Source organism: Parahaliea mediterranea, from assembly GCF_003402235.1.
In the GTDB taxonomy this organism is placed as follows: Bacteria; Pseudomonadota; Gammaproteobacteria; order Pseudomonadales; family Halieaceae; genus Parahaliea; species Parahaliea mediterranea.
The window spans coordinates 679,179-736,849 of record NZ_QEWO01000001.1 but is presented as its reverse complement, the minus strand read 5'-3'; the positions used below and the strand labels follow the sequence as shown (position 1 = coordinate 736,849).

At 65.9% G+C, this 57,671-nt stretch carries 39 protein-coding genes (2 of these 39 cut by a window edge); 24 read left to right on the top strand and 15 right to left on the bottom strand.

Going from position 1 to position 57,671, the window contains the following annotated elements:
• Both DDZ17_RS03215 and DDZ17_RS03210 read right to left on the bottom strand, forming a co-directional pair.
• Positions 1–170, bottom strand: partial view of a TetR/AcrR family transcriptional regulator gene (locus DDZ17_RS03215; RefSeq protein ID WP_116364483.1) — the 5' end (the start) only. It extends 553 nt beyond the left edge of the window; the window shows 170 of its 723 coding nt (coding positions 1–170); it begins with the start codon at positions 168–170; its stop codon lies off the left edge, out of view.
• Positions 160–924 carry an SDR family NAD(P)-dependent oxidoreductase gene (locus DDZ17_RS03210; protein WP_116364482.1) on the bottom strand — a complete coding sequence of 255 codons (765 nt, stop codon included), beginning with the start codon at positions 922–924 and terminating at the stop codon, positions 160–162. The genes DDZ17_RS03215 and DDZ17_RS03210 overlap by 11 nt, the downstream gene beginning before the upstream one ends.
• Positions 925–1,308: 384 nt before the next feature.
• Here DDZ17_RS03210 and tagH point away from each other — a divergent pair, with 384 nt between their 5' ends.
• The 7 genes from tagH (at position 1,309) to DDZ17_RS03175 (ending at position 18,799) form a co-directional block, all read left to right on the top strand.
• Positions 1,309–2,298, top strand: a complete 990-nt coding sequence (gene tagH, locus DDZ17_RS03205) for a type VI secretion system-associated FHA domain protein TagH (RefSeq protein ID WP_170150139.1) — start codon at positions 1,309–1,311, stop codon at positions 2,296–2,298.
• 71 nt (positions 2,299–2,369) lie between these two features.
• The gene (locus DDZ17_RS03200) at positions 2,370–5,240 is read left to right on the top strand and encodes a bifunctional serine/threonine-protein kinase/formylglycine-generating enzyme family protein (RefSeq protein ID WP_157976416.1); all 2,871 of its coding nucleotides are present in this window, start codon (positions 2,370–2,372) and stop codon (positions 5,238–5,240) included.
• A 47-nt stretch (positions 5,241–5,287) separates the two neighbouring features.
• Complete coding sequence (locus tag DDZ17_RS03195) at positions 5,288–7,654, top strand: ShlB/FhaC/HecB family hemolysin secretion/activation protein (protein ID WP_116364479.1); 2,367 nt, start codon at positions 5,288–5,290, stop codon at positions 7,652–7,654.
• A gap of 27 nt (positions 7,655–7,681) precedes the next feature.
• Complete coding sequence (locus DDZ17_RS03190) at positions 7,682–16,387, top strand: filamentous hemagglutinin N-terminal domain-containing protein (protein WP_157976415.1); 8,706 nt, start codon at positions 7,682–7,684, stop codon at positions 16,385–16,387.
• A 195-nt stretch (positions 16,388–16,582) separates the two neighbouring features.
• The gene (locus tag DDZ17_RS03185; protein WP_206613422.1) at positions 16,583–17,131 is read left to right on the top strand and encodes a bactofilin family protein; all 549 of its coding nucleotides are present in this window, start codon (positions 16,583–16,585) and stop codon (positions 17,129–17,131) included.
• Positions 17,132–17,179: 48 nt separating this feature from the next.
• On the top strand, positions 17,180–17,755 hold the full coding sequence (locus tag DDZ17_RS03180) for a hypothetical protein (protein ID WP_116364476.1): 576 nt from the start codon (positions 17,180–17,182) through the stop codon (positions 17,753–17,755).
• A 66-nt stretch (positions 17,756–17,821) separates the two neighbouring features.
• On the top strand, positions 17,822–18,799 hold the full coding sequence (locus DDZ17_RS03175; protein WP_116364475.1) for an LLM class flavin-dependent oxidoreductase: 978 nt from the start codon (positions 17,822–17,824) through the stop codon (positions 18,797–18,799).
• Positions 18,800–18,871: 72 nt separating this feature from the next.
• Here the strand turns inward: DDZ17_RS03175 and DDZ17_RS03170 are convergent, their stop codons facing one another.
• The 6 genes from DDZ17_RS03170 to DDZ17_RS03145 all read right to left on the bottom strand — a co-directional run bounded on the left by DDZ17_RS03170 (position 18,872) and on the right by DDZ17_RS03145 (position 28,802).
• Positions 18,872–20,596 carry an N-acyl-D-amino-acid deacylase family protein gene (locus DDZ17_RS03170; RefSeq protein WP_116364474.1) on the bottom strand — a complete coding sequence of 575 codons (1,725 nt, stop codon included), beginning with the start codon at positions 20,594–20,596 and terminating at the stop codon, positions 18,872–18,874.
• A gap of 21 nt (positions 20,597–20,617) precedes the next feature.
• Complete coding sequence (locus tag DDZ17_RS03165) at positions 20,618–21,091, bottom strand: cupin domain-containing protein (RefSeq protein WP_241505765.1); 474 nt, start codon at positions 21,089–21,091, stop codon at positions 20,618–20,620.
• A gap of 30 nt (positions 21,092–21,121) precedes the next feature.
• Positions 21,122–22,486: a Na+/H+ antiporter NhaC family protein gene (locus DDZ17_RS03160; RefSeq protein ID WP_116364948.1), complete on the bottom strand. Its 1,365-nt coding sequence runs from the start codon at positions 22,484–22,486 to the stop codon at positions 21,122–21,124.
• A 3-nt stretch (positions 22,487–22,489) separates the two neighbouring features.
• A complete protein-coding gene (locus DDZ17_RS03155) occupies positions 22,490–24,370 on the bottom strand; it encodes an NAD(P)/FAD-dependent oxidoreductase (RefSeq protein WP_116364473.1) in 1,881 nt (626 codons plus the stop codon).
• A gap of 11 nt (positions 24,371–24,381) precedes the next feature.
• On the bottom strand, positions 24,382–26,835 hold the full coding sequence (locus tag DDZ17_RS03150) for a TonB-dependent receptor (RefSeq protein ID WP_241505764.1): 2,454 nt from the start codon (positions 26,833–26,835) through the stop codon (positions 24,382–24,384).
• A 371-nt stretch (positions 26,836–27,206) separates the two neighbouring features.
• A complete protein-coding gene (locus tag DDZ17_RS03145; protein WP_116364472.1) occupies positions 27,207–28,802 on the bottom strand; it encodes a tetratricopeptide repeat-containing sulfotransferase family protein in 1,596 nt (531 codons plus the stop codon).
• Between the two features lie 129 nt (positions 28,803–28,931).
• On the opposite strand from DDZ17_RS03145, the gene DDZ17_RS03140 reads away from it, so the two are divergent.
• Both DDZ17_RS03140 and DDZ17_RS03135 read left to right on the top strand, forming a co-directional pair.
• Positions 28,932–30,263, top strand: a complete 1,332-nt coding sequence (locus DDZ17_RS03140) for an MFS transporter (protein ID WP_241505763.1) — start codon at positions 28,932–28,934, stop codon at positions 30,261–30,263.
• A 100-nt stretch (positions 30,264–30,363) separates the two neighbouring features.
• Positions 30,364–31,116: a transporter substrate-binding domain-containing protein gene (locus DDZ17_RS03135; protein ID WP_116364471.1), complete on the top strand. Its 753-nt coding sequence runs from the start codon at positions 30,364–30,366 to the stop codon at positions 31,114–31,116.
• 70 nt (positions 31,117–31,186) lie between these two features.
• Here the strand turns inward: DDZ17_RS03135 and DDZ17_RS03130 are convergent, their stop codons facing one another.
• A complete protein-coding gene (locus DDZ17_RS03130; RefSeq protein ID WP_157976414.1) occupies positions 31,187–32,092 on the bottom strand; it encodes a VOC family protein in 906 nt (301 codons plus the stop codon).
• 137 nt (positions 32,093–32,229) lie between these two features.
• Positions 32,230–33,951 carry a gamma-glutamyltransferase gene (gene ggt / locus DDZ17_RS03125; protein WP_116364469.1) on the bottom strand — a complete coding sequence of 574 codons (1,722 nt, stop codon included), beginning with the start codon at positions 33,949–33,951 and terminating at the stop codon, positions 32,230–32,232.
• A gap of 270 nt (positions 33,952–34,221) precedes the next feature.
• Between ggt and DDZ17_RS22685 the strand changes: the two genes are divergently transcribed.
• The 9 genes from DDZ17_RS22685 to DDZ17_RS03085 all read left to right on the top strand — a co-directional run bounded on the left by DDZ17_RS22685 (position 34,222) and on the right by DDZ17_RS03085 (position 44,112).
• On the top strand, positions 34,222–34,674 hold the full coding sequence (locus DDZ17_RS22685) for a Zn-ribbon domain-containing OB-fold protein (protein WP_206613421.1): 453 nt from the start codon (positions 34,222–34,224) through the stop codon (positions 34,672–34,674).
• Entirely contained in the window at positions 34,671–35,195 is a 525-nt protein-coding gene (locus DDZ17_RS22680; RefSeq protein WP_206613420.1) for a Zn-ribbon domain-containing OB-fold protein, read from the top strand. Before DDZ17_RS22685 ends, DDZ17_RS22680 begins: the two co-directional genes overlap by 4 nt.
• Positions 35,192–36,262 carry a lipid-transfer protein gene (locus DDZ17_RS03115; protein ID WP_116364468.1) on the top strand — a complete coding sequence of 357 codons (1,071 nt, stop codon included), beginning with the start codon at positions 35,192–35,194 and terminating at the stop codon, positions 36,260–36,262. The genes DDZ17_RS22680 and DDZ17_RS03115 overlap by 4 nt, the downstream gene beginning before the upstream one ends.
• A complete protein-coding gene (locus tag DDZ17_RS03110) occupies positions 36,262–37,425 on the top strand; it encodes a thiolase domain-containing protein (protein WP_116364467.1) in 1,164 nt (387 codons plus the stop codon). Before DDZ17_RS03115 ends, DDZ17_RS03110 begins: the two co-directional genes overlap by 1 nt.
• A gap of 94 nt (positions 37,426–37,519) precedes the next feature.
• A complete protein-coding gene (locus tag DDZ17_RS03105; RefSeq protein ID WP_116364466.1) occupies positions 37,520–39,148 on the top strand; it encodes an acyl-CoA synthetase in 1,629 nt (542 codons plus the stop codon).
• A 35-nt stretch (positions 39,149–39,183) separates the two neighbouring features.
• Complete coding sequence (locus tag DDZ17_RS03100) at positions 39,184–39,999, top strand: crotonase/enoyl-CoA hydratase family protein (RefSeq protein WP_116364945.1); 816 nt, start codon at positions 39,184–39,186, stop codon at positions 39,997–39,999.
• A gap of 120 nt (positions 40,000–40,119) precedes the next feature.
• On the top strand, positions 40,120–40,803 hold the full coding sequence (locus tag DDZ17_RS03095; protein ID WP_116364465.1) for a nitroreductase: 684 nt from the start codon (positions 40,120–40,122) through the stop codon (positions 40,801–40,803).
• The gene (locus tag DDZ17_RS03090; protein ID WP_116364464.1) at positions 40,800–41,552 is read left to right on the top strand and encodes an enoyl-CoA hydratase/isomerase family protein; all 753 of its coding nucleotides are present in this window, start codon (positions 40,800–40,802) and stop codon (positions 41,550–41,552) included. The genes DDZ17_RS03095 and DDZ17_RS03090 overlap by 4 nt, the downstream gene beginning before the upstream one ends.
• 109 nt (positions 41,553–41,661) lie before the next feature.
• The gene (locus DDZ17_RS03085; RefSeq protein ID WP_116364463.1) at positions 41,662–44,112 is read left to right on the top strand and encodes a penicillin acylase family protein; all 2,451 of its coding nucleotides are present in this window, start codon (positions 41,662–41,664) and stop codon (positions 44,110–44,112) included.
• 79 nt (positions 44,113–44,191) lie between these two features.
• Here DDZ17_RS03085 and ribB read toward each other — a convergent pair whose 3' ends face one another.
• The 3 genes from ribB to DDZ17_RS03070 form a co-directional block, all read right to left on the bottom strand.
• Positions 44,192–45,304: a 3,4-dihydroxy-2-butanone-4-phosphate synthase gene (ribB, locus tag DDZ17_RS03080; protein ID WP_116364462.1), complete on the bottom strand. Its 1,113-nt coding sequence runs from the start codon at positions 45,302–45,304 to the stop codon at positions 44,192–44,194.
• Positions 45,305–45,333: 29 nt separating this feature from the next.
• Positions 45,334–46,515, bottom strand: coding sequence for an acetyl-CoA C-acyltransferase (locus DDZ17_RS03075; RefSeq protein WP_116364461.1), 1,182 nt, complete (start codon positions 46,513–46,515; stop codon positions 45,334–45,336).
• Positions 46,516–46,612: 97 nt separating this feature from the next.
• On the bottom strand, positions 46,613–47,626 hold the full coding sequence (locus tag DDZ17_RS03070; RefSeq protein ID WP_116364460.1) for a GlxA family transcriptional regulator: 1,014 nt from the start codon (positions 47,624–47,626) through the stop codon (positions 46,613–46,615).
• 221 nt (positions 47,627–47,847) lie between these two features.
• Between DDZ17_RS03070 and DDZ17_RS03065 the strand changes: the two genes are divergently transcribed.
• Positions 47,848–49,704 carry a beta-ketoacyl synthase gene (locus tag DDZ17_RS03065; RefSeq protein WP_116364459.1) on the top strand — a complete coding sequence of 619 codons (1,857 nt, stop codon included), beginning with the start codon at positions 47,848–47,850 and terminating at the stop codon, positions 49,702–49,704.
• A 98-nt stretch (positions 49,705–49,802) separates the two neighbouring features.
• Here DDZ17_RS03065 and DDZ17_RS03060 read toward each other — a convergent pair whose 3' ends face one another.
• Positions 49,803–52,184, bottom strand: coding sequence for a TonB-dependent receptor (locus tag DDZ17_RS03060; RefSeq protein ID WP_170150138.1), 2,382 nt, complete (start codon positions 52,182–52,184; stop codon positions 49,803–49,805).
• A gap of 68 nt (positions 52,185–52,252) precedes the next feature.
• The gene (locus tag DDZ17_RS03055) at positions 52,253–53,428 is read right to left on the bottom strand and encodes a hydroxymethylglutaryl-CoA reductase (protein ID WP_116364457.1); all 1,176 of its coding nucleotides are present in this window, start codon (positions 53,426–53,428) and stop codon (positions 52,253–52,255) included.
• A gap of 113 nt (positions 53,429–53,541) precedes the next feature.
• On the opposite strand from DDZ17_RS03055, the gene DDZ17_RS03050 reads away from it, so the two are divergent.
• The 5 genes from DDZ17_RS03050 to DDZ17_RS03030 form a co-directional block, all read left to right on the top strand.
• Entirely contained in the window at positions 53,542–54,570 is a 1,029-nt protein-coding gene (locus DDZ17_RS03050; RefSeq protein ID WP_116364456.1) for an AraC family transcriptional regulator, read from the top strand.
• Complete coding sequence (locus tag DDZ17_RS03045; RefSeq protein ID WP_116364455.1) at positions 54,560–55,363, top strand: FkbM family methyltransferase; 804 nt, start codon at positions 54,560–54,562, stop codon at positions 55,361–55,363. Before DDZ17_RS03050 ends, DDZ17_RS03045 begins: the two co-directional genes overlap by 11 nt.
• 85 nt (positions 55,364–55,448) lie before the next feature.
• Entirely contained in the window at positions 55,449–56,006 is a 558-nt protein-coding gene (locus DDZ17_RS03040; RefSeq protein ID WP_116364944.1) for a nitroreductase family protein, read from the top strand.
• Between the two features lie 54 nt (positions 56,007–56,060).
• Positions 56,061–56,873, top strand: a complete 813-nt coding sequence (locus tag DDZ17_RS03035) for a crotonase/enoyl-CoA hydratase family protein (RefSeq protein ID WP_116364454.1) — start codon at positions 56,061–56,063, stop codon at positions 56,871–56,873.
• 32 nt (positions 56,874–56,905) lie between these two features.
• Positions 56,906–57,671, top strand: the 5' portion of a protein-coding gene (locus tag DDZ17_RS03030) for a peptidyl-prolyl cis-trans isomerase (RefSeq protein WP_116364453.1). 170 nt of this gene lie beyond the right edge of the window; the window shows 766 of its 936 coding nt (coding positions 1–766); the start codon lies at positions 56,906–56,908; its stop codon lies beyond the right edge, outside the window.

Sequence of the window (57,671 nt, the reverse complement as noted above, 5' to 3'; positions counted from 1 at the left end):
CAGGCGTTGGAGTTGCGCTGTTTGGAGGCGCGGTTGATTTCGCTGAGCGAAACGCCTTGAACGCCGCGCTCGGCGAACAGGCGCTCCGCCACGGCCACCAGGCGCGCGCGGGTCGCGGCGCTGCGGCTGCCCTGGCGTGGCTGGGTGCCGGCTGTCGGTTCAGCCGGCAATGGAGAAGCCCCCGTCCACCGGCAGGGTCTGGCCGGTAATGTAGGCGGCGGCGCTGCTGCTGAGGAAGAGCACCGGGCCGGCAATGTCCAGCGGCTGGCCGAAGCGGCCCAGGGGGGTGCGCGCCAACGACGGGGCGGTGGCTTGTTCGTGGGCCAGAAACCCGGCGGTCATGTTGCTGTGGATCAGCCCCGCCGCCACGGCGTTGACGCGGATGCTGTCCCGCGCCCAGTGCATGGACAGGGTTTTGGTCAGTTGCACCAAACCGGCCTTGGCGGCGCCGTAGCCCGGCACCACCTCCACGCCAAAATAGGATGTCATGGAAGCCAGACCGATTACCGCTGCGCCCCCCGGCAGGGTGCTGGCGGCGAGCTTGCCATGGCAGGCCCGGGCCAGGCGGTAGGCACTCAGCAGGTTGACCTGGATGGACTTCTCGAACACCTCGGGTGCGTATTCGTCCTCCTGCATGAAATTGCCGCCGGCGTTGTTGACCAGGATGTCCAGCGCCGGCAGGGCTGCTGCCACCGCGTCGATGCTGCTGTTGTCGGTGAGTTGCAGCGGCAGGTAGTGATAGCCGCTGAGGTCCTGCTCGTAGTCGCTGGCGCTGGGGCGGGTGCCGGTGATGGTGACCTCGGCGCCGGCCGCCAGATAGGCCGCCGCAATACCGGCGCCAATGCCGTTGCTGCCGCCGGTCACCAGTACCCTGGCGCCGCGATAGTCGTAGCGGCAGTCTGGCCAGTGCTTGCTTGGGGTCATGATGGCGAATCCTCCGGTTGTGGTGGTGTGGTGCCCGAGTGGTACGGTCGATGCGCAAACGGGGCGCATTGGTCATTTTTAATGAGGTCGTATTAAAAAGTAAAGCGGCGGTATTTCGCAAGCCCTCGTTTGCCTGGCGCCCTGCCGGGAGCGGGCAGGGGAAGGCGCAGGTAAATGTGCAAGCCAGTGCAGTACAAGCGGCCTGTTATTCCATTTTGAACTATAAAAACCGTGCGGAATCAATGTCCTGAAAGCCCGATGCCCGCTGTTATCTTCACGGGTGCTGGGTTAGTATCGGAGCCCACGGGGACACATCAAAAGGCGCCTTCTGTTGCTACAACCAAAGAGGGGCCGGCAAGGAATATGCAGCTAAGTATAAAAATCGTGCGGGCACCCGCGGGGTGTCACCAGATGGTGGGGGAGCGGTTCAGCTTTGTGGACAGGGGGCTGACCTTCGGCCGCGCCCAGTCCAATGACGTGGTACTTCCCGACCCCCTCAGTTTTGTATCGTCGCGCCACGGCCTGGTGGAGTTCAGCGGCGGCCGCTTCACGGTGTACGACCAGAGCACCAACGGCCTGTACCTCGATGGCGATGTGGCCCCCCTCGGGGTGGGCAATGCCGCCGAGCTGGGCGCGGTGACCGAGCTGCGGGTGGGTGAGTACCTGCTGCTGTTCGAAGTGTCGCAAGGGGGCGAGGCCAGTTCAGAGCCGGCGGCGCCCAAGCCCGAGGCAGACGTGATTCCCCTGGAACAGAACCACCACACCGCAGTGGCGGACGATGACATGGCGGTGGAGCTGGCGCTGCGCCTTGGCCTGCACGGCATGAGCGAGTCGCGCCTGCATAGCCTGCCCGACGAGGTGACCGCGCTGCTGCGCACCTGCATCGGCAATGTGATGGAGGTGCTGTCGGCCCGGCGCCAGGTGAAGCAGCAGCTCAAGATGGATAACACCGTTATCCAGCGTTCAGACAACAACGCGCTCAAGGTGTCCGCCACCGCGGACGATGCCATTGAGCGCATGTTCGCCAAATCCGGCGATGCCTACATGCCGCCGGAACAGGCGCTGGTAGAGGCCTTCCACGACATTGGCGATCACCAGGTGGCGATGATGGCTGCCACCTTGCAGGTTTACCAGCAGGTGGTGGCGCGCTTCGAGCCCAGTGCGGTTGAAGCGCGGCTGCCGTCGGCAAAAAAGGGGGCGGGGAAGCTGTTCTCCGGCAAGGGCAAACTCTGGGAAGACTACACCAACCTCTACGGTGCCATTGCCGCCAACGGGGCGGACAGCGTGCACGAGGCCTTCCTGAGGGAGTTTTCAGCAGCCTATAGCGAAAACCTCCGCAAGCTGAAAAAAGAACGCCAAAAACATGCTTCCTAGGGCCTGACAGGGCGAGCTGCCGGCACTGTTGCCGCGGCCGCGCTGTTGTATTGAGGTGAGTGCGCACCTTTATGCCAACAAAACACTCTGACCACCCATCGCCCGCCGACCCCACCGGGGATAGCGGCGATACGGACGACAAGACCCGCATCATGCCAGCGGACGATGGGGCGGCGCCGGCCGGCACCGACCCCACCCGGCGCATGCCGCCGGCGGACGATGCAACCCGCGTGCAACTGGGCGAAGGTGACGACCGCACCATGGTGGCCAGCGATGTTACCCAGGTTATCGTGCCCGTAGCGGGGGAGAAGACCGCCTCCGACGCCACCGTGCTGCAGAGCGGCGAGACCGTCATGGTCAGCGTCAGCGAGCTGGACGCCATCCGCCAGCAGTCCTCCGGTGAGCCCACCCACCTCAAGGCCTCCAGCGAGCTGCTGGATGTGAAGGCCATTCGCGCCCGGGGCGAGACGGTTATCAAGGACCGCTTCGTGCTCAAGCAGCTGCTGGGCGTTGGCGGCATGGGCTCTGTGTACAAGGCGCAGGATTTGCGCAAGGTCGAGGCTCGCGACCGCGACCCGTGGGTGGCGGTGAAGCTGCTGAACGAGGACTTCCGCGAGCACCCCGACGCCTTCGTGTCGCTGCAGCGCGAAGCGCGCAAATCCCAGACCCTGGCGCACCCGAATATCGTGCAGGTGTTCGACTTTGACCGCGACGGCGACTCGGTCTTCATGACCATGGAGCTGCTGCAGGGCCACCCCTTCACCGAGTACATCGAGAACCACCCCGGCGGCATCCCCCTTGACGATGTGATGCGCTACACCCGGGAGATGGGCGCGGCCCTGTCGCACGCCCACGCCAACCGCATCATTCACGCGGACTTCAAACCCGGCAACGTGTTCCTGACCGGCAAGGACAGGGTCAAGGTGCTGGACTTCGGGATTGCCCGGGCGGTCACCCATGCCGAAACCGACATCTCCGAAGACGACAAAACCATCTTCGACCCGGGCTCCCTGGGCGCACTGACGCCGGCCTACGCCAGCCTGGAAATGCTGGCCGGCATGGAACCGGAGGCCCGCGACGATCTTTACGCCCTTGGCTGCATTGCCTACCAGTTGCTGACCGGCAAGCATCCCTACAACAAAATGCCGGCCCACGAGGTCAAGAACAAGGGCCTGGTGCCGGTGCGCCCGGCCAAGCTGCCGCTGCGCAAATGGCGGGCGCTCAAGCGCGCCATTGCCCTGCACCGGGAAGACCGCTTCGACAGCGTTGATGACTTTCTCGACCGCTTTGCCCCGGTGGCCCACCCCTGGGCCTGGGGCTTTGCCGCCACCGCCGCCATCGCCGTGGTGATTGGCGGCATTGGCGTGTGGCAGGGGCTGGATTCCAAACTCGGGGAAGAGGCGCGCAAGGCCGAAATCCAGGCTCGCGAGGCCCAGCTGTCGGCGCGCTCCAGGGCGCTGGAAGCCGCCAAGGGTGTTCAGGCCCAGCTCGATGGCAACTTCCGCAGCCTGCAGGCCCGGGTGGAGGAAATGAAAAACGCCCTGGACCAGCGGCGTTTTGCCTTTGACGGCTCTGAAGCCTGGCAGCAACAGACCGACCGCCAGCAGGCCTCGCTGGCCGCCATTTACAGCACCGAGCCCTGGCAGCCGCTGCTGCAAACCCAGGCGATAACCGACCCCGCCATTGTGGACACCATGCGCGAGGCCGAGCAGGCCCGGCGCGACAAGGCCGCCGTCAACCTGCAGAGCTGGCTGGATAACTACCAGCACCAGGTGGCCGACAGCTACCTTGAGTTTGCCCGCAGGGAGTATGAACAGGAGCGCTTCGTCAGCGCCCGTTCCAGCATCAGCCAGGCCGAGGCGCTCTACGCCCAGGCGCCGCGCCTGCGCGACACCCGCCAGGGCCTGGAAGACGCCGAGGCAGCCTACCGCGCTGCCAACGCCGCCCTGGCCCGGGAAGCGGCCGAGGCCGAGCGCGCCCGCCGCCTGGCGGCGCTGGAGCTGGAGCTGGTGAGCGCCGACGAGGCGATCAGTGCCGACCTCGGCAAGTGCGCCAACACCCTGGACCGCACCGGCCGCGGTGGCACCTTCAGTTACGACATACCGGCCTTGGCAGCGCTGCTGCAAAGCCAGCGCCAGCGCTTTGGGGCAGACTTCCCCGAGCGGGTAGCCAGCCTGCAGCAAGGCTATGTGGACAGGCTCGGCGAGTGCATCCAGCTGTATGGCTTTTCCGACCCTGCCGCGGCCAGAACCGTGCTGGCGCAGGCCGGGCAGGCCTTCCCGGCCCACGCCGCGCGCCTGGCCACCCTGCCGATTACGCCCTGGAACAACTGCAAGGATTCCTTCGCCGGCCGGGGCGAGCGCTACACCTGCCAGGACCGCCTGTTCGGCTCCGACCTCAAGGGGCCGGTGCTGGTAATGGTGCCGGGGGCCCAGGCGGCGGGTGCCTATGCCATTGGCAAATACGAAATCACCGTTGGCGAATTCAACCAGTACTGCGAAAGCACTGGCGCTTGCAGCCCCTCCGGGGCCGACCCGCTGCTGCCGGTCACCGGCCGGCCGGTGAGCGAGCTGGAGGGTTATCTGAACTGGCTGAGCGAATCCACCGGCTTCCATTACCAGCTGCCGGACATAGAGCAGTGGCGCCGCGCCGCCACCAGCGAACAGGCCGAGCTGGACACCGGCCGCAACTGCTATCTGGATTCCCGCGGCATCGTCAAGGGCCGGGTGCTGCTGCCCGCCGATACCGGCCGCAGTAACGCCTGGGGTCTGGTGAACTACGTGGGCAACGCGCGCGAACTGGTGCGCGACGCCGGTGGCGTGCGCGCTGTGGGCGGCTCGCGGCTTGACCCGATGGATGACTGTACGCTGGCCACCGTGGCCGATGCCGGCCCCGAAGGTGACGAAGTGACCGGCCTGCGCGTTGTGAGAACGCTGCAATAAATGAACGCCAAGCCCCTTGTGAACGCCCTTTGTTACCAGGCTGAACCATGAGCAAACACCGTATACAGCAAGGACGCTGTAAGCCGGGTAGCACAACCCGGGCGCTGGCCGCCGCGCTTGCCCTGGCATGGTTGCCCGCCGGCGCCGCGGCGTCGCAGCCGTTTCTGGCGAGCCAGACGGAATGGCTGGGCGAGCGAATACCGCTGGAGGTGTTTACAGACCAGGCGGCCGCTGAACAGGCCGATGCCGTCAACGCACTGCTGGAAGCCGCCCACAGCGACGCCCAGGCCCTGCAGGGCATCGAGCGCCGCTTCAGCGAAGCCGACCTGGCGCCGCTGGCGGAGTATCTGTACCTGTTGTTCCCCGAGCTGGATATTGGCGCGCCGGTATCGCTGCGCGCCGTGCAGCTCAACAGCGCCCAGCTCGACCAGCTGTTCAACCTGTACTTCAACCTGCTGGACGATGAACTGCCGGCCACCGGCGCCGCCGATGACTACCTGAACAGCATCGGTTTCAGCTTGGGCCATTACCTGGCCCGGCGCTTTACCGAGCGCGCGCGGGAGACTGGCGAATGCCTGTCGGCAAGCGCCCGGGGCGAGCACCAGGCCCTGCCCGCGGCGGTGGTGATTGATGTGGTGGAAGACCCGGACTCCTGCTCGCTGGAGGCCAGCGCCCAGACCGTGTGGGTCAACCACCTGCGCCTTACGGGCAGCGGCGACAGTGACACCAGCGCCGCCAGCACCCTTGACACCAGCACCCTCGACACCACAGGCCAGGACGCCCTGCTGGAAGAGCGCCGCCGCAAGGCCATGGGCTTTGCGCCAGGCAGCGCCACCGGCATCCCGGCCATTGATCTGCTGAGCGTGGTGGACGCCCTTGGCACCCTGTACACCGACAGCGTGGGCGGCAGCCAGTTGGCGCCGGATATGCAGCTGCCGCTGATGGCGCAGCTGGACCGGGTGCGCCGCCCCCTCGGGGTGAATTTTGAAGAGCTCAAGCAGGTGGCCGATGACCTGCAGGCCTGGTATCGCCAGCAGGGTTTCTTTCTGGCCAACGTGTATGTGCCGCAGCAAGAGTTTCGCCGCGCCACCGGCGAGGTGGAATTGAAAGTATCCTTCGGTGTGCTCGGTGATGTGGTGCTGCGCAACGTGGAGGATCTCTACTACTCGCCGGATGTCATCCTCAACCCCTTCCGCGCCTACATCGGCCAGGAGGTCACCCGGGATATCTACGCCGCCTATTTCAGCGTGAACGACCTGCCGGGGGTGACCATTGAGTCCGGCCTCTTTGAGCCCGGGGAGAGGGCGGGGGAAACCCGCCTGGTGCTGGATGTGCGCGAGCGGCGCTTCCAGTTCAGCTTGGTGGCGGATAACTACGGCTCGGAGTTTACCGGTGAGCAGCGCTACCTGGCGCTGGCCGACTGGCTCGGCCCCCTGGGGCTGGGTGATGAGCTGAACCTGGGGGTGCTGCAATCCACCGAGCCGTCCAACTCCACCTATGGCTTCGTCAACTACCGGGTACCGCTGTTTGGCACCCGCCACGAACTCACCGCCGCCTGGAACAGCCACAATTACGAATCCATCGACGCCCGCACCGGCACCCGGGTGCTTATCGTGGGGGATGTGACCAGCGCCTTTGCCGGTTACAACTACAAGTGGCTGCGCAGCCGCGAGGTCAACATGGAGGTGGGGCTGCAGGGCTACCAGAAGCGCTCGGAACTGGGCGTGTCTCTGCCGCTGGATGGCAACGTCACCGTGAGCGAGCAGACCGTAGAGGTGCAGGGCGCCGAGCTGCTCGCCAGCGGCGACTTCCTGCAGCGCCAGCTGCGCGCGATCACCGGCTGGCAGGCCTCGCTGCTGTACGGCGAACGGGAGGAGCCCTTCGATTTGCGCCTTGGCGGCAACTACACCCGCCTGCTGCTGAACAGCGACACCTCTATGTTGATGCCCTTGGGTATCAACGCCAACCGCAGCCACCTGGGCCTGCGCCTGACCGGCACCTACAGTGAGGATGTGCTGCCATCCTTTGAGCAAACACCCCTTGGCGGCCCCTACGGCGTGCGCGCCTACGATACCGCCGACTTCACCGCCGATTCACTGGCCTACGCCAGCCTGCAGTGGCAGGTGGATATTGCCGCCGCCTGGCTGGGGCTGGACGGCGGCAGGCATTCGCTCAAATTTGGCCCCTTTGTGGAAGGGGGCTACGGCGAGGCCAACGGGGTGGGCAATGCCGACGCCAGCAGCGCCACCCTGTGGGGTTACGGCCTGGCGCTGGATTACAGCTGGCGCAACCGGCTGAGCGTGGAAACCAGCCTGGCCTTCGCCGGAGGCGAACAGACCAGCGACGACTTTTCTGGCGAGCTGTCCGACGATGATTACCGCTTCCTGTTTACGCTGCGCTACGCCGTGTTCTGAGCGCCGGGGCCAACGATGAAAACGACCATGACATCCAGCAAGCTGCCAACCCTTCCGCGCCGCTGGCGCCTGCTGCCCCTGTGCCTGGCGGTGGCCACGGCCAGTTATGGCCTGCGCACCGCACCGGCTGTGGCCGGTCCCGAAGGCGGGCGCATCACCGGCGGCAGCGGCGCCATCAGCAGCGCCGGGCACAACACCCGGGTGGAACAGCTTAGCCACTTGCTCAGCATCCAGTGGGACAGCTTCAACATCGACCGCCACGAATCCGTCGATTTCCTGCAGCCCCACAGTTCGTCGGTGGTCCTCAACCAGATCCTGCAAAACGGCCCCAGCCAGATACAGGGGCGCATCAACGCCAACGGCCATGTGCTGCTCATCAACCCCCGGGGGGTGATTTTCGGCGAGAACGCCAAGGTCAACGTGGGCGCCATGACCGCCAGCACTCTGTGGCTGGACAAGGACGACTTCCTCAACGGCGAGTGGATGCTGCGCACGCTGGCGGGTGAAGGCGGGGAGGGCGTGGAAGGCCGAGAAGGCCAAGAAGGCGTTGTCGTGAACAGCGGCATCATCAATGCCGCCAGCGGCGTGACCCTGCTGGGGGAGCAGGTGCGCAACGAGGGCCTTATTACCGCCCAGCTGGGTTATATCAACCTGGTCAGCGGCCGCGAAGCCTTCCTCACCTTTGACCAGGAGGGCTTTCTCGGCGTCAAGGTCAGTGAAGAGGTGGTCGATAACCTCCTTGATCGCAAGGCCAGTGTCCAGAACAGCGGCGCGCTTTCCGCCCCCGGCGGCCGTGTGCTGCTGGAGGCCAACGTATCCCGGGGCCTGTTCGACAGCGCCGTGAACAACAGCGGCATTATCGAGGCCCAGGGTTTTGGCACCCAGGCCGCGGGCAGCGTCCACGTGCTGGGCGATACCGTGCACCTTGCAGGCGGCAGTGTTATCGACGCCAGCGGCGGTGCGGGTGATGGCGGTGAAATTCTCATCGGTGGTGATTATCGCGGAGGTGCTGACCATCGCGGAGGTGCCTACCATCACGAAAGCGCTGAGCGCGGCGACAATGCGCAGATCCAGAACGCCACCGATACCCGGGTGGATGCCGGCGCACTGCTGAAGGCCGATGCCGGCGTGAATGGCGATGGCGGCCGGGTGATTGTGTGGGCCGATGGCGCCACCACCTTTGCCGGCGACATCCAGGCGCGGGGTGGCAGCGCAGCCGGCAACGGTGGCTTCGCCGAGGTGTCCGGCAAGCAGTATTTGCAGATTTCCGGCCACGCGGATTTGAGCGCGACGGCGGGGGACGCAGGCAAACTCCTGCTGGACCCGGGCTCAGTCGCCATTGTGGACGGTGCCGACACCGCCCCGGCGCCCGACTTCAACATCATCAACGACGGCTGGATCAACGCGCAGTTGGGCACCGGCGACTTGGAAGTGACCACCAGCGCATCAACGGATGGCGCCACGCCCGACATCACCGTGAATGACAGCGTCGAGATCGAGCTGGCCAGCCAGACCCTCACCCTCACCGCCGGGGAAGACATCTCGCTGGGCGCGGCGACCTTCAACGACGGTAGCCTGGTACTGAACATCGGCCAGTCCGCCAACGGCGTGCTGGATATCGGCACGGCCACTTTCACCACCGCCAGCGTTTCCGTCAGCGGTGGCTCGGCGGGTGACACCCTGCAGGGGGCGAGCGCCGTCACCCTATCCGCGGCTGATGCCGGCACCGCCAACGGCCAGAACTTCAGCGACATCAGCTTCAGCGGCATTGAAAACCTGGTGGGTACCGCCGGGGATGACACCTTCACCGTTGCTGGCGGCTCCCTGAGCGGCACGATAGACGGCGCTGGCGGCAGCGACACCATCGAGGGCTCGGCGTCCTACCTGATCGATGGCACCGATGAGGGCGTAGCAAACAGCGGTCAGACTGTTGAAACGGCATTCAGCAACGTCGAAAACCTCACCGGCACCGCTGACGATGACACCTTTGCCTTTACCGCCGCTGGCAGCTTTAGCAATGGCCAGGTGAATGGCGGCGCGGGCGGCGATGATACCGTGACCTACGCCGGCCCGGTGACACACACCGCCGGCGTGGATGCGATAGCGGTGGATACCGTCATCGCCAACGGCGGCGGCACCCTCACCGCCGCCACGGCGGCCAGCTTTGAACTGGTTGGCGCGGATGAGGCGGTGGTTGAGGTAAATGGCAATGGCGGCATTCGCTACAACGGCTTTGGCCAACTGCAGGGCTCGGCGGCCTCGGATACCTTCGATATCACCGCAGGCAGCGTTTCGGTAGGCATCGATGGCGGCGGTGTTGCCGACAACGACACCCTGCTTGGCGCCAGCGCCTACGAAATCAGCGGCGCCAATGCCGGCACGGCCAACCCGGGCATGGCCAATGCGGTCGCCTTCAGCAATATAGAAAGCCTGGTGGGCACGGCCGCTGACGATACCTTTACCTTTGCCGGCGGCACCCTGTCGGGCTCGATTGACGGGGCCGGCACCGGTGACAGCGACACGGTGCTGGGCTCCACGGCCTACGCCATCAACGGCGCCGACGCCGGTGTGGCCAATAGCGGCCAGGCGGTTGAAACCACCTTCAGCAACATCGAGAACCTCACCGGCACCGCGGGTGCGGACACCTTCAGCCTGGTGGGCGGCAGCCTCTCCGGGGCGATTGACGGTGGCGGGGTGAATGATGGCGATACCTTGCAGGGCGCAACGGCCTACACCCTTACCGGTACCGATAGCGGCACGGTAGGCGCCGCTGATTTTTCCGGCATCGAAAACCTCACCGGCAGCAGTGGTGCGGATACCTTCACCTTTGCCGGTGGCACCCTGTCGGGGACCATCGACGGCGCAGGGGGCAGCGACACCATCGAGGGCTCGGCGTCCTACCTGATCGATGGCACCGATGAGGGCGTAGCAAACAGCGGCCAGACTGTTGAAACGGCATTCAGCAGCGTCGAAAACCTCACCGGCACCGCTGGCGACGACACTTTTGCCTTTACCGCCACTGGCAGCCTGAGCAATGGCCAGGTGAATGGCGGCGCGGGCGGCGATGATACCGTGACCTACGCCGGCCCGGTGACACACACCGCCGGTGTGGATGCGATAGCGGTGGATACGGTGATCGCCAACGGCGGCGGCACCCTCGCCGCCGCCACGGCGGCCAGCTTTGAACTGGTTGGCGTGGATGAAGCGGTGGTGGAGGTGAATGGCAATGGCGGCATTCGCTACAACGGCTTTGGCCAACTGCAGGGCTCGGTGGCCTCGGATACCTTCGATATCACCGCAGGCAGCGTTTCGGTAGGCATCGATGGCGGCGGTGTTGCCGACAACGACACCCTGCTTGGCGCCAGCGCCTACGAAATCAGCGGCGCCAATGCCGGCACGGCCAACCCCGGCATGGCCAATGCGGTCGCCTTCAGCAACATAGAAAGCCTGGTGGGCACCGCCGCTGACGATACCTTTACCTTTGCCGGTGGCACCCTGTCGGGCTCGATTGACGGGGCTGGCACCGGTGACAGCGACACAGTGCTGGGCTCCACGGCCTACACTATCAACAACGCCGATGCAGGTGTGGCCAATAGCGGCCAGACGGTTGAAACCACCTTCAGCAACATTGAAAACCTCACTGGCAGCAGCGGGGTGGATACCTTCACCTTTGCTGGCGGCACCCTGAGTGGGGCGATCGACGGCGGTGCCGATAGCGATACGATGATTGGCGCCTCAACCTATGTGGTCAGTGCCGACAACAGCGGCACGGCCGACACCCTGGGCGCCGCTGGCTTCAGCAATATCGAGAACCTCACCGGCACCGACAACCCCGATACCTTCACCTTTAGCGGCGGCACCCTGTCTGGCGCGGTGGCCGGCCTGGGTGAGAATGACACCTTCACCTTTGCCGGCGGCACGCTCACCGGGCCTATTAATGGCGGTGACGGCAGTGATGAAATAGCGGGTCTGTCTGCCTATGACATCACCGACGAAAACCAGGGGCAGGCCAACGGCATCGACTTCACCGGGGTGGAGAACCTCACCGGCACCACCGGCAATGACGTGTTCAACTTCCTGGTGGCTGGGGCCCTGGCAGGTACCATCGACGGGGTGAGCGGCACCGACGACACCATTCGCTTTGCGGCAACCATCCTCTACACCGCCGGCCAAACCGGGCAGAACATCGACATTGTCGAAGCCAACGGCAGCGGCGACACCCTGACGGTGACCGGCGCTTCCAGCTTTGTACAGAGCGCGCCCGGTCAAACCGAAATCAGCGGATCGCCAGTGATTTATCGGGGTTTTGAGAATCTGCTCGGCTCCAGCGGCAACGACAGCTTCGATCTTTCCGCGGCCGGCGTTACCGGCCAGGTGGATGGTGGTGGCGGCACTGACACCCTGCAGGGGGTGGCTGGCGCCAATGTCACCGGCGCGAATACCGGCACCGTGCAGGCCGGCGGGCTCACCACGGCCTTTATGGGCATTGCCAACCTGCAAGGCACCGCGGGCGATAACGTCTTTACCTTCGCGCCGGGTGGCAGCATCAGCGGCACCGTGGCCGGCCTGGCGGGCAACGATACCCTGGCCGGCGCCAACAGCTACACCATTACCAGTGCCAACGGCGGCAGCAGCAGCGTCGGCGCGTTCACGGATATCGAGAACCTGCACGGTAGCGCCGGCGATGACACCTTTACCCTGCAGGGCGGTTCATTCACCGGCAACCTGGTGGGCCTGGCCGGCACCGATACCCTGGCGGGGGTGTCCGACGTCACTGTGTCCGCCGCCAACGCGGGCACGGACGGCAGCATCGTCTTCAGCGAGATGGAAAGCATCACGGGTACCCCTGGCGATGATCTCTTTACCTTCCTGGCGGGGGGCAGCCTGAGCGGCTTGATTGATGGTTTGCTCGGTGACGACACCCTGGCTGGTGGCAGCGTCTATGAAATTACCGGTGTCAATCGCGGCACCGCCAACTTGCTGGGCGCTGGCTTTGAGAATGTGGAAAACCTCAGCGGCACCACCGGCAACGATACCTTTACCTTCCTGACCAGCGACAGGCTGAGTGGCGTGGTGGATGGCGTGAGCGGCGATGCCGACACCATCCGCTTTACCGCCACGGTGACATATACCGCCGGCATGGACGGGCTGAACATCGACATTGTGCAGGCCGAGGCTGCCAACGACACCCTCACCGTGGCCGGGGCTTCCAGCTTTGTCCAGACCGCCAACAACAGCACCCGTATCAACGGCGGCCCGGTGATCTACAGCGGCTTTGAAAACCTGCTGGGTTCCAGCGGCAACGACGGCTTTGACCTGGCGGGCTTTGGCGTCAGCGGCAGCATCGGCGGCGGCGCAGGCGCCGATCAACTGCTGGGGGCCAGCGTGTACCGCATTACCGGTGCCAACAGCGGCACCGCCGATGGCGGGTTATTCAGCGGCATCGAAACGGTGATCGGCTCCGCCGGCAACGACCTGTTCTCCCTGGAAGGTGGTTCCCTTGCCGGCGCCATCGATGGCCGCGGCGGCAGCGACACCCTGCAGGGGGCGGCCACTGTCAGCGTCAACGGCAGCAACAGCGGCACGGCGGACGGCTTTGTTTTCAGCGCGATTGAGAACCTTCGCGGTACCGCAGGCAACGATACCTTCACCCTGGCCGGGGGCAGCGTCGACGGGCTGATCGACGGCCTGGGCGGCACCGATGCCATCATTGGCGGCAGCACCTACCGCATCAGCGGGGCGAACGCGGGCAGTGTCGATGGCGGTAGTTTCAGCGGTATCGAGAACCTGACCGGCTCCGCCGCCGGCGACAGTTTTGAATTTCTTGCCGGCGGCAGCCTCAGCGGCTTGATCGACGCCGCCGGCGGCAGCGACAGCCTGACCCTTGCCCCCGGCAGCGGCAACAGCGTCGATATCACCGCGCCGGCAACCTTGCGCGTCAACGGCGCCACCGAAGTGCGCAACGTGGAAACGGTGAGCCGCACCGGCCGCCTCAGCGCCAGCGGCATTGCCGCCACCTTCGACCTGGTGGGCAACGATGGCGTGCGCCTGGTGACACCGGCACCGTCGGTTACCTTCAGCGGCGTGAGCCTGTTGAGCGGCAACGGCAACGAGAGCCTGAGCCTGAACGGCGCCGGGGTACAACTGCAGGCCAGCGGCTTTACCATCGGCGGTGGGGGCCTGGCGGTCAGCAATATCGGCACCATCAACGGCACCGGGGCGGTGTCGGGCAGCGGCGTTGGCGAAACCTTCACCCTGAGCGGCACATCGCTGACGGTGGATACCCAGGCCGGCAACACTTTCCTCGGCGTGACCCAGATCCTGGGCAACGGCGGGGTAGACACCCTGCAAAACCAGGGCGCCGGGGTCACCCTGGGCTCGGGCGACTTCATTACCGGCGGCGGGGTTCGCGTGGGGGGCGTGGAGCAGGTGCTGTCCACCGGCGACCTGACCGGCAGCGCCCAGCAGGAACAGTTCAGCAAGGAAGACGACCTGATACAGGTGAGCACCTTCAACGCCCTGAACTTTGGCGGCGTAGTGGAGCTTGACGGCGGCGAGGGCAACGACACCCTCATTGGCGCCTCGACCTACGTGCTGCTGGGGCAAAACGCGGGCACCGCCGACGGCCAGGTGTTCCTCAATGTGGAAAACCTCCACGGCAGTGCCGGCGACGATACCTTTACCCGCCGGGGCGGCTCGCTGAGCGGCACCATCGACGGCCTGGGGGGCAGCGGCGATCACCTCATTGGCTTCTCCCGCTTTGTGGTGGGCGGCGCGGGCGCCGGCACCGCCGACGGCATCGGTTTTGCCGGCATCGAAAGCCTGACCGGCACCGGCGGCGCCGGCGATGTGCTGGAAGGGGTGAGCGATGTGCAACTCACCGAACGCGACGGCGGCATTGCCGATGACTTCCGCTTCCGCCAGATCGCCAACCTGCTGGGCACCGCGGGCGCCGACCGCTTTGTGGCCGCCGGTGGCTCCCTGTCGGGCAGCATTGACGGGGCAGGCAGTGACGGCGACCGCCTGGAAAACTTCAGCCTGTTTGAACTGGCCGATGGCGGGCAGGGTGGCAGCGGCCGTGCCGATGGCATGGCCTTTACCGGCATCGAGGTACTCACCGGCACCGACGGCGCCGGCGACCGCCTGGTGGGCGGGCGCGACTATGTCATCAGCGGTGAAAACAGCGGCACCGTGGCGGCCCTCATTCGCTTCATCGGCATCGAGAACCTGACCGGCACCAGCGGCGACGATAGCTTTGTGCGGGAGCAGGGCGGGCGCCTCGACGGCACCATTGATGGGGCGGGGCAGGGGGCCGATGGCGATCGCCTGGCCAACTACAGCCAGTTTGCCCTGGATGCCGCCAGCGCCGGCGAGCCGCGCAGCGGCACCGCCGACGGTTCGCGCTTTGTGGATATTGAAGTGCTGGAAGGCAGCGGCGCGGCGGGGGACACCCTGAGCGGCGCCGCCAGCTACCGGATTGACGGGGCCGATGCTGGCCTGGCGGATGACAGCATTCGCTTCTCGCGCATCGCCAACCTCACCGGCACCGATGGCGATGACCGCTTTGTGCGCGGCGACAACGGCAGCCTGTCGGGGGTGATGGACGCCCTGGGCGAGGGCAGCAACGGCGACGCCCTGGAAAACTTCAGCGCCTATCAACTGGACCTGGCCAGCGGCGCAGGTGGCCGCAGTGGCACGGCGGATGGCACGGTGTTTCGCAACATCGAGCGCCTGGCGGGCACCGCCGGCGATAACGACAGCCTGAGCGGCGCCAGTGACTACCGCCTCGACGGCCTGAACCGCGGCACGGCGGATGCGCTGCGCTTCAGCGGGATAGAAAACCTCACCGGCACCGACGGCGATGATCGCTTTGACCTTGCCGGTGGCCGTGTGTCCGGGGTGATTCGCGGCGCGGCCACGGTAGACGCTGTGGATTCCGACACCCTGCTGGGGGTTAATGCCTATGTGCTGGAGGGCGACAACAGCGGCCTGGCGCAGCAGCGTGACGCCACCGGCCAGCTGCTCTCGTCGGTGGGCTTTGAGAGCATCGAGAACCTGGTGGGCACCGATGGCAACGATACCTTCCAACTGGGTGGCAACCGGCTCTCGGGCAGTATCGACGGCCTGGCGGGGCTGGATGTGCTGTCGCTAGACCAGAGCAGCGGGGCCAGCCGCGATGTGGGCATTACCCTGGCCGGCAACGACGCGGCCCGGGTGCGCATCGGGACGGGCGATGACGGCTTCAGCTACGCCGGTATTGAAGATCTGCTGCTGTCGCTGGCTGGCAACCTGACCCTGGACGGCGCCGGCCAGCTGAGCTCCAGCCGCGATATCGTCATCGGCGGTGACTTCACCCTCAACGGCCCCACCTCCGACCCGCCCCTGGTACTGCGCTCCGGCGGCAACCTGACCATTGATGGCAGCCTGGCCTTGAGCCGGCGCTCGGTGGTGGACGTCAGCTCCGAGGGCAGCCTGTTGACCATTGGCGGCGGGCTGTCGGTGGATACCGCCGGCGGCGCCCAGATCAACGCCGTGATCGTGATCACCGTGACCGGCGAGCCGGTGATCCAGCTCGAGGTGGAAGAGACCACCAGCCTGTCGATTTTCGACGACATCGCCGTGTTCAACGCCGGCCGGCGCTCGGTATCGCGCCGCAACCTGCAGGGCGTGAGTGACGAAATTGAGAACGAAGGGCAGCTGATCAAGGCCCTGCAGGCGGCGGCCGGGCCCTAGCCCCGGCCACGCCACAGGGCAGCGGAACGCCCCGGAACATAGCGCCCATTAACTTCCTTGCCCCCAGGGTGATCACAGCCCGGTGCGCCGGCGGGCAATCCGGAGAAAACTGTGATCTCCCTCACACAATGCTGGCTCCCTTGTTGACTGGCTGCTAGCATGGCTGCTCCACAATGAGTCAACGTGGTGACCACGATGTTTGAACGCAATAAAGACAAGGGTAAAACGCCGGAGCGCCCGGCACCCGCGCCGGCGCCCGCCGCCGCGCCAGAGCCGGCGACCCCGGCGCCTTCACCCAGCCAGTACGAGCAACTATCCACCCCGAGGAGTGCAGCAGTGATTGGACCGAGTATCAAAATCAAGGGCGAGGTTTCCGGCGACGAAGACCTGGTCATTCGCGGCACTGTGGAAGGCAGCATCGACTTGGCCGCGCACGAAGTCACCGTGGGCGAATCCGGCAAGGTCAAGGCCGACATCAAGGGCCGCACCGTGATTGTGAACGGCCAGGTGACGGGCGACATCACCGGTGGCGAGAAGGTCATCATCGCCAAGACCGGCCACGTGCGCGGCAACATTGTGGCTCCGCGCATGACCCTGGAAGACGGCGCGGTGTTCAAGGGCTCCATCGACATGGACCCGGGCGAAAAGAGCGCGGCCAAGCCGGCCCCGGCCGCCGCCCCCGCCGCCAAACCCGCACCGGCGCCGGCCAATTCGGCCCCCGGCCTGGATGTGAAAAGCGGCTGACCCGCCACCTGTGGACACGCGGGCTGCCGCGGCAGCCCGTTGCACTCTATGACAACCACCCAGCCGTCCCGGCTGCTGCCTGCGCTGTTTGAAAACGTCGATGCCGACTGGCCATTGACGGTGCTTCATATCGGCCCGGCGCTGCCAGAAACCGTGAATTTCTTCAGCGACTACCGCTGCAAGTTGCATTTTGCCGACCTGTACGAGGAGCTGCCCCTGCGCCGCGCCGAAGAGGGCGAGCCGAGCCTGGATGAGCGCCTGGAGCGTGCCCTGGCCCTGCCGGGGGGCGCGCTGTTCGACCTGTGTTTTTTCTGGGACGTGCTCAACTTCCTGAGCCGCGACGCCATTACCGCGCTGATGTCCCAGCTGCGCCCGCACCTGCACCCGGACACCCTGGGCCACTGCTTTGCGCCCCACAATGCGCGCACCGAGGCATCGCCCCATTACTACGGCATTGCCGACAGCGGCCACCTGCGGGTGCGACAGCGCCCGCGCATTCCCCCGGAATACCAGCCCCATCCCCAGGGTGAACTGGGCGCCCTGTTGCCCTGCTTCCGTGTGGAGCGTAGCGTACTGTTGCCCGATCGCCGCACCGAGCTGCTGCTGAAGGCGCGGCTGGGCTAGGTTCGGGCCAGGTTACCGCCCGGTGCCAGGGCGCGGGCCAAACACAGATTTTTCAAGGAAGCTGGAATGAAACTGTCGGTACTGGATCAGTCACTGGCGCGCTCGGCAGATGCGCCGGAAGATGCCCTGCAGGAGTCGCTGACGATGGCGCGCCACTGCGAGGCGCTCGGCTATGAGCGCTTCTGGGTGTCGGAACACCATGCCTTTCCCTCGGTGGTGGGCAGCGCCCCGGAGGTGCTGCTGGCGGCATTGGGGGCGGCCACCTCGCGCATCCGGCTGGGCTCTGGCGGCATCATGCTGCCGCACTACAGCCCCTACAAAATCGCCGAGGTATTTTCGCTGCTGGCCAATCTCTATCCGGGCCGTATCGACTTGGGCGTGGGGCGGGCGCCGGGGGCGGATATGTCCACCGCCGTGGCCCTGGCCACTGACGGGCGCCCCAAGTTCGAACGCTTCCCCGAGCAGGTGGAAGCGCTCAGCAACTACCTGTGGAACCCCGATGCCAAGCCCCTGGTGAGCCCGCGGCCGCCCCCCGGGCTGCCCCTGTGGATGCTGGGCTCCAGCCCCGACAGCGCGGTGCTGGCGGCCCGGCGCGGCCTGCCCTACAACCTGGGGCTGTTCATCAACCCCCAGGCCCAGGCGGAACTGGTGCACCTGTACAAGGCGCATTTTACCCCGTCGGCCCTGCAGGCCGGGCCCTATGCGATTGTCACCACCAGCGTGTTCTGCGCCGACGACGAGGCCCGGGCCAGGGCCCTGCAGCTTACCTTCGACCTTAACTTTTACCGCTTTGTGACCGGCCAGAGCGATGGCCACTCCCTGACTCCGGAGCAGGCCCTGGCCTGGCCCATCGGCCCCAGGGAAGAGGCCTTTATCGCCAGCCGCAACCAGAACCGCGCGGTGGGCACCCCGGCCCAGGTGCGCGCCCAGCTGCTGGCCCTGGCCGAGCGCTACGGTGCCGATGAAATCATGGTGGTGAGCAACATGTACTACCTGGACGATCGCAAGCGCAGCTTCGAATTGCTGCGCGCGGTGTTTGATTGAGGGCCTGTTGAGGGCTTGCTAAGGGCTTGCTGAGAGCCTTGCGGTGAGCGGCTGAGGGCCGCCCGATCTTGCCTACTGGCGTTCCGGCCAGCCGCTCCAGCCCGGCCCGCGCACCACCTGACCCGGGGTGGCGCCGGTATGCTCACCATCCACCAGTACCTGCACCCCGTTCACGATGACATCGCTGACGCCGGTGGCGTAGCGGTGGGGGTCGTCGTAGGTTGCATGGTCGGCAATGGTGGCCGGGTCAAAAACCACGACATCGGCGTGATAGCCCGGCGCCAGCAGCCCGCGCTCGCGCAGGCCGAGGTTGCCCGCCGGCAGTGAGGTAAGCTTGCGAATGGCCTCGCTGAGGGGGATGACCTGCTCCTCGCGCACGTAGCGGCCCAGCAGGCGGGCGAAGGTGCCGTAGGCCCGCGGGTGGGTGCTGCTGTTGAGGAACACGCCTTCCGGCGCCATGGAATAGGCGTCGGAGCCAAAGCTCATCCAGGGCAGGGCAATGCCGCGTTTGACGTTGTCCTCCGACATCAGGAAGTACACCACCTGCACCCGGCTGCCGTCTTCGATCACCAGGTCCATGGCGGTTTGCTGGGCGTTGGTGCCGCGCTCGGCGGCCACCTCGGCCAGGGTCTTGTCGGTGTAGTGGCGCAGCGCAGGGTTGCGAAAGCCCACCAGCAGGGTGCCCTCGGCGCCGGCGGCCAGCATCAGGTTGGACCAGTCGGCCTTGCGGTCGAGCATCTCCTGCTGCAGGCGCGCGCGAATGTCCGCGTCCTGCAGGCGCTGCGCCCAGGCGGCGTAGCCCCCTTCCTGCACCCAGGGCGGCATGGCCGCATCCAGCCCGGTGGAGCCGGCGGTGTAGGTGTACATGTCGGCGCTGATGCGCAGGCCCTCGGCCCGGGCCGCCTCGATCATGGCCACCGCCTCGTCGAATTTCAGCCAGTTGGACTCGCCGCTCTGCTTGAAGTGGTAAATCTCCGCCGGCGCGCCGGATTCCCGGGCGATGGTAATCAGCTCTTCGATGGCCTCCAGCAGGCGGTTGCCCTCGCTGCGCAGGTGGGAGATGTACATGCCGCCGTATTCGGCGGCCACCGAGGTGAGGGCGATCAGCTCCTCGGTGCTGGCATAGTAGGCCGGTGCGTAGATGAGTGAAGAGCCAATGCCCAGGGCGCCTTCCTCCATGCCCTGGCGCACCAGGTCCTGCATGCGCGCCAGTTCCTGCGCGCTGGGTGCGCGGTCTTCGTAGCCCAGTTCGTGAACGCGCAGGGTGGTGGCGCCAATGAATGAGGCGATGTTGGTGGATACACCGCGGTTTTGCAGGTAGTCCAGAAACTCCCCGAGGCTGGTCCACTCGATGTCGTAGCGGATGTCCCCCTGGCGCCCGGCCTCCTCGGCCTTCATGGCCTCGTTCCACGGCCCCCAGGATTCGCCTTCGCCGAACACCTCCAGGGTCACGCCCTGGCGGATGTCGCCCTGGCTGCGCCCGTCGTGGATCAGCGAATCCAGCGCCCAGCTCAGCATGTTGATAAAGCCCGGGGCCACCGCCTTGCCGCTGGCGTCCACCACAAAGCCGCCATCGTCGGGGCCGAAGTCCCCAAGGGCCACAATGCGCCCGGCGTCGATGGCGACATCCAGCGCCTGGCCGGGGCCGCCGCTGCCGTCGTACACGGTGCCGTTCAGCACCACGCCATCGTAGCGCGGGGCGGGCGGTGCTTCAGGGGCCGTGGCCTGCTGGCGTTCGCAGCCGGCCAGCCCAAGGGAGACAGTGCACAGCAGTGCCAGCAATAGCCGTTGATGCATGGAGAGCCCCTGTAGTGGTGTTTATTCGAAGGCGGAACCGTCCTCAGAATAGATCACCCAGATCTTGGTGTAACCCTCGGTTTCCCACACGCCGGTCCACTCCTTGGGAATGGTCACTGCTTCGCCGGCCTCAATGGTCTGTACGCTGCCATCGGAGGAGGTGAGGGTCACGCCGCCTTCCAGGAAGTACATGAACTCGTCCACGCCGTAGGGCTCGGTGATCTCCCAGCGCGAGGCCGGGGCCTGGTACATGCCAGAGGCAAATTTCTTGTCGCTGCTCAGCAGCGAGGTGACATCCAGTACCGTGCCGTTGTCGCGTTCGGTTTTGCTGGTGTCGGGGTGCTCGAACAGTTTGCCGGCCAGGTCGGCCTTGCTCATCTCGGCGGGTTTGATCACGTCGTCGGCCAGGGCCAGCGGCGCGCCGAGCAGGGCGGTGAGCAGGGTGGCCATGGAAGTGCAGAGCACGGTGCTGCGGGCAGTGTTTGTCAGTCGCATGGTAAAGCTCCTTGTCGGGTCATCGTTGGGTTACACAAACGCAATGGCAAGATAGGCCAGCACCGTAATGCCGGCGGCTATCAGCGCATAGGGAAACTGGGTAATGGCGTGCTGCAGCGGCGTGCAGCCGGTGGCCTGCGAGGTCAGCACGGTGGCGTCGGAATAAAAACAGGCGTGGCTGCCGAAGGTGCTGGCGCTCAGGGTGGCGCCAATCACCAGGGTCATGTCGGCACCCAGCTTGTGCCCCAGGGTGGTGACAATGGGCAGCACAATCACGAACACGCCCCAGTTGGAGCCGGTCATGAAGGACACCAGGGCCATGCTGACGAAAATCGCCACCGGCAGCAGCTGGGCGGTGAGCACGGGCTCCATGGCGCTCACCACGTAGCTGGGCAGGCCCAGCGCGTCGTTCACGTCTTTCAGGATAAAGGCCGCCACCAGCACCGCCAGCGGTTCGATCATGGTCTTGAAGCCTTCAATCACCGTGTCGAAGGCGTCGTGCAAATCCAGCAGGCGCAGGCCCAGCACCAGGGCCAGGGTCACGCCGAGGGTGATGTAAATACCCACCAGAAAGTCGTTGTCGAAGTACATGGTGCTGCCCACCAGCAGCATCATGGGTACCACGAACAGCCACACCCGGGGTTTGACCTCGGCATTGACCTTCACCGCCCGGTTGGCCTGTTCGATATGTTCGGCCTCTGGTGGCACCATAACGCCGCCCTCGGCGCGGGCGTCGGCCTTTTTCATGGGGCCGATGGCTGGCACCACGCCCCAGATCACCAGCGGCACCAGCAGGGCAGCCACCCAGGCGTAGAATATATAGGGAATGGCGGAGATATACACCGCCAGGCCCTGGCCTTCCTCCGCCAGCCCGTTGGACACCAGCAGCCCGCCAAAAAAGGCGCCCCAGGTCGAGTAGGGAATGATGACGCTGATGGGCGCGGCGGTGGAGTCCACCACGTAGGCCAGTTTTTCCCGTGACACACGGAATTTATCCGTCAGGTCGCGCATGGCCGCGCCAACGGCCAGGGAGTTCAGGTAGTCGTCCACGAACATGACAATGCCCAGCCCCCAGGTGGTGAGCAGGGCGCTCTTCTGGCTCTGCACGCGCCTGGCCAGGGCGGCGGTGAAGGCGCGGGCCGAGCCGGTGCGAATCAGCAGGGCGATAAGGCTGCCCATAAAGCCGCACACCAGAATGACCCAGGCCACGTCTTCGTCGGTCAGCACCCGCAGGGAGGTTTCCGCAAGCCCCCCCACAAAGCCGGCGCCGTGCAGCATGATCAGCCCCAGCAGGCCGCCGCTGATCAGCGATTCAATAGGGCGCCGCGTCCACACGGCGAGAATGAACACCAGTGCCGTAGGCACCAGTGAAAGCGCAGTACCGCTGGTTTCCATCAATCAGAGTCTCAACTGTTCGTTAGTTGCTCGCCAGGCGGCGTCGATGGCGCCGTCGACGAAGGCATAGGCCGATGCATCGGAGTTGGCGATGGAGATGCGGCCAAGCTGGCGGGCGCCAAGCAGGTGGGGGCCGTTATCGGGGCCGTACTCCGGCGGGTCGGAGTATTCATTGTATTCGTAGGCGTAGCCGTGGGGCCAGCGATTTACCGTGAGGGCCGCCATGTCCCGCTCGGCGTCAAACCCGGCCCTGCCCAGCGCCCCGTCGAGGGTGGATACCACGTGGGTTTCGAACTGCTCGAAGGACGTCTCGTAGATCTGGCGCCGGCCGCGAATGTGCTGTTCCTTGGCCCGCAGCCCGACATCCGGCACACAGGGCACAAAGGAGCCGTGCAGTACGGTGGGCTGGTTGGGGTCGTCGGCAAACTGGTAGCCGCCCATGCTGACCGGAAAGTCCAGCCCGATGGAGTGCATCATGCTGGGGTTGGGGATGCTGAACTGGCTGTAGCCGAGGTCGGCAAAGGCGCGCCAGTTGCGCACCGCCACGCTGATGTACACCAGCGGCACCTTGGTGGAGTACTCGATGGCCTCGCGCTGCTCCGCCGGCAGCTCCGGGCAGAGGTAGGGAATAATGTCGTTGTAGCAGGCCATCACCACATGCTTGCCGCGCACGCGAAACACCTCGCCGCCGTGCACGTAGGTTACGTCCACCGTTTTCTGAGCGGGGCCGTGCTGCACGTTCACCGCGGTGCTGTTCAGGCGAATGCGGCAGGGGTGTTCGGGCTTATCCAGCTGGCGGTAGTCCACCCGCGCCAACACCAGGTCCTCCATGGTGCTGCCGGGGATGGCCTGGGGGATCAGCGTGCGCACCAGGGAGCGGGCCACCCCGGCATTGCCGTCGGGAAAGTGGAAGATGTAGGGCTCGTTGCGCTCCGGTTCGCGCTCGTCGATGGCGCCGGTATCCAGGTGGGCGGTGCCGGGCATGCCCATGCGTACTGCCTCCAGGGCGGACTGGGCATCCCAGCCCACGCCCCACCAGCCGCGGATGTTGTCGCGCAGCAGCACATAGACCGCCTCCGGCACGCCCACCACGTCCAGCAGGAATTCGCGGTAGGTAATGCTGCGCAGGTAGGCCGGGCGCTGCGCCTGGGGCAGGTGGGCCAGGTAGTTGGTGTCGGCGCCAAGCAGCTTGAGCAGGGCAGCCCTCGCCTCGGGGGGCAGGGGATAGCGCGCCAGGATGTCGGCATTGCGCTGTGCGGCGTCGGCGCCGCCGGTGGCGTCAAAGTGTGGTGCCACTACGTCGCGGCCATAGGCGGCCTTGCTGAAGTAGTAGCCGCGCTGCAGCTGCCTGCGCTGGTTAAAGCCCTGGTCGAAGTAGTCGTAGAAGCGCTCGGTGTGAATGCCGACGTCCTTCAGCAGCTGGGCCGATTGGGCGGAGTAGGACCCGGGGGTGTCGATGGACTGGCTGCCGCCGTAGCAGATGAGCTGTTTGCCATCCACGTTGAACTCGTTGCGCTTGGCGTGGCCGCCAAAGTCGTCGTGATTGTCCAGCACCAGGATGCGGGCTTTGGGCCCCATTTTCTGGCGATAGAAGTGCGCCGCCGCCAGGCCAGAGATGCCGCCACCCACCACCACCAGGTCGTAGGTGCTGTCGGTCTGGGTTTTGGGAATCGGGTACTTGGCGCCGGCCCAGGCCACCGAGTGGGCCACCTCGAAGGAGCCGGGGTGGCTGCCGCGCAGGCCGGTGAGGGCTGGCGGATAGGGCGCGCCGGGGGCTTCCAGCGCCCGGGCCAGGCCGGGTATGCCCCCCAGGCCGCCCACCGTGGCGCCAAGGGCCACGCCACCGAGAAAGTCCCGGCGGCTCAGGTTGCGAAGTTTTGACATGGTGGCTTTGCTCAGAGTCCGTAACTGAAACGCAGGCCCACGGTGCGCGGCCGGCTCGGGCTGATGTCGGACTGCACGAAGGGCGAGCTGGCCGAGGTCATGCCGTTGCCGGCATCGTAGTACTCCTCGTCCAGCAGGTTTTCCACGAATACCGAGAGGGCCCAGCCGGCGGCGCCGCGGTAGCCGGCGGTGGTCTGCATTTCGGTGTACTCGCCGGTGTAGCGCCAGCCTGCGGCGCGGGTGATGGCGTTGTCTGGCTCCCAGTTGGAGGGCGCGCCGTCTTCCCAGCTGGCCACCAGGCTGCCGAACAGTTCGCCGCTGCCCATGGGGATGTTGCCATTTAAGGCGGCGAAGGCGGTGTACTCGGGAATGCCCGGGCGCGGCGATCCCTCGCAGGCATTCACGTCGCCGAGCCATTCCTCGCCGTTCTGGCAGAAAGCCTGCACGCCGCTGGCTTCACTGTCGAACCAGGAGAAGCCAAGCCCCAGGCGCCAGTAGTCGGCAAAGGCAATGTTCCAGGTGCCCTCCAGGCCCTGGCCGTCCACCTGGCCGGTGTTGCAGACCACGGTGATGGGCGAGCCGGGTTCGCTGCAGGTGGCCTGCAGGTCTTCGTATTCGTAGTAGAAGGCGTTCAGTTGCAATTGGCTGGCGCCGTCCAGCTGGGTGCCCTTGTAGCCAAGTTCGTAGGAGATCACCGTCTCTTCATTGAAGGTGGAGGGGCGGTGCACGCCGGGCAGGGCCTCCACGCCGCTGAAGGGGCCGCCCGGGTCCACCGAGAAGCTGTTGAAGCCACCCTGTTTGTAGCCGGTGGTCACGCTCACATACAGCAGATCGTCATCGGTGGGGTGCCAGTTGAGCACGCCGCGGTAGGTGGGTTTGGTCCAGCTCACCGTGTCCGACACCGGCCCCTGGGGCGTGGTGAAACCGGTCTGCACCACCTGGCCGAGGATGCTCTGGTTGCGATCGGCGAGCACTTCCTGGCTCATCTCTTTTTTGTCGTCGTTGTAGCGCACGCCGATGGCCGCGTCCCACTGCTCGGAGAACTGGAACTGCAAATCCACATAGGCGGCCCAGCCGGAGAAAGTGCCGCGGGTGCGGTTCCAGTCGTCGATCAGCCCGTTGTTGGGGCTGGGGCTCCAAGTGTAGGTGCCCCAGTAGTCGTAGAGTACAGAGGGGTCGTAGTAATTGTAGTAGTCGAACAGGCCCTGGCAGGTATCGCCCCAGTACACGTTGCAGTACAGGTCTTCGTCCTGTTGGCCGAGAAACTCGGTGTCCAGCTCCTCCCGGTAATAGCTCAGGCCCGCGTACCAGTTGAACATACCCTCGTTGTCGGAGGTCAGGCGCAGCTCCTGCTCGAAGTAGTCGCCGGACTGGATCTGCTCGTAGTTAAAGATGGCGATGGCGGTGGCGTCGAAATCCTCGGTGTAGTGGTAGTTGTGATCCTTGTAGCCGGTCAGCGAGGTGAGGTTGGCCCAACCCAGGTCGTAGTCGATCTGCAGGCCCGCGCTCCACACCTCGCCATTGTCGATAATGCCGTTCTGGGGCTCGTCGATACGCACGTCGCGGTCATCACCCGGCACCGGCAGGTCGCCGTAGATGCTCTCCAGGAAGTCATAGGCCGGCCCCTTACCGGTGGCGCGGTAGAGGGTGCCGGACTGTTTGCGATCCTCGTAGTCCAGGTACACGGTGGCGGTTAGGGGGCCGCCGCCATCGTAGGTGCCGGTGATGCGCACGGCGCTTTTTTCGTGCTCGATAAAGTCATCGCCGCTGAGTTCATTCTCGACGTAGCCGTCTTCGGTGGAGTACAGCCCTGCCACCCGTACGGCAAAACTGTCGCCCAGGTCGAAGTTGGTGCCGCCTTCGGCGCGGAAGATGTTGCGTTCGCCGGCGCGCAGGTCCACATAGCTGTCGGCGTCACCCTGCACCGGTTTGCGGGTGAGAATGTTGAGGGCGCCGGCAATGGAGTTGCGGCCGAACAAAAAACCCTGGGGCCCGCGCAATACCTCCGAGCGTTCCAGGTCGTACAGGCTGGTAACGGCCGCGCCGTTGCGGCCCTGGTAAAAGCCGTTCTTGTACACGCCAAGGGACGGGTCGCCGCCGTTGCCGAAATCGTTGGTGACAATGCCGCGCACGGCGATAGAGTCAAGGAAGCTGTCCTTGGAGTTGCCGGTGACGCCGGGGGTGAAGAACACCAGGTCCTTCACGTCGTCCAGGTTCACGTCGCGCACAAAGTCGCCGGACAGGGCGGTGACCGCCAGCGGCACATCCATCACCGACTCGGCGCGCTTGGTGGCGGTGACAATGACCTCTTCCAGTTGCTGGGCCTGGGCGGAGCCGGCCAGCAGGGCGGCGGAAACCGCCAGCGCCAGGCCGCGCCGCGGCGGGCGCGGTGCCAGGCCGGGCGAAGATGTAACAGTGGTGCAAACAGGCTGCGCCGCAGTACGGCAACGATTGGACAGACTCATGACTCCCCCTGGGATTATCCAAGTATGCTCACCGTCCGGCATCGTGGCCGGGCGGAATAATCAGCTTGCGGGCGTCATAGGGCCACCCGAAACTCTTAGAGAATTTATGGTCATTTCGGTCGCCGGCACAGCGGGTGTTGTCTGGCGCTCGTGACTGCTATCGCAGCCCGGCACCGGTTTTTTACTGTGTCGGCAAAGGCAAATTCAGGCTACGAAATCGATCGGGGCAATTCAATACGCAGCCGGCAAAAAGGTCTACCCCCTTGGGGGTAGCTGGGTGGCATAGAACAGGTGGGTCGGGCGCAGATAAGCCGGCGCGGTAGCAAAAGGCGTACTGCCGCCAGCAAAAAAGCTGCCGTGCCCGGGGGCGTTCAGTGCGGCAGTGTCAGCGGAATGCCCTCGGCGAGCAGGGCGTCCTTGAGCGCTGCCAGTTGGTTTTCATAACGGCGCCAGCGGCCCACCGAGCGGGTGTGGGCGGCCTCGCGCACCTGCACCACACTGGCGGTGGTAACCGCGCCGCTTTGGCGGTGAAAGTCCAGGCAGGCGTCTTCCCAGGGCAGGCCCAGAAAGTCGATCAACCGGCGGGCGTGGGTGTCCGGGTCGGCGGCCACCGCCTCGTAGGGGACATCCAGGAAGCGGTCGCCAAAGCGCTCCCGCCAGCACTGCATCAGGCGAAAGTAGCGGGCGTGGTGGCGGCCCATCTCGCCCTGCTCGTAGGAGTGCGGGTAGGCGTCGGCGAACAGTTGCTTAAAACTGGCGAAGCAGGCGTCCATGGGGTCGCGCTGCAGGTGTATCACCCGTGCGTTGGGCAGTGCCGCCAGTATCAACGGCAGGTAGCGATAGTTGGTGGGCAGCTTGTCCACAAAGCGCGGCAGCGTGCCGCGCAGGGCCCGGCTGGTGCTGAGGTAGGCCTCGCCCAGGCGCTGCACGTCCACCCCGCTGGCCTGCTGGATCAGCTGCGCCGAGTGGCGGGCGCGGCCGCGGTAGTTCACCAGGCGGCGCAGTGCGCTGTCGAACTGGCGCAGTTCGCCGGCGGAGTGTACCTGCGAGTGACTGGTGATGATCCGCTCCACCAGGGTGGTGCCGGTGCGCGGCTGGCCGATGATAAAAATAGGCGAGGGGTCGGCGCAGCCCGGCGGGCGGTTGTTCAGCCAGTCGGGGGTGAGGTGTTGCTTGAGCGCATCGAACATGGCGACTTCCGCCGCCTCATCGTAGGCCAGGGTAGAGCGCCGGGCGGCGGCGCCGGCGGCAAAGGCGGTGAAGGCGGCATCCCAGTCGCCGAGGTCTTCCCGCTCCTTGCCCAGGGCGTAGTGCAGGTAGGCCAGGTCTTGCGGCGAGCGGCTGCCGGCGATCAGCCGTTCAAGCTCGGCGATGTGCCTGGCGTCGGTGGCCTTGCGCAGGTTGGACAGCAGCCAGTGGGCGTTGGCGCTGTCCGGGTTGATGGCCAGCGCGGCGCGCAGGCTGTCCTCGGCGCCGTCAAAGTCGCCAAGGAACATGCGGTTGTTGGCGCGATTGACCAGAAAGCCCAGGTGGCGGGGCTGCTGCGCCAGGGCCTTGTCCAGCCACCCGGCGGCGGCGGGCTGGTCGCCCAGCAGGCTGTACACGGTGGCGATGGCGTCCTGCACCGCCGGGTTGCCGTCCTGGTGGTCAACCGCCTGCCGCAGGGCGTCGTCGGCGCGGTTGATGTGGCCCATGCGCATGAACAGGCGCGCCAGCTGGGCCCAGGCGGCGCCGTGGGACGGGGCGAGCTTGGTGACCGAGCCAAAGGCCTGCACCGCGGTGGCCAGGTCGCTGCGATCCTGGGCGATGAGCCCCACCAGAAAGTGGCCCTCGGGTAAATCGGGCTTGGCGGTGAGCACCCGGCGGGCACAGCCGATGGCGCCCTGATGGTCGCCGCGGGACAGAGCGCTGTAGCCCTCGCGCAGGCTGTCCTGCATCCAGGCCTTCGGTGGTGGGCTTTGGGTCATGGGCGGGCCTTAGTGCTGCGGCAAAGCTCTGGATTATGCCAGCCGTGTTGGCAAAGCGTCATCCGTGGCTTGCCGCGCGCGCCGCAAACCCGGCAGAATTTGCGCTTTGCAGCAGGCGGGGGCAGACCATTGGCAGGCAAACAGCAGCTGAGCGAGCGTATCTACAAGGCAATGGCGGAGGACGAAGATGCCCGCGTCTGCCGGGACATTCCCGAGGCGGCCTGCAACGACCAGCCACTGGCCTTCACCCTGCAGCTGCTGTCGCAGATTCTCACCAAGATTGGCGATGCCCTGACCAGTTCGCGGCTGGTGCTGGCGTGGATGCTCTCATCCCTTGGCGCGCCGGCGGTGTACGTGTCGCTGCTGGTGCCGCTGCGTGAATCCCTGTCGCTGCTGCCCCAGCTGTTTGTGGCCCAGGCGATGCGCCAGCACCCGCTGCGCAAATACTTCTGGGTGTGGGGCAGCGTCGGCCAGGGGGGTTGCCTGGCGCTGATGGTGGTGGCGGTGCTCACCCTGCAGGGCAACGCCCTGGGGCTTGCGGTGATCGGCCTGCTGGCGCTGTTCAGCCTGAGCCGCGGGGTCTGCTCGGTGGCGGCCAAGGATGTGCTGGGCAAAACCGTGTCCAAGAGCCGGCGCGGGCGCCTGGGTGGCCTGGCCGCGTCGGCGTCGGGGGCCATTACCCTGGCCGTTGCCGGGGTGCTGCTGTTGGTGCCGCTGTTGGCCAGCGGCGAGCAGGTGGGTGGTGGCCGCTGGTTTTTTGCTGCGCTGCTGGCGGGCTCTGCGGCCTTGTGGCTGCTGGCGGCGGCCTGCTATGCCGGGGTGCCGGAAATGCCCGGCGCCACCGAGGGCGGCGGCAACGCCTTTACAGAGGCGCTGCGCAGCATTGGCCTGTTGCGCAGCGACGCCCAGTTCCGCCATTTTGTGATAGCGCGGGCATTGCTGGTGAGCACCGCCTTTGCCATTCCCTACCTGGTGGTGATGATCCAGCAGAACAGCCGCGATGGCGGTTTTGGTTTTGCCACCCTGTTGCTGGCCGAGGGGCTGGCCGGGCTGTTGTCTGGCCACCTCTGGGGGCGCTGGTCCGACAGCGCATCGGAGAAAGTCATGGCCACCGCCGCGGCACTGTCGCTGGTGCTGATGCTGATGACGCTGGCCATCAATACGGTACATGCCAACTGGCTTGGCTTTGCGCCACTGGCGGGGCTGCTGCTGTTTGTGGCGGCGGTGGCTCACCAGGGCGCGCGTATCGGGCGCAAAACCTACCTGGTGGACATGGCCGGCAGCGGCAATCGCGCCAGCTATACGGCGGTCAGCAACACGGTGATTGGCGTGTTGCTGTTGTGCGGCGGCCTGCTGGGCTGGGTGGATGCCACCTGGGGCACCGCCACGGTGCTGGGCCTGCTGTCAGTGCTGGCCGCGCTGGCGGTGCTCAGCGCCCGGCGCCTGCCGGCGGTGAACTGAAGCGAATGACCTGATGCAAATGGTCTGAGGCAGATTGCGGGCCAGAGGCAAGTCACCTACCATCCTGTGCTTTGCGCACTGGGTCTTAACGGGGCATGGCATGAAAAAACACCTGGTAGTGATCGCCCTTGGCCTGTGGGTAACATCGGCCTGGGCCGAGGCCCTGCGGGTGGGCCTGTCTCCGGACTACCCGCCGCTGGCCTTTACCGAGGAGGGGCGCGTTGTCGGTATGGAGGCGGACCATGCCACGGCGGTGGGCGGCATTCTCGGCCGGCCGGTCAAGCTGGTGCCCATGTCCTTCGAGCAACTGCTGCCCGCCCTGCAGGCCGGCGAGGTGGATGTGCTGATGTCCGGGCTCAGCGTAACGGCCCGGCGCAGCGAGCAGGTGGATTTTACCGAGCCCTATCTGCTGGTGGGGCAGATGGCCATCATGCACCGCGACAAGATTGCGCGTTTTGCCCAGCCCTGGGCGGTGTTCCGCGAAGGCGTGCGGGTGGGGGTGGAGCCAGACACCACCGGCGCCGATTTTGCCGCGCGGGAACTGCCGGACGCCGCGGTGAGTTTTTACGCCGACCCGGAGCAGGCCTTTGCCGCCCTGCGAGCGGATCGCATCGACCTGTACATTCACGATGCGCCCACCAGTTGGCAGCTGGCCAACAGCGCCGAGAACGACGATCTGATCAGCACCTATTCGCCACTCACCGAGGAAATGCTGGCCTGGGCGGTGCGCAAGGGCAACGCCAGCCTGCAGGGCGAGCTGAACAACGCCCTGCAACTGATGCGCGGCAACGGCACCCTGTCCTACATTCAGGGCCGCTGGATTCCGGTACAGGTGGAAGTCAAAGCGCCCTGAGGGCGGGCGCTTTGCAGGGGGCGATTAGCTCCGGCCAATCAGCTAAGGCTGATTAACCAAGGCCGATTGATCAGCCGGGGAAGTTGTACTCGTGGCCCCACAGGTCGCCTTCGGTGCTCACGGTGGGGGTGTAGGTGTCCCAGTCCACCAGCAGGCCGTCGTAGCCGTATTCCACCGCAATGCCGCCGGGGGCCAGTACGTAGAACGAGCACATGTTGTCGTTAACGTGGCGGCCCAGGCTGGCGATCACCGGGTGGCCGCCTTTGTTGGCGCGATCCAGGGCGCGGCCCACTTCATCCAGGGTGCTGACTTCCACCATCATGTGAACCACGCCAAGGGGGCTGGGCTGGTTGTACAGGGCCAGAGAGTGCTGGCGCGGGTTGTCGGCGTGCATGAACACCACGCGGGCCTCCGGCGCGCCCTCGGGCATTGGCGGGTAGAGATCGTCGCTGATGGCAAGGCCGATCAGGCCGGTGTAGAAGTCGATGCTGGCTTCAATGTCGGGGGCGGGGACCACCGCGTGGCCAAAGCCCATGTCGCCAGTGTATTCATCGCCGGTGACAAAGGCCGACACGCCGGTGGGGGAAACCAGCGGCTGGTAGTCCAGCTTGCGGCCCCAGTACAGTTCCAACAGGTTGCCGCCGGGGTCGGTGACGCTGGCAAATTCGCTGACGCACAGGCGTTCGGCCTCGGCGGCATCGCCAGCGCTCACGCTGAAGCCGGCGCTTTCCAAATCGGCGCAAACGCTGTCGAAGTCGTCCTTGCAGCGGTATTCCAGGCCGCAGGCCAGCAGGCGGTCACTGTCGCCGGGCTCGATCATGAAGCGAAAGGGGTGTCGGTCCATGCGCAGGCAGCGGGCGCCGGCGGTGTCTTCGCGCCCGGCATCCATCAGGCCGAGAATACCGGTGCCAAAGTCCATCCAGGCGTCGGCGTCGCTCGCCTGGATTCTCAGATAACCGATGCTAGCCAGTCCCATAGTGTCACTCCTGTTGTGTGTCGGTTTGCCCGGGCGTGCCCTGGCACTGGGTGCATTATCAGAGCTTTCCGGCAGCGCTTCAGCCATTGCCCGGGATTCTGCCGGCCCCGGTATAGCTATGGGAACCTGCCACTCACTCAATCCACGACAAACACCCGGGCCACCCCGCGCCCGCGAGCGTCGGCGGCGGCTTCAATGCCGTCAACCCCAACGCGAATGGCCTGCACATCCCCCAGGTCGCCCCAGCTGTTGGGCTGCACGGTGTAGCCGAGTTTCTTCAGCCCCTGCAGGGTGGCTTTGGGGATCTCCCGCTGGTCGTGGCGGATCAGGGTGGATTCCGGCAGCTGGTGGTGAAAGCGGGTGGCGTCCACCGCCGCCTGCAGGGGCATGCCGAAGTCCTCCAGATTGAGAATGACCTGAAACACCGAGGTAAAAATGGTGCTGCCGCCAGGGCTGCCCAGCACCAGGGCCGGCTGAGCGCCGCGCAGCACGATGGTGGGAGTCATGGAGGAGAGCATGCGCTTGCCGGGAGCGATGGCGTTGCGCTCGTTGCCGATCACGCCAAAGGCGTTGGGCACGCCGGGGGCGGCGGAAAAATCATCCATCTCGTTGTTCAGCAAAAAGCCCGCGCCTTCCACCACCACGCCGGAGCCGAAATCCCAGTTCAGGGTGTAGGTGAGCGACACGGCGTTGCCGTTGCCATCGAGCACCGAGAAGTGGGTGGTTTCGTGGGGCTCCAGCGCTGCCTTGACGAGGCTTGGCGATGACATGCTGTTGGGGCGCACGGTGGCGGCGCGCCGCGCCAGGTAGCTGGCATCCAGCAGCTCGGTGACCGGCACGTCGACAAAATCCGGGTCGCCCAGGTATTCGGCGCGGTCGGCAAAGGCGCGCTTTTCCAGCTCCGCCAGCAGGTGAATGTAGCGCGGGCTGTTGTGGGCCTGCCCGGCAAAGTGGGCCTGGGACAGGTCGCGCAGCGCCAGCAGTTGCAGCAGGGCAATGCCGCCGGAGCTGGGCGGCGGGGCAGTGAGCACGGTGACATCGCGCCAGGACTGTTGTAGGGGTTGGCGCCACACGCTCTGGTAGCTGGCCAGGTCGGCGGCGCTGATCAGCCCGTCGCTCATGCTCATGGTACGCAGGATCTGCCCGGCGATGATGCCCTCGTAAAAATCCCTGGGGTTGTCGCGGATGCGCATCAGGGTGGTGGCCAGGTCCGGCTGTACAAAGCGTTCGTTGGCGCGCAGGTGGCCGAAGTAGCTGCTGAAGTTGGTGAGCCCTTCAAATTCCGCGCCGGCCTCACGGGCCAGGCTGGCAAGGTCGTCCGGCACGATAAAGCCGCGGTAGGCCAGGTCGATGGCGGGGCGTAGCAGGCGCCGCCAGCTCAGGCTGCCGTAGCGTTCGTGGGCCGCGGCCAGGCCCGCCACGGTGCCCGGCACGCCGGACGCCAAACCGCCGATTAGCGCATCCTGCTGGCGGAACTTGCCGTTCTCGTTCAGGTACATGTCGCGGCTGGCCGCCGCCGGGGCGCGCTCGCGAAAATCCAGGAAGCTGGCCTCGCCATTCATCACGCTGAGCATAAAGCCACCGCCGCCGATATTGCCGGCCTCCGGGTAGGTGACCGCCAGCACAAAGGCGGCGCCGATGGCCGCGTCCACTGCGTTGCCGCCTTCGCGCAGAATGGCTTCGGCGGCTGCGGCGGCGTGGGGCTCGGGCATGGCAACGGCGGCGGTGCCGGCGCGGGCCGTGCCGCTGGCAAGCAGCAGGCACAGGGCAAGGGCCGCAAGGTGCAGGGTATGGTGAAGGGTGTGGTGAAGGGTATGGCGCAAGGTATGGCACGGCGAGGTGCGGCGGGGCTGGGGCATGGTGGCTCCGGTGCTAAGGGTTAATCGCCCAGGGTAGTGAATAGGACAGTGCGGCTAATCGCACAGGGCAGTCAACGCATTGTGGGTTGGGTCGGGCGACTCAGGGAGACGCTAGCAGAAGCCGCGGCCGTGGGGAATAGTGCGGGCCGTGCCGGCCGCGCTGATCAGAAATGTCAGCGCGACCCGGAACTTCGCGCCATTGAGGCTCCCGCGGGGCTGCAGGATACTGGCCGGCATAACGCTAACAGCAAGGACGACGGGAGGGTCGCCATGTCCCCAACAGAAGTGCTCAGCGAGGCCTTCGAGCTGGGCTTTACCTACACCCGCTCCACCGGGCCGGTGGTGGGCCGTTTTCTTACCGGCCTGCGGGACCGGCGTATCGAGGGCGTGCGCGCCAGCGACGGCCGGGTGATGGTGCCGCCGATGGAGTACGACCCGGACACCGCCGCGGCCCTGGACGATTTTGTGGAGGTGGGTCAGCAGGGCGAGATTGTGAGCTGGTGCTGGGTGAGTGAGCCGCGCAAGGCCCATCCCCTGCAGCAACCCTTTGCCTGGGCCATGATCCGCCTCGACGGTGCCGATGTGCCGATGATTCACTGCGTGAGCGCCGCCAGCGAAGACCAACTCGCCACCGGCGCGCGGGTGCAGGTGCGCTGGGCCGAGGAAACCCGCGGGCACATTGCCGATATCGCCTGCTTTGAACTGGCGGAGGTTGCCCAATGAGTGACGCACGCGAACCCGTTACCGGCATCGAGGCGCCGGTCTACCTGCAGTACCAGTTCACCGCCGGGCGCGCTCCCAGCCGCTTCCTGTCGGCGCTTAAGCAGGGCCGCCTTACCGGCCAGCGCTGCCCCGGGTGCAGCCAGGTGTACATCCCGCCGCGCGGTGCCTGCCCGGCCTGTGGCATTGCCACCGAGGAAGAGGTCACCCTGTCCAACAAGGCCACGGTACAGTCCTTCACCATCGTGTACATCCCCATTCCCGGCAACCCGATCAAGCCGCCCTACATTGTGGCCAACCTGGTGCCCGACGGCGCCAATATCTCTTTTATTCACTTGCTCAGCGAGTGCGTGAACGAAGAGGTGCACATTGGCCAGCGGGTTGAGGCGGTGTGGAAGCCTGAGGCCGAGTGGGATTACAAAATGGACAATATTCTGTATTACAAGCCGCTGGAGGAGCCCGACGTGCCGGTGGAGATGATCGGCAAACTGGGTGTGGATGGTCTGGAGGGCAAGCAGTCATGAGCGTACAAGCCAGAGACATTGCCATCGTCGCCTTTCACCAATCCGACTGCCAGGCCAGCGCCGGCGCCACCAACGAGGTGGAGCTGATCATGCCGGAAATCCGTGCGGTGATGGACCAGGTGGGCCTGCGCAATGCCCAGGATGTGGACTTTGTCTGCTCCGGCAGTTGCGACTACCTGCAGGGCGCGGCCTTCGCCTTTGTGGCCGGCGTGGACGCCCTGGGTGCTGTGCCGCCCATTCGCGAATCCCACGTGGAAATGGACGCCGCCTGGGCGCTGTACGAGTCGGTGCTGAAAATCCGCATGGGCCACGCGGACTCCGCCCTGATCTATGGCTTTGCCAAATCCTCCCCGGGGGAGCTGCCCATTGTGCTGTCTCAGCAGCTGGACCCTTACTACCTGGCGCCCCTGTGGGTGGACACCGTGTCGCTGGCTGCCCTGCAGGCCAGGCTGATGCTGGATGCGGGCAAGATCACCGAGGCCGACATGGCCGCCGTGGTATCGCGTTCCAGGCACAACGCCATGAACAACCCCCACGCCCAGCTGGCGGGGGAGGTGAGCGTTGAGTCTCTGCTGGCGCAGCAGCATTTTGTGTCGCCCCTGCGTCGCCACGACTGCTGCCCGGTGTCCGATGGCGCCAGCGCCATGATTATCGCCACCGTCGAGCAGGCAAAGGCCTGGGGCAAGCCCTACGCCATTCTGCGTGGCATCGACCACCGCATAGAGAGCCACAACCTCTGCACCCGCGACCTTACCGAATCGCCCTCTACCCGCCGCGCGGCCGAAGCCGCTGGTGTGGCCGATGGCGCCGTGGATGTGGCCGAGCTGTATGCGCCGTTCAGCCACCAGGAAATCATCCTCAGCCGCGCGCTGGGGCTGGGGGAGGGCACCAGCGTCAACCCCTCGGGCGGTGTGCTGGCGGGTAACCTGATGATGGCCTCGGGGCTGTCGCGCGTGGGCGAGGTGTTCCAGCGCATCGTCAGTGGCGAGGCGCGCCGCGGTGTGGCCCACGCCACCAGCGGGCCCTGCCTGCAACACAATCTGGTCGCAGTCGTGGAGGCAGCGTAATGGCACAACTGGCAGCAGTGATCGGCACCGGCCAGACCCGGTACAAAACCAAGCGCGGCGACGTCTCCATTGCGGGCCTGCTGCGCGAAGCGGCCGTCAACGCTCTGGAAGACGCGGGCCTGGGCTTTGAAGACATCGACGCCGTGGTGATCGGCAAGGCCCCGGATATGTTCGAGGGCGTGATCATGCCCGAGTGCTACCTGGCGGATGCCCTTGGCGCCAACGGCAAGCCCATGCTGCGGGTGCACACGGCGGGCTCGGTGGGCGGCTCCACCGCCCTGGTGGCGGCCTCCCATGTGCAGAGCGGCACCTTCAAGCGGGTGCTCACCGTCACGTACGAGAAGCAGTCCGAATCCAACGCGATGTGGGCCCTGTCCACCCCGCAGCCCTTTGCCGTGCACCTGAACGCCGGGGCCGGTGGCTACTTTGCGCCCATCATTCGCGAGTACATGCGCCGCTCCAAGGCGCCCTACGATGTGGGCATCAAGGTGGCGGTGAAGGATCGCCTGCACGGCGCCCGCAACCCGCTGGCCCACCTGCAAAAGCCCGACATCACCATGGCCGAGGTGGAGGAATCCATGATGCTGTGGGACCCGCTGCGCCTGCTGGAGGCCTGCCCGTCTTCCGACGGCGCCTGCGCCATGGTGATTGCCGCCGAGGATGCGGTGGATTCCAGCGCCAAGCCCCCGGCCTGGATTCGCGGCGGGGCCATGCGCTCAGAGCCCACCATGTACGCCGGGCGTGAAGAGGTGAACCCCCGCGCCGGCCGCGACTGCGCCGCCGACGTGTACGCCCAGGCCGGTATTCGCGACCCGCGCCGGGAACTGGACGTGGCCGAAATCTACGTGCCCTTCAGCTGGTACGAGCCCATGTGGCTGGAGAACCTCGGCTTTGCCGAGGAGGGGCAGGGCTGGCGCCTCACCATGGAGGGCGCCACCTCGCTGGATGAACAGGGCGATATCCCCTGGAATCCCTCCGGCGGCGTGCTGTCCTCCAATCCCATTGGCGCCTCGGGCATGATCCGTTTCGCCGAGGCCGCCCGCCAGGTGCGCGGCGACGCCGGTGACCACCAGGTAGCCGGGGCCAAACTGGCCATGGGCCACGCCTACGGTGGCGGCGCCCAGTTCTTCTCCATGTGGATTGTCGGCGCCGACAAGCCCTGATGCCATCCAGCGCCGCCCCGGCCGAGCCCATTGTGCGCGGCTGGACGGGGCAGCGCTTCCGTCTAGTATGTAGTTATCACCCAAGGAAAACGCCATGACCAGGCATTTCAACATTGCCGACCTGTTTGAAATGGTCGCCGACAAAGTGCCCACCCGCGACGCACTGGTGTGCGGCGAACAGCGCGCCACCTACGCCCAGCTGGAGCAACGCGCCAACCAGCTGGCCCACTACCTGGCCAGCCAGGGTGTCGGGGCTGGCGATCACGTCGGACTGTACCTGTTCAATTGCAACGAATACCTGGAAGGCATGCTGGCTTGCTTCAAGTTGCGGGCCGTGCCGATCAACGTCAACTACCGCTACGTGCGCGACGAACTGCTGTACATCTTCGACAATGCCAACATGGTGGCCTGCATTCACCACCGCGAATTTGCGCCTCACATCGCCGAAGTGCGCGATGCCGCCGCGGATCTGAAAACCCTGGTATATGTGGACGACGACAGCGGCGCGGATGCCGGCGCCGTGGGCAGCGCCGAGTACGAAGCGGTGCTGGGCGGCCAGAGCGTTGAGCGCGACTTCGACGAGCGTGCCGACGACGACCTGTTTGTGCTTTACACCGGCGGCACCACTGGCATGCCCAAGGGGGTCATGTGGCCCCACAAGGCGGTGTTTTACGCCGCCATGGGCGGTGGCGGCTGGTACCACCCCGACGGCGCCATCACCGAACCTGAGCAGATTGCATCCCGGGTGGGTGATTTCCCCATCATCGGCATGGCCCTGGCCCCGCTGATGCACGGCGCCTGCTGGTGGTATGCCTGCATCCAGCTGCTGGCTGGCAACACCGTGGTGCTGAACCCCCACCATTCGCTGGTGGGCGAGGAAGTGTGGAGCATCGTGGAGCAGGAAAAGGTCAACTCGGTGACCATTGTGGGCGACGCCATGGCGATCCCGCTGCTGGAAACCCTGGAAGCCAACCCGAATCGCTGGGAACTCAGCAGCATCTTCAACATCGGCTCCGGCGGCGCGGTATTCTCCGAAAGCAAGCAGGCGGCCTTCAAGGCGCACTTTCCCAACGCCTTCATCACCAACTCCTTCGGCTCCTCCGAGGGTGGCGCCATGGGCATCGACGGCGGCAACAAGCGCGGCGAGGGCCTGGGCAACGTGCCGCGCAACGACACCATGTCGGTGCTGGTGGAGGCCGGCGAGGGCCAGTGGCGCCAGGCCGGCCACGGCGAGACGGGCATTTTCTCCCGCGGCGGCCACATTCCGGTGGGCTATTACAACGACCCGGAAAAAACCGCCAAAACCTTCGTGCTGGTGGACGGCGCGCGCTGGCTGCTGACCGGCGATGAGGCGCGCCTGGAAGAGGACGACACCATCACCGTGTTTGGCCGCGGCAGTAATTGCATCAACACCGGCGGCGAGAAGGTCTATCCTGAAGAGGTAGAGCAGGCGCTGAAAACCCACCCTGCCGTGTTCGACTGCCTGGTGGTGGCCACGCCCGACGAGCGCCTGGGCAGCAAGGTTACCGCCGTGGTGGCGGCCCGCCCGGGCCAGACACTGACGTTGGATTCGCTGCAGAGCGTTGCGCGGGAACACGTGGCGGGTTACAAGATTCCCAGGGAGCTGCACCTGGTGGCGGAGGTGCCGCGGGCACCAAGCGGCAAGCCGGCCTACCCGAAGGCCCTGGAGCTGGCCCTGTCCCGGCGCCACATTGTCAATTGAAGCACGTGGTACAGCGTGTGGGCGGAGGTAAGGATTTGAACGAGCTGGATATCAGCACCGAGAATTGCATCGTGGAACAGGACGGCCACGTGCTGATCGTCACCCTCAACCGGCCGGAGGCAAAAAACGCCTTTACCCCCGCCATGCTGCTGGGCATGTACCGCGCCTGGCGGCGGCTGGACGAGGACGACGAACTGTACTGCGCCATTCTCACCGCCAATGGCGACACCTTCTGTGCGGGCATGGACCTGAAGGCCGGCCCGGACGGGCAACAGGCCAACGACGACTTCATGCAGGTGATGAGCGAGGTGCCCAACGTGCACTGGCAGGCCCTGCTGCGTGACAACCGCCCCTGCAAACCCATCCTGCTGGCGGTGGAGGGCTACGCCCTGGCGGGGGGCACCGAGATATTGCAGGGCACCGACATTCGCATTGCCGCCGAAGACGCCGTGTTCGGCGTGACCGAAGTGGCCCGGGGGCTGTACCCCATGGGCGGCTCCACTGTGCGCCTGCGGCGCCAGATCCCCTACTGCATTGCCGCCGAGTTGCTGCTGTGCGGCGAGCACATGAGCGCCCAGCGGGCCCTGGAATACGGGCTGATCAACCGCATTGTGCAACCGGGCGAGGCGCTGACGGCGGCCCTGGGCATGGCCCGGCGCATCTGCCAGAACGGCCCCCTGGCCGTGAAGGCGGTCACCCGCTCGTTGCGCGAGCAGCAGGAAGACATGGAGGAGGCCGCCGCAATGGCGGCGTCCGACGCCCTCGCCGGGCCCGTGTTCGCCTCGGCCGATGCCAAAGAGGGCATGCGGGCCTTCAAGGAAAAACGCCCGGCAGTCTTCAAGGGCGAATGACGGCTTGAGTGATCAGGCGCCGGCCAGCGCAGGCTGCGCTGGCGCCACAACACCACCGGCTGTGCTACCCGCTGTGCGCTGTACCATCTGAATGAAACCCCCAACAAGAGAGATAGCCCTATGACCGACCAGGCCAGTGTTTTCAGTGCCGTTGTGGCCGGGCGCCGTTCCCTGCGGGCCTTTACCCCCGAGCCCGTGGCCCGGGCCACGCTGGAGTCCATTTTTACCGATGCCGCCCGTGCGCCCAGCAACTGCAACACCCAGCCCTGGCAGGTGCATGTCGCCTCGGGGGCGGTGCTGGAGCAACTGCGCCAGAGCCTGCCGCAGAAATTCATGGCTGGCGAGATCAGCATGGACTTCCCCTACGATGGCAGCTACGAAGGTGTGTACAAGGATCGTCAGTACGGCGCCGCCAAGGCGCTCTACGATGCCCAGGGCATCGCCCGGGAAGACAAGGCCGCCCGCCACGAAACCTTCATGCGCAACTTCACCTTCTTCGACGCCCCCCACGTGGCCTTTCTGTTTTTGCCCGAGCCCTTTGGCCTGCGCGAGGCGGCGGACCTCGGCATGTTCGCCCAGACCCTGATGCTGGCCATTACCGCCCACGGCCTTGGCAGTTGCCCCCAAACGGCGCTCAGCTTTTTTGCCGAACCGGTGCGCCAGGCACTGGGCGTGCCGGCGAACAACAAACTGCTGTTTGGCCTGTCCTTCGGCCATCCCGACCTGGGCCACCCGGCCAACCATTGCACAACCGATCGCGCCGCCCTGGCGGACTTTGTGCAGTTTCACGGAGACACACCATGAGCGACACATTGCTCAGGCAGCATCACGGGGCCGTGCTGCAGCTGACCATCAACCGCCCGCAGAAGAAAAACGCCATCGACAACGGCCTGTGGATTGCCCTGCGCGAGGCCTTCAAGGCCGCCGCCGACGACGACAGCGTGCGCTGCGTGGTGCTGCACGGGGCGGGGGATAACTTCAGCGCCGGGGTCGACCTTGCCAGCTTTGGCGACAGCGGCGAAGAGGAGCACCCCTTCGAGTCCGCCGCCCGTGCAGTGGCGGACTTCGACAAGCCGCTGATTGCTGCCGCCCACGGCGTGGCGGTGGGGGGCGGTGCCACGGTGCTGTTCCATGCCGACATGGTCTACGCCGGCGACAGCCTGCGCCTGCGCCTGCCCTTTGCCGCCCTGGCCCTGCCGCCGGAGTGGGCCAGCAGCTACATGCTGCAGGCCAATATCGGCGCCCAGCGGGCGGCGGAGCTGTTCTACAGCGCCGACTGGATAGACGCTGAGCGCGCCGTGGCCCTTGGCCTGGCGCTGGAAGTGGTGAGCGATGCCGAGTTGCTTGAGCGCGCCCTGGCACGGGCCGCGGCGGTGGCGCGCTGGCCCCTGAGCGGGCTGCGCGAAATCAAGCGCTGCCTGCGCCTGCCGCACCGGGCCGCCATCGACGCCGCCTTTCAGGCGGAGCAGGCGGCCATGCTGCGCCAGGCCGGCTCGGCGGAAAATATCGAGGCGGTGATGGCCATAATGGAGAAGCGCGAGCCGCGATTCTGAGCGCTGGACGCCTGCCGGCGCCCGTGCCATCCTTGGCCAATGTGAGCGCTGTCAATTCGCCGGCGGCGACTCCCGGGACCTGAAAAACATAAAACATAAGGAAGAGCCCATGAAGCCGACCCTACCGGGCGCCCGCGTGCGCCTCTGCTCTTTTCTGCTGGGGGCTGCCGTGCTGGCCGCCTGTTCCGATTCCTCCGACAGTGGCGGCAACAACCCGCCCGAGCCGCCGCCTCCGCCGGAGCCGGAGCTGACCTACCAGGCCGACATCGTCTGGACCGAATACGGTATTCCCCACATCACCGCCCAGGACTGGGGCAGCCTTGGCTACGGTTACGGCTACGCCTATGCCCAGCAGAACTTCTGCGTGGCAATGAAGGAGTTTGTGCGCGCCGCCGGCGAGTCCGCCCGTTACCTGGGTGACGAGGGCAACCTCAACGAAGACTTTGTGTACAAGCTGTTCAACAGCGACGAGCGCATTGAGCGGATCTTCTTCGACGCCGCCTCCGACAAAGTGCTGGACCTGGCCAGCGGTTACGCCGCCGGCATGAACCGCTACCTGCGTGAGACCGGCGTGGACAACCTGGCCGAAGGGGAAGAGGGCTGCCGCGGCGCCGAATGGGTGCGCGAGGTGAGCGCGGCGGATATCGGACGCCTGATGCACAAGGCCGTGCTGCGCGGCAGCAGCGGCCCGCTGGCGGATTTTGCCACTGCCGTTACGCCCCCCGAAGGCGTGGTGCTGAACCTGGAAACCCCGGCGGATTCCGAGCAGCTGATTGCCGCCCTGGATCGCGAGACGGTGGTGGCCGGGCTTAACTTCCCGACCCATGAAACCATGGGTAGCAACGCCTACGCCCTGGGCGCCGACGCCGCCCAGGGCAGCAGCGGCCTGCTGCTGGGCAACCCGCACTTTCCCTGGCAGGGCAACCTGCGCTGGTTCATGTCGCACCTCACCCTGGGCGACGAGTACAACGTGATGGGCGCCACCCTGGCGGGCCTGCCGGTGAATACCATCGGCTTCAACCAGAACCTGGCCTGGACCCACACCGTCAGCACCGGCACCCGCTTCACCTTCTACGAGTTGGAACTGAACCCGGACAACCCCCTGGAATATGTCTACGACGGCGAGTTGCGGGAGATTACCGCCGAGACCGTTTCCGCCGAGCGCGTAGCCGATGACGGCAGCATTGAAACCGTGGACTACACCTTCTACCTCAGCCACTTCGGCCCCATTGTGGACCTGGGCACCGTGTCGCCCCTGCTCGGCGGCTGGCCCAACGGCGTGGGCACCCTGCTGACCTACCGCGACGCCAACCTCGACAACCTGCGCGGCATGGACCAGTGGATTGCCATGGGCAGCGCCGACGACCTTGGCGAATTCAAGGAGGCCCTGCGCCCGCTGGGCATTCCCTGGGTCAACACCATTGCCGCCGACCGCTACGGCGATGCCTTCTATGGCGATATCTCGGTGGTGCCCCATGTCAGCGTCAACCAGTACAGCGACTGCATTCGCGGCACCCTGCAGACCCTGCTTACCGACTTTGGCTACGTGACCATGGACGGCTCCGACTCCGCCTGCGAGTGGGGCAGCGACGAGGGCACGGCAGAGGGTATCTTCGGCTACGACAGCCTGCCCAAGCTGGAAACCCGCAACTACGGCGCCAACGCCAACGACAGCTACTGGCTGGCCAACCCCGATCGGCTGCTGACCGGCTTTTCGCCGGTGATCGGCCGCGAAGAAGTAGAGCAGACCCTGCGCACCCGTCAGACCTTCGACCAGGCCGAGCGCCGTCTGGCCGGCACCGATGGCCTGGGCGAGCCCGGCTTTAACATCGACAACCTGCGCACCCTGCTGTACCAGGCCACCAACTACACCGCCCAGCAGGTGGCGGACGATGTGGTCGCCCTGTGCCAGGGGGTGGAGGACTGGTCTGCTTACGGAGAGGGCGAGGGTATCTCACTGGCCGAGGAAGCCTGCAACGTACTGGCCGGTTGGGACAAGGCCCACCGCCTCGACAGCGTAGGCGCGCATATTTTCTACGAGTTCTGGAATGCCTTTAACGGCACCGACAACCAGTGGGCCGTGCCCTTCAACCCCGCCGACCCGGTCAACACCCCGCGTCAGCTGAACGTGGCCGACGAAGCGGTGGCCAACGCCGTACTGCAATCCCTGGTAGAAGCCGTCAACCGCCTCGCGGATGCGGGCATTCCCATGGATCGCCCCTGGGGCGAAGTGCAGTACGACGAAAAGAACGGCGAGCGCTACGGCATCCACGGCGGCTCCGGCGGCTTTATGTTCAGCGCCATCTATTCACCGCTGGTGGAGGGCGAGGGCTACACCGACATCTTCACCGGCAACAGCTACATCCAGGCCGTGACCTGGGAAGAGAGCGACTGCCCGGACGCCTACGCCATCCTGACCTATTCCCAGTCCACCGACCCGGCCTCCCAGCACTATGCCGACAGCACCGCGCTGTATTCACAGTCCGGGTGGATTGACATGCCCTACTGCGAGAGCGACCGCGACGCCCAGGAACTGCGCCGGGAGCATGTGGAGGAGTAGGGCGGCTGGCTGAATAGAACGACAGGCCACAAAAAAGGGCGCCGCCGGCGCCCTGTAAATCACTACCGTGCAGCCCAACTCAGGGCTGCACAAACTCCGTCACTTCCAGGTTGAAGCCCGACAGCGCATTGAAGTGTACCGGCGCTGACATCAGGCGCATTTTGCCCACGCCCAGCCGCTTCAGAATCTGCGAGCCGGTGCCGATCACCCGGTAGTTCTGGGTGCCGTCGGTGCTGACGGGGCCAGTGACCTGTGGCGGCTCGGGGAACTGGCGCACTTCTTCCAGCAGGGCGGCGGTATCGTGGTCCTGGCCGATCAGGATCACCGCGCCGCAGCCCTCCTGGGCCACTCTCTCCATGGCGCGCCGGTAGGACCAGCCCTCGGAGCCGTCGATACGGGTGCCCAGCACATCGCGCAGGGTGTTGACGGTCTGCACCCGCACCAGGCAGGCGGTGTCCTCGCGGATGTCGCCGCGGGTCATGGCGAAGTGCAGGGTGTCGTCCACCAGGTCGCGGAAGGTGTGCAGCTCAAAGGGGCCGAATTCGGTGTCCACGGTTTTGCTGTCGGTGAGTTCCACCGATTGTTCGTGCAGGGCGCGGTATTCGATGAGGTCGGCAATGGTGCCCATGCGCAGGCCGTGCTTTTCGGCAAACACTTCCAACTGCGGGCGGCGGGCCATGGTGCCGTCTTCGTTCATGATCTCCACAATCAGCGCCGCCGGCTCAAAGCCGGCCATGCGCGCCAGGTCGACGCCGGCCTCGGTGTGGCCGGCGCGGCGCAGAACGCCGCCGGGCTTGGCCACCAGCGGGAAGATGTGCCCCGGCTGGATGATGTCGGTGGGCTTGGCATCGGCGGCCACGGCCTTCAGGGCGGTGTGGGCGCGCTGCACCGAGCTGATGCCGGGGCCCTTGCGCTCGGCGGCGTCGATGGAGACGGTGAAGTTGGTTTCGTGCTGGGAGCGGTTGTCGCGCACCATCAGCGGCAGTTGCAGGCGCCGGGCCCGCTCCTCGGTGATGGGCATGCAGATCAGGCCGCAGGCCTCGCTGGCGAAGAAGGTGATGATTTCCGGGGTAACGGCCTGGGCCGCCACAATCAGGTCGCCTTCGTTTTCCCGGTCCTCGTCGTCCATCAGGATGACCATCTTGCCGGCGCGGATGTCGTCGAGGATGTCGGGGATGCTGCTCAGTGCCATGGCCTGCTCTCCAGGGGCTCGCGCCGCGCTTAAACCAGCTCGATCGCAACAGCGGTGGCTTCGCCGCCGCCGATGCAAAGGGCGGCCACGCCGCGTTTTTTGCCGTATTTCTGCAGGGCGTACATCAGGCTGACGATGATGCGCGAGCCGGTGGAGCCAATCGGGTGGCCCTGGGCGCAGGCGCCGCCGTGTACGTTGACCTTGGCGTGATCCAGGCCCAGGTCCTGCATGGCCAGCATGGTAACCATGGCGAAGGCTTCGTTGATTTCGAACAGGTCTACGCTGTCGGCGCTCCAGCCGGTTTTCTCGAACAGCTTCTGCATGGCGCCGATGGGGGCGATGGTGAACTCCGCCGGCTCCTGGCTGTGGCGGGCGTGGGCCACGATGCGGGCGAAGGGCTTGAGGCCGCGGCGTTCGGCTTCACTCTCGGCCATCAGCACCAGGGCGCTGGCGCCGTCGGAGATGGAACTGGCGTTGGCGGCGGTAATGGTGCCTTCCTTGTCAAAGGCCGGGCGCAGGTTGGGGATTTTGTCGATGGCGGCCTTGTGGGGCTGCTCGTCGTCCACCACGACCACATCGCCCTTGCGGGTCTTGACGGTGACCGGCACGGTCTCGGCTTTCAGGGAGCCGTCTTCAATGGCGCGCTTGGCGCGGGTCAGCGACTCCACCGCGAAGGCGTCCATCTGCTCCCGGGTCAGGCCGCGCTCGTTGGCGGTCTGCTGGGCAAAGCTGCCCATGGCGCGGCCGGTGTAGGCGTCTTCCAGGCCGTCCAGGAACATGTGGTCACAGATATTCTTGTGGCCGGCGCGCAGGCCGCTGCGGGCGCCGGGCAGGACGTAGGGCGCGTTAGTCATGCTCTCCATGCCGCCGGTTACCACCACCTTGTTGGTGCCGGCAGCGATGCTGTCGTAGCCGAAGATAGTGGCCTGCATGCCGCTGCCGCAGAGTTTGTTGAGGGTGACGGCGCCGGTGCTCTTGGGAATGCCCGCGCCGATGGCTGCCTGGCGGGCCGGGCCCTGCTTGAGACCGGCGGGCAGTACGCAGCCCATGAAGACCTCGTCGATATCGGCGGCGTCAACGCCGCTGCGGGCAACGGCTTCGGCGATGGCGGTGGCGCCCAGCTCCGGCGCGGTGACCTCGGACAGGTCGCCCTGCAGGCCGCCCATGGGAGTGCGGGCACCGGCGACGATTACGACTGCTTCTTGGCTCATGGTAGGAATCCGGTCTGTTGTTGGTGGGTGGGGGGAGGGGCGCGGCCGGGGCCGGCCCGAAAATGGGCGCTCATTTAGCCACAGACCCGCCCGGCGCTCAAGCCGCCGGCCCGCTGCCCGGCGCCGGCTGCGGGTCAAACAGCTTGCCCCGGGCGGCCTGCCGGTAGCGCATGGGGCTCATGCCGTGGTGGCGCCGGAACAGGCGGGCGAAGTAGCTCACATCCTGAAGGCCAAGCTGCCAGCAGATTTCCGCAATGCTGAGGTTGCTGCGTCGCAGCAGGTCGCGGGCGGTGGTCAGGCGCAGGCTGTTGAGGTACTGCTGGGGGGTATAGCCGGTGGCGTTGCGAAAGCGTCGGCTCAGGGTGCGCGGGCTGATGTCCAGCTGCCTGGCCAGGGCGTCCAGGCTGGCGCCGCTGGCGAGGTGATCCTGCAGGTATTGCTGGGCCCGCAGCACGGTTTCGTCGTGGTGGCTGCTGCGGGGGCCGTCCTGGTAGGCGGCGGCGCGAAAGGAGCGGCGGATCTCCGGCGAGAACTGCTGTTCCACCGCCCGTGCCACCCGGGTGCCAAACCAGTCTTCGACAATGTGTACCATCAGGTCGGCGATGGAGTTCACGCTGCCCACGCAGTAAATGTTGTTGCTCTGGGTGATGAGGTGGCGGGTTTTCAGCTGCACCCGGGGGTAGCGGCGGGCAAAGCGCTCGAAGTAGTTCCAGTGGGTGGTGGCGGGGCGCCCGTTAAGCAGGCCCGCCTCGGCCAGCAGGCAACTGGCGGTGCCCACGCTGCAGATGCGGGTGCCGCCACCGGCAATGGCCGATAGTTGCGACAGCCAGGGCGCGGCGCCCTTCAGGGTGGGCAGGGGGTTGCGCCAGATAGCGGGCAGGATCAGCAGGTCCAGCGGCGGCAGCTGGGCAAAGGGCAAGTCTGGCGTGAGCTGGATACCGCTGGCCAGGCGCAGGGGCGTGGCCTCGGGGGCGGTCAGCAGAAAGCGCGCCTGGGCCCTGCCGCGGCTGCCCACGCTCGCCATCTGGCTGGCGGCCTGCAGGATTTCCATCGGCAGGGTCACGCTGCTGGCCAGGGCGTCGGGGTAGAGGGCGGCGGCGGCGGTGTACATGGGTAATTGGGTCCGGCGGTGAGAGGCTTGGGGTAGTTAAGGCCTTGGCAGCGAAGGCCTGGGCAACGAAGGCCTGGGCAACGAAGGTCTAGCCAGCGAAGGATCGGGCGACAAGGTTGTCCAAAATAGCACAAAAAATGACAGAAATAGCCTGCACTGTGCCTGGGTGCCCGCCGTACACTGGGGCCATCGTCCAGTCAGCATAGAGGTAGGAAGTGGTAATGGGTGCTCAGCGTTTGCCGGTGATCGTGGGATTTGGAGGTATCAACGGCGCCGGGCGGGCTTCCAGCCATCACGCCTTTCGCCGCCTGGTGCAGTCGGCGCTGCCGCAGGCCGAGCGCCAGCGCACCTTTGCCGCCCTGGCCCAGTTGATGGGCCTGCCACAGGTGGATGAGTCCTTCATTCTGGACCACACCCTGGTGCGCCGGGTGGAGGCCAGTCACTTTGATGTGGACCGGGTGCAGTGGAACCGCCGCTTTCCCACCCAGAGCAACGGCCAGCCGGTTAGCTTTGATATCAAGCGCCAGTACCTGCCGGAGGTCATCCCCCCCGAGTGGGAGGTGACCGCCACCTCCGTGACCCACGCCAACGTCAAAATCCGTGGCCAGCAGGAATTTCTGCTGCCGACGATTCGCGAATTCGAGGTGAAGGCCGCCGGCCAGCTGCCCACCGGTTTTGAACCGGGCAAGCTGTACGCCTCGCGCAACCATCCCCGGGGCCTGCAGATGATGGTGTACGCCGCCTCCGACGCCCTGGGCAGCCTGGGGCTGGACTGGGAAGACGTGGCCCGGCGGGTCAGCGTGGATCAGGTGAGCGTGTACGCCGGCAGTGCCATGGGGCAGATGGACGGCGCCGGCGCCGGCGGCATGCTCAAGGCCCGCTACAACGGCCAGCGGGTCACCTCCAAGTTCTGCCCCCTGAGCCTGGCGGAAATGCCGGCGGACTTCGTCAACGCCTATGTGCTCGGCAGCCTGGGCTCCACCGGCGCCAGCCTCGGTGCCTGCGCCTCCTTCCTTTATAACCTGCGCCTTGGCATCGACGACATCCGCAGCGGCCGCGCCCGGGTGGCCTTTATCGGCAGCGCCGAGGCGCCCATCAACCCGGAGGTGATGGAGGGCTACGCCGCCATGGGGGCCCTGGCCACCGACAAGGGCCTGCGGGAACTGGACGGCCTCAGCGAGAGCCAGGTGCCCGACCACCGCCGTGCCTGCCGCCCCTTTGCCAACAACTGCGGCTTCACCATTGCCGAGTCGGCGCAGATGGTGGTGCTGTTCGACGACGCCCTGGCCATGGAACTGGGCGCGACGATGTTCGGCGCGGCGCCGGATGTGTTCGTAAACGCCGACGGTTTTAAAAAGTCCATCTCCGGCCCCGGGGTTGGCAATTACATCACCATGGCCAAGGCGATGGCGGGCGTGCGCGCCATCATCGGCGAAAAAGCCCTGCGCAGCGGTGGCCTGGTGCAGGCCCACGGCACCGGCACCCCCCAGAACCGGGTGACCGAGTCGCGCATTCTGGAAGAGACCGCTAAAGCCTTTGGCATCGAGCAGTGGCCGGTGGCCGCCATCAAGTGCTACCTCGGCCACTCCCTGGGCTCGGCCTCTGGCGACCAGGTGACCACCAGCCTTGGCACCTGGGCCCATGGCCTGGTGCCCGGCATCAGCACGGTGGAAGCCTTCGCCGAGGACGTGCACCGCGACCACCTGGCCCTGTCCAGCGCGCACCGCGAGATTGACCCGAACGCCCTGCATTACACCCTGGTGAACTCCAAGGGCTTTGGCGGCAACAACGCCACCGCCTCGCTGCTCAGCCCGCGGGTGACGCGGCAGTTGCTGCGCGCGCGCTACTCAGGCAGCCAGTGGCGCGCCTGGGAGGCCGCCAACGAAGCCGTGCGCGAGCGCCAGGCCGCCTACGACAGCGCCATGATCGCCGGCGACATCAGCCCCACCTACCACTTCGACTACGGGGTGCTGGGGGACGATGATGTGGTGATGGGTGAGCGCGAACTGCAGGTCGGCCCGCACCGGGTGTCGCTGGACATTGCCTCGCCGTTCGGCACGGCGAGCCTGGACGACTGAGAGACGAATGCCCCAGCGGGAACTGCGGCACCGGGGTTTTACAACGAAAGAGGGCGGCCACTGGCCGCCCTCTTTCGTTGGGTCTTCTGATCGGGCGATCAGAAGTTGTAGGTGATTTCCGCGCCGTACACCTGGCCCTTGGATACCGGGGCGAAGGTGCCGCCAACGGGAACCGGGCCGAGGTTGGCAGGCAACTGGGTATCGCCGCCGTGTTTCACTTCGTCCAGCAGGTTGCGGCCGTAGAGACCAAACACCCAGTGGCCGCTGTTGGAGTAGAAGTCCAGGCCGACGTCGACGATGTCCTGCTCCAGGATGTAGCCACGGTTGTTGTCGGTGTAGGCCGCTTCGTCGCGGTAGGCGTAGCTGACGCGCGCCGCGGCGTAGCCCCACTCACCGATGCTGAAGTCGTAGTTCAGGCCCACATTGTAGGTCAGCTCCGGCGCCCGGGGCAGGTCCAGGTCCTTGTCTTTGCCATCCACCACGTTATCGCCGTTCAGGTCGAACTTCACCGAGTCGTAGCTGGCGTCCAGGTAGCCGATGCCGGCGGTCAGCACCAGGCCGTCGGTCAGCGGGAAGGCGCCGTCCAGTTCGATACCGTAGATGCTGGCGTCGGCGGTGTTGTCGATGATCTGCACAACACCGGACACCTGGTTGGTGATGTTGACCTCGCGCTGCATGTCGCCGATGTCGGTGTAGAACACGGCGGCGTTCAGGCGGCCCCAGTCGTGGGTCGACTTGTAGCCGATTTCATAGCTGTCCACCTGCTCTTCATCGAAGGGGCCGGGTGAGAAGGCCGGGTCGGTGTTGCGCAGGTTGTAACCGCCAGAGCGGAAGCCACGGCTCCAGTGGGCGTATATCTGGGACATGTCGTCCAGGGCGTAGGTAAAGCCGATTTTCGGCGCCCAGGTGTTCCAGGTTTTATCGTCCACAAAGTCGATGGGGCAGGCGGGGCCCTCAACGAAGTTACAGCGGGTGTCGGTGCCGGTGCCCGGGTTGAGGTAGGTGGGCACCCCGGTGGCCAGGGTGCCGCCGGGGTCCAGCACGTTGGTGTTAATGTTCAGCGAGGCGATCTCGGCCGATTTCTCTTCACTGGACCAGCGGATGCCCGCGGTCAGGGTGAGGCGGTCGGTCAGGTCGTAGTCCACCGCGGCAAAGGCGCCCAGGGTTTCCACGTTGTAGAAGCCGCCACCGTCCTGAATCTGGAAGGGCACGGTATCCGGCAGCAGGCCGCCGCTGAGTGCGTTGGCCAGAAAGCCGAGCAGGTTGCGGCGCTCGTGGTAGGCCATGTCGTGGTCAAACCAGTACAGGCCGGTGGTCACGTTGGCGTTGCCGAACTGGCCGTTGTAGCGCAGCTCAAAGCTGTTCTGCTCGGTTTCCAGGTTGGCGGGGGCGTGGAACAGGGCCCGGGGCTGGGCGTCGATGTCGCCGAAGGAACTGCTGTCCGAGTCGCGGTAGCCGTAGATGGCGGTGATGGTGCCATCGCCAAAGCCCACGTCCATGTTGAATTCGGCGCTCAGGAAGTCGGTCTCGATGATGCCGTAGCCGATGCCGTTGTAGTTCACGTCGAAGCTGTCGCGGTCATTGTTGACCGGGGTGCCGGGCACGCCGGCACCGTTGGTGTGGGACTGGGGCACCGGGCCGTCGCCGTCGATGTCGCTGTATTCGTAGCGCACGATCAGCTCACTGCTGTCGGTGGGGGTCCACAGCACGCTGGCGCGGCCCATTTTCTGTTCGATGGCGCCCACGTCGTCGCCGTCGAAGCCATTTTCAAAATAGCCTTCGTCGTCGTTGTAGTAGCCGGTGAAGCGCACCGCCAGGTTATCGGTGATGGGGCCGCCCACGGCACCCATCAGGTAGCGGTTCAGGCCGCCCTCGCCACCGCCGTCGATGGCGGCGCGCACGGTGGCGTCAAACTCGTCGGTGGGGCGCTTCCAGTTCATCAGGATGGCGCCGCCGGTCACGTTGCGCCCGAACAGGATGCCCTGGGGCCCGCGCAGCACCTCGATGCTCTCCAGGTCGAACACATCGAAGATGATGCCGTTGTTCACCCCGAGGTACACGCCGTTGACGAATACGCCGACGGTGGGGTCGATGGAGGGAATGGAACTGTTGATACCCAGCCCCCGAATGGAGAAGTTGGCGGTGCCGCGGGTGGTGCCCACGTCATCCAGGGCTACGTTGGGCAGGCCCACCGACAGGTTGGTCAGATCGCGCACTTTCAGTGCTTCGATCTGGTCCGAGCCGAAGGCGGAAATGGCCATGGGCACGTCCTGGGACAGTTCGGCGCGCTTGCGGGCGGTGACCACTACTTCCTCAAGCATGGCGGATGAGGCCCCCCGGCGCTCTTCCTGGGCTTGCACGGCAACACTGTTAGCCAGCGTGACCGCGCCCCCCAGTAGCATGGCGCCAGCGGACTTACCCAGTCCACTGAGCGCTGCACTCATTGGGTGCTTGCGGAGAACGGTTTTGTTGTTGTGCATGGTATTGCTCCCTCTTTCTGTTGTTGCGTTATAGCTATTATCAAACTGAAACCGCGAGAGGCCGGAGGTCAGGGCCGGTTGCGGCCATAGGTATCGTGGCTGCTGACCCATTCCTCGGAGACCACCGCCGCCCCGAGCGAGATTTCTCCGCAGAGGACGGTGGCGGCAACGATTTCCGCCAGTTTGCGGGCTTTCCCCTCACCGTAGCAACCTATCGATTCCAAGCATTCCCTTTGGGTTGCCAAACCGGTACCACCGCCGTAGGTGGCAACGATCAGCGAGGGAAGTGTCACGGAATAGTAATAATCGCCCTCGGGGGTGATTTCCGCGTGTACCAGGCTCGCGTGGGATTCTGCCACGTTCGCCTCGTCCTGTCCGGTGGCAATAAACACACTGGCGATACCGTTGGCCGGGTGCACGCCGTTGTGCACCGCACCGGCCATAAGGCCACCCAGCTGGGATGCCATCCGCGCCGCGTACATGGCCTCGGGCGTGGTGCGCATCAGGTCGCGCAGCAGGTCCCGGGGCAGGGTGACTTCGGCAATCACCCGCTTGCCGCGGCTGTGTAGGGTGTTGAGCTGTGAGTGTTTCTTGTCGGTGTCCATGTTGCCCGACAGGAAATAGCGCCCGATGGCGCCGGGGTAATTGTCCAGAATCCAGCGGCAGGCGGCGAAGGTGGCCTTGCCACACAGGTTTTGCCCGGCGGCATCGCCAGTGGTGTAGTTGAAGCGCAGGTAGAGCATGCGGCTGGCGGCGTACTGCTCGATATTGCGTAGCCGGCCGCTGCGGGTGGTGGATTCTGCCGCGGCCTTGATGTCGGTGAAGTGCTGGTTGATCCAGTGGCCGAATTCGCGGGCGCCGCGGGCGTCGTCAAAGGCGAACACCGGCGAGCGCTGCATGGCGTCGTCCACCACGGTGGTGGTGACGCCGCCGGCCTCGCGGGTCAGGCGCATGCCGCGGCTGTAGCTGGCCACCAGGGTGCCCTCGGTGGTGGCCATGGGAACGTAGAATTCGCCGTGGGCGTGCTCGCCAATCACCCGCAGCGGGCCGGCGTAGCCCAGCGGCATCTGCACCACCCCGGTGAAATTCTCGATATTGCCGGGCAGGGTGGCCGGGTCAAAGGAATAGCTGCCAACGTGCTCAAGGCTGCACTGGCCCTGGGACTCAATAAAGGCACGGCGCCGGGCGGCGGCCTCGTGGGTGTAGTCGTTGTCGCTGTCGCGTGGCAGGCGTGCACTGCTCATAAGCTGGTTCAATCTCCGTTATTATCGGTCTCGTGTGGACATCGCAGCGAGGTCTACGGTATACAAGCCCGGCATGCTCCGCATGTCCATTTACGCCAACTTAATGACCGAAGATGCCACAGCCACATTGCATCCCTGACAGCGAGCGCCACCCCACTGTCATCAGCAGCTGGATGAAAGTCCTGCTGGTGGCGCTGGCGGACCAGGGCTGCAATGCCGACCTGCTGCTGCAGCAGTCGGGCCTGACCCCGGAGCAACTGGCGGACCCGGACGCCCGCCTGCCCCTGGATGCCACCACCCGCCTGTGGCAGCTGAGCGTGCAGGCCCTGGAGGATGAAACCCTGGGCCTGTGGGTGCCCTGTTACTCCAACCAGAACACCTTTCACGCCCTGGGCTATGCCTTTATGGCCAGCACCACGCTGTTGGAGGCCCTGCAGCGGGTGGCGCGCTTTAACCCTATGGTGTCCGACGCCGCCCGGGTGGGCCTGGAAAACCGGGGCGATACCGTGGTGCTGAGCTGGGAGGCGGTCACCCCGGAGCACGGCCCCTCGCTGGAGGCCATGGAGGCCATCCTGTCGCTGATTCTGCGCTCGTCGCGCAAAATCAAAGGGCGGGATTTCGCCCCCCTGTCGGTGGCCCTGATGCGCAAGCGCTGCGCCGATGAAACCCCGTTCCGGGAATTCTTCCGCTCGCCCATCCACTTTGGCGCCCCGCGCTACGAGATGGTGTTCGACCGGGCAGACCTGGAGCAACCCCTGGAATGGGGCAACGAAAACCTGGCCCGCTCCAGCGACCGGGTGATCGAGGATTACCTCAAGCAACTGGAGCGCGACAGCGTTGCCACCCGCCTGCGCAACCTGCTGGTGCGCGATATGCCAGGCGGCACCCTCGGCCACGAGCACTACGCACGGGAACTGGGCATGAGCGTGCGCAGCCTGCAGCGCAAATTAAGCGCCGAAGACACCTCGTTCAACCAGCTGCTCAACGAGACCCGCTGCGAACTGGCCTGCTCCTACCTGTCGCGCAAGCCCCGGCCGTCACTGACGGAAATTGCCTTTCTGCTCGGGTTTTCCGACACCAGCAGCTTTTCCCGCGCCTTCCATCGCTGGACCGGCGTAGCCCCCGGCGCCTATGCCCCCTGAAGTGCTGGCGCCGCTGCGCGTGCCGGGCGTGGCCGGCGAGCTGACCCTGCGGGTGCATGGCGAGGGCGACCGTCATGTCTCCCGCCAGCTGCTGGAAGCGGGCATCTGGGAGCCTTTTGAAACCCAGCTCGTGCAGCGCTTTCTCAAGCCCGGCGATGTGTTTGTGGATGTGGGTGCCAACCTCGGCTACTTCACCGTGCTGGCAGCCCACTGCGTTGGCCCCGGCGGCAGGGTGTTTGCCTTCGAGCCAGACCCGGCCAATTTTGCCCTGCTGCAGGACAACACCCGGCGCAACGACTGCGCGGAACGGGTGACGGCGGTGCAGGCCGGCCTGGCCGACGCCGATGGCGCGGCGCGCCTGCACCTGAGCTGCGACAATCTGGGCGACCACCAGCTGTTCGATGTGGGGCAGGGGCGCGCCAGCGTGCCGGTCACGTTGCTCGATGGCGGCGCCTGGCTGGGGCAGCGTGTTGAGGGCATAGCCATGCTCAAGGTCGATACCCAAGGCTACGAATACGCCGTGATGCGCGGCCTGCTGCCCCTGCTGCAGCGCCTGCCCGCGGTGCCGCGCATCCTCATCGAGCTGACGCCCCTGTCCCTGCGCCAGGCAGGCCATAGCGGCCGCGCCCTGGTGGAGCTGCTGGCCGGGCTGGGGCAGCCGCTGTGGATTGTGGACCATATCGAGCACCGCCTGGTGCGCTCCAGCGCCGCCGAGCTGGCCCTGTGGTGCGACAACGTCGATGCCTGCCCCGGGGACGCCGGCTTTATGAATCTGCTGGTGGGGGCCGACTGAATGCGCCCGGCGCCGACGTTAGCTGCTATGATGCCACCCTTTGTTTGCCCGACCGCCAGTTGCCACCCTGACCCAGCCTGATGCCATGTCCGACGTTCTGACCTTTCTGCAACAGCGCAACTCCGCGCCGCGCCTGACCGAGCCTGCCCCCGGACCTGGCGAACTCAGGGAAATGGTGCGCGCCGCCCTGCGCGCGCCCGATCACTGCTGGCTGAATCCCTGGCGGTTTATCCGTATCGAGGGCGAGCGCCGGGCGGCCTTTGGCGAGGTGCTGGAGCAGTGCCTGCTGCAGCGCAAGCCCGACGCCGACCCGGCCGCCCGTGACAAGGCGCGCAACGCCCCCCTGCGGGCGCCGCTGCTGCTGGTGGTGGTGGCCCGTATCAGCGAACACCCCAAGGTGCCGGCGGTGGAACAGCGCCTGTCGGCGGGCTGTGCCGCCCACGGCATTCTGCTGGCCGCCGAGGCCCTGGGTTACGCCGGGGTGTGGCGCACTGGCGATGCGGCCTTCGACCCCCGGGTCTTCCAGGCCCTGGGGCTGGCCAGCGGCGAGGAAATCACCGGCTTTCTCTACCTTGGCAGCCGCGCGGCGCCGGCCAAGAACCTGCCGGCCCTGGAGCCCGACGACTTCCTGAGCCCGTGGTAACCGCCCGCGCCGCCACCCGACATCCACCTGTTTGATAGCAAGAGAGATAACAACATGCCCCCCCAGTACGAAACCTTAAGCCTCAGCATTGAAGACAAAATCGCCACCGTGGCCCTGAACCGGACGGACCGGGCCAATGCCATGAACACCCCCATGTGGCGGGAGCTGCAGGAGTGCTTTGAATGGCTGGATGCCGAGCCTGGTGTGCGGGTTGTGATCCTCAGCGGCAATGGCAAGCACTTTTGCGCGGGTATTGACCTTGGCATGTTCGGCGAGGTGATTTCCGATCACGCCGACCCTGCGCGGCGCTCAGAGCAGTTTCGCCGCACGGTACTGCGCATGCAGGACAACCTGAGCGCCATCGAGAAGTGCCGCAAGCCAGTGCTGGCCGCGATCCACAACACCTGCATTGGCGGCGGGGTAGACCTGACCTGCTGCTGCGACATGCGTTATGTGAGCGCGGATGCTCACTTCTCCATCCGCGAGATCGACATTGGCATGACCGCCGACGTGGGCACCCTGCAGCGCCTGCCCCACCTGATTCCCCAGGGCGTGGTGCGCGAGCTGGCCTACACCGGGCGCACCATGGATGCCGAGGAAGCCTGCCGGCTGGGCTTTGCCAACCGCGTGTTCGAGGACCGCGAGGCACTCTACGCCGGTGTGCGGGAGATTGCCCAGAGTATCGCCGCCAAAACGCCGCTGGCCATTCGTGGCAGCAAGGAGATGCTGGTGTACGCCCGGGACCATTCCGTGGCCGATGGCCTCAACTACATTGCCACCTGGAACGCCGGCATGCTGAGCCAGGTGGACCTGGGCGCCGGCATCACCGCCCAGGCCCAGAAAACCACCGCCGAGTACGACGACTAGGCTTCCATTCCCCGGCAAGGCGACTTCACCCTATGTCATTACCCGCATGGCTGCGGCAGCCGTGGCTGCACTTTATCCTGATTGGCCTGGCGCTGTTCAAACTGCAGAGCTGGGCCTTCCCGGAACCCAAACCGGTGGTGGGCCCGTTGTCCGAGGCCCGTGTCGATAACCTGCGCCAGCAGTGGCTGGCCGTGGCCGGGCAGCCGGCCAGCGACGAGCAGCTGCAGGGCATGATCAGCCAGGAGCTGGATCGCGACATGCTGTTCCAGCGCGCCCTGTCGATGGAGTTGCACCTGTACGATCAGGTGGTCTACCAGCGCCTGCTGCGCAACCTGGATTTTCTGGGCATGGGGCAGGGCCTTTCTGACCAGGATCGTTACCAGCAGGCGCTGGACATGCGCCTGCACCTGGGTGACGAAGTGATCAAGCGCCGCCTGATCCAGGTGATGGAGCAACTGCTGCTGTCCGCCAGGCCGCCGCAGCCGGTGACCGAGGCGCAAATTGCCGCTGAATTCGAGGCGCGGGGCGACGAGCTACGGCGCCCGCCGCGCTACTCCATCGAGCAGCTGTACTTCAGCCGCGAGCGGGAGGGCGAGGTTGCCGGGGTGATCGAGCAAATCCAGCGCGAGGGGCTGGGCGCGGCCGAGGCGCGCCAGCTCAGTTCGCCCTTCCTGCCCGGGTATGTGTTTCGCGCCCAGACGCCGGACCAGCTGGCGCGCAATTTTGGCGCCGCCTTTGTGATGAACCTGGAGCAGGCCCATCCGGCGCCCGGGCAGTGGGTGGGGCCACTGCGCTCCA

What these genes read in the sequence shown, in the direction of transcription:
- DDZ17_RS03210 (WP_116364482.1), bottom strand. Translation starts at nt 924, where the DNA reads ATGACCCCAAGCAAGCACTGGCCAGACTGCCGCTACGACTATCGCGGC.
- DDZ17_RS03200 (WP_157976416.1), top strand. Translation starts at nt 2,370, where the DNA reads ATGCCAACAAAACACTCTGACCACCCATCGCCCGCCGACCCCACCGGG.
- DDZ17_RS03195 (WP_116364479.1), top strand. Translation starts at nt 5,288, where the DNA reads ATGAGCAAACACCGTATACAGCAAGGACGCTGTAAGCCGGGTAGCACA.
- DDZ17_RS03190 (WP_157976415.1), top strand. Translation starts at nt 7,682, where the DNA reads ATGACATCCAGCAAGCTGCCAACCCTTCCGCGCCGCTGGCGCCTGCTG.
- DDZ17_RS03185 (WP_206613422.1), top strand. Translation starts at nt 16,583, where the DNA reads ATGTTTGAACGCAATAAAGACAAGGGTAAAACGCCGGAGCGCCCGGCA.
- DDZ17_RS03180 (WP_116364476.1), top strand. Translation starts at nt 17,180, where the DNA reads ATGACAACCACCCAGCCGTCCCGGCTGCTGCCTGCGCTGTTTGAAAAC.
- DDZ17_RS03175 (WP_116364475.1), top strand. Translation starts at nt 17,822, where the DNA reads ATGAAACTGTCGGTACTGGATCAGTCACTGGCGCGCTCGGCAGATGCG.
- DDZ17_RS03170 (WP_116364474.1), bottom strand. Translation starts at nt 20,596, where the DNA reads ATGCATCAACGGCTATTGCTGGCACTGCTGTGCACTGTCTCCCTTGGG.
- DDZ17_RS03165 (WP_241505765.1), bottom strand. Translation starts at nt 21,091, where the DNA reads ATGCGACTGACAAACACTGCCCGCAGCACCGTGCTCTGCACTTCCATG.
- DDZ17_RS03160 (WP_116364948.1), bottom strand. Translation starts at nt 22,486, where the DNA reads ATGGAAACCAGCGGTACTGCGCTTTCACTGGTGCCTACGGCACTGGTG.
- DDZ17_RS03155 (WP_116364473.1), bottom strand. Translation starts at nt 24,370, where the DNA reads ATGTCAAAACTTCGCAACCTGAGCCGCCGGGACTTTCTCGGTGGCGTG.
- DDZ17_RS03150 (WP_241505764.1), bottom strand. Translation starts at nt 26,835, where the DNA reads ATGAGTCTGTCCAATCGTTGCCGTACTGCGGCGCAGCCTGTTTGCACC.
- DDZ17_RS03145 (WP_116364472.1), bottom strand. Translation starts at nt 28,802, where the DNA reads ATGACCCAAAGCCCACCACCGAAGGCCTGGATGCAGGACAGCCTGCGC.
- DDZ17_RS03135 (WP_116364471.1), top strand. Translation starts at nt 30,364, where the DNA reads ATGAAAAAACACCTGGTAGTGATCGCCCTTGGCCTGTGGGTAACATCG.
- DDZ17_RS03130 (WP_157976414.1), bottom strand. Translation starts at nt 32,092, where the DNA reads ATGGGACTGGCTAGCATCGGTTATCTGAGAATCCAGGCGAGCGACGCC.
- ggt (WP_116364469.1), bottom strand. Translation starts at nt 33,951, where the DNA reads ATGCCCCAGCCCCGCCGCACCTCGCCGTGCCATACCTTGCGCCATACC.
- DDZ17_RS22685 (WP_206613421.1), top strand. Translation starts at nt 34,222, where the DNA reads ATGTCCCCAACAGAAGTGCTCAGCGAGGCCTTCGAGCTGGGCTTTACC.
- DDZ17_RS22680 (WP_206613420.1), top strand. Translation starts at nt 34,671, where the DNA reads ATGAGTGACGCACGCGAACCCGTTACCGGCATCGAGGCGCCGGTCTAC.
- DDZ17_RS03115 (WP_116364468.1), top strand. Translation starts at nt 35,192, where the DNA reads ATGAGCGTACAAGCCAGAGACATTGCCATCGTCGCCTTTCACCAATCC.
- DDZ17_RS03110 (WP_116364467.1), top strand. Translation starts at nt 36,262, where the DNA reads ATGGCACAACTGGCAGCAGTGATCGGCACCGGCCAGACCCGGTACAAA.
- DDZ17_RS03105 (WP_116364466.1), top strand. Translation starts at nt 37,520, where the DNA reads ATGACCAGGCATTTCAACATTGCCGACCTGTTTGAAATGGTCGCCGAC.
- DDZ17_RS03095 (WP_116364465.1), top strand. Translation starts at nt 40,120, where the DNA reads ATGACCGACCAGGCCAGTGTTTTCAGTGCCGTTGTGGCCGGGCGCCGT.
- DDZ17_RS03090 (WP_116364464.1), top strand. Translation starts at nt 40,800, where the DNA reads ATGAGCGACACATTGCTCAGGCAGCATCACGGGGCCGTGCTGCAGCTG.
- DDZ17_RS03085 (WP_116364463.1), top strand. Translation starts at nt 41,662, where the DNA reads ATGAAGCCGACCCTACCGGGCGCCCGCGTGCGCCTCTGCTCTTTTCTG.
- ribB (WP_116364462.1), bottom strand. Translation starts at nt 45,304, where the DNA reads ATGGCACTGAGCAGCATCCCCGACATCCTCGACGACATCCGCGCCGGC.
- DDZ17_RS03075 (WP_116364461.1), bottom strand. Translation starts at nt 46,515, where the DNA reads ATGAGCCAAGAAGCAGTCGTAATCGTCGCCGGTGCCCGCACTCCCATG.
- DDZ17_RS03070 (WP_116364460.1), bottom strand. Translation starts at nt 47,626, where the DNA reads ATGTACACCGCCGCCGCCGCCCTCTACCCCGACGCCCTGGCCAGCAGC.
- DDZ17_RS03065 (WP_116364459.1), top strand. Translation starts at nt 47,848, where the DNA reads ATGGGTGCTCAGCGTTTGCCGGTGATCGTGGGATTTGGAGGTATCAAC.
- DDZ17_RS03060 (WP_170150138.1), bottom strand. Translation starts at nt 52,184, where the DNA reads ATGCACAACAACAAAACCGTTCTCCGCAAGCACCCAATGAGTGCAGCG.
- DDZ17_RS03055 (WP_116364457.1), bottom strand. Translation starts at nt 53,428, where the DNA reads ATGAGCAGTGCACGCCTGCCACGCGACAGCGACAACGACTACACCCAC.
- DDZ17_RS03050 (WP_116364456.1), top strand. Translation starts at nt 53,542, where the DNA reads ATGCCACAGCCACATTGCATCCCTGACAGCGAGCGCCACCCCACTGTC.
- DDZ17_RS03045 (WP_116364455.1), top strand. Translation starts at nt 54,560, where the DNA reads ATGCCCCCTGAAGTGCTGGCGCCGCTGCGCGTGCCGGGCGTGGCCGGC.
- DDZ17_RS03040 (WP_116364944.1), top strand. Translation starts at nt 55,449, where the DNA reads ATGTCCGACGTTCTGACCTTTCTGCAACAGCGCAACTCCGCGCCGCGC.
- DDZ17_RS03035 (WP_116364454.1), top strand. Translation starts at nt 56,061, where the DNA reads ATGCCCCCCCAGTACGAAACCTTAAGCCTCAGCATTGAAGACAAAATC.